A 56,404-nucleotide genomic window follows, 5' to 3' on the forward strand; every position below is an offset into this window, starting at 1 on the left:
TTGCCCCGCCAGCACGCGCCCGACGACCTCCGCCTGCCGCCCGCGAAAGTCCGCGAAGCCGAACAGGCGGCGCAATTCTGCGCGCGCGGTATCGAGGGTGGGAGCCATGCGGGTCGCCTTGGCAGATCGCGTCCGCCATCGCCAGCGCGCGCGATGGGCATTCCCACACCCGCCCGGCTGCGCTAGGACGGGCGGCGAAACACAACACCGCACAAGGTCAAATGGTCATGAAGAAGCTCGCCCTCGTTCTCGCAACCCCCGCCGCGCTGGCACTCGCCGCCTGCGGTTCCTCCACCGACGCCTCGGAAGACGCGGTGGCCGACACCGTCGAGGTGCCCGCCGACGAGGCGATGGTGAACACGCCTGAACCGGTGGCGGACAACGCCGCCACCGCCACCGCCCCGACCGCCGAGCAGGTCGAGGACGAGATGGAAGCGGTCACACAGACCGCCGAGCAGGCCGCCGACGACGCGCAGGCCGCGGCCGACGACGTGCAGGCTGCCCTCGATGCCGCGCAGGCTGCCGAGGCCGCGCAGAATTGATCCGCATCCCGCCCGCCCCGCTCGCCGCGTTGCTGATGCTCGCGGCCTGCGGGGCGGCGGGCGAATCCGCGCCGCCGGCTCCAGCCGCGGCGAGCGAGCAGGCGGCGATCGGCAGGGCCGCCGAAATGCTGGACGAGCGGCCCGACGAGGCTGCGCCCGCAGGCGAAACCGCAGCCGTCCCCGCAACCGCTACCGGTAACGAGTGAAACTGGATTGACGCTGCCGCCTGTGATAGGCCCCGTGGCGATGACCGACTTGGCAACCCCACCCGCAGCAAGCACCGATTTCGCGTCCCTGCCCGAGGTCGACACCGCCGTCTTCACCGCGCCGCTGAAACGTCCCGCGCACGTCGGCGAGGATTGGCTCGAACCCGCGCAGACGCAGTACACCGCTGAGGACGACCGCATCTGGGACGACCTGTTCGACCGCCAGATGAGCGTGCTGCCGGGCCGGGTGTGCACGCCCTTTCTCGAAGGGCTCGATCGTCTCAGCCTCGGCAACGGCGGCGTGCCCAGCTTCGAGCGGTTGAGCCGCGAACTGGGCGCGCTGACCGGGTGGAGCGTGGTGCCCGTGCCCATGCTGATTCCCGATCACGTGTTCTTCTGGCACCTCGCCAACCGCCGTTTCCCGGCGGGCAACTTCATCCGCACGCGCGAAACCTTCGACTACATTCAGGAGCCCGACGTCTTTCACGACGTGTTCGGCCATGTGCCGATGCTGACCGACCCGGTCTTCGCCGACTACATGCAGGAATACGGCCGCGCCGGCTGGAAAGCCATGCGCTACAACCGGCTGAAGGCTCTGGGCGCGCTCTACTGGTACACGGTCGAGTTCGGCCTGATGATGGAGAACGGGGAGCCGCGCATCTACGGCGCGGGCATCTCCTCCGGCCCGACCGAGGCGATCTTCGCGCTGGAAGCCGAAAGCCCCAACCGCATCATGCTGAACGTCGACCGGGTCATGCGCACCGATTACGTCATCGACGACCTGCAGCCGACCTACTTCGTCATCGAGAGCTTCGAGGATCTCTACCACCAGACGGTGGAGCGCGATTTCGACCGGCTCTACCGCAGTCTGGGCCCGAGCTTCACCTATGCCAATTCCGCGGTGATCGACGTCGACGACGTGCTGCACCGGGGAACGCAAGAGTATTTCCTGCGCGGCGGTCGCGGGTCGAGCGCGAAGCCCGTCTGACGCGCCACGTGCCGACCACGAAAAAGGCCGGCACCCGTCGGGGTACCGGCCTTCTTTCGTAATTCGCTCGAAAGCGAAGATTACATGGCAGTGTCGGCGTTCGCGGCACCTTCGTCCATGGCTTCGCCCTGCTCTTCCATGGCATCGGCCTGGTCTTCGGCGGCGTCGGTCATGGCGTCTTCCTGCGCGTCCGAGATCTGGCCGGCGTCTTCCATGGCTTCGGCCTGGTCGCTCACGGCTTCGGCGTTCTGCTCGCCGGCGTCTTCCATGGCGTTCTCGTTGGCACCGTCGCAGGCGGCGACGCCGAAGGCGAGGGCGAGAGCGGTGCTGACAGCGATGATCTTCTTCATGGGTATGTCCTTTCAGACGGGCCGGTTTTGAAACGTGGCAAAAATGTGGCCCGGACCGCCCACATAGGCCGGCGCATACCGGCTTTCAATCGGTTTTCATCGGTATGAGGCAAAATTGGGGCAGCCCCGCCCCGCTCTTGCCATGAAAAAGGGGCCGGAACGCATGGCGTTCCGACCCCCTTTTTCCTGCCCGGCCAAGCGCTCTGACGAGCGCGCGCCGGACGAGGAGATTACATGGTCGATTCGTCGACGGTCGAGCCGATCGGATCGTCGTTGGTGCCCATGTCGGTGTCGCCTTCGGCGGCATCCTCGACGCGGTCGGCCTGCTCTTCCATCACGTCGGCCTGGGCGTCGGTGATCTGGCCATTGGCTTCCATGGTGTCAGCCTGGTCTTCCATGGCTTCGGCCTGCTCCTCGGCGGCTTCTTCGGCCGGGCTGTCACAGGCGGCGAGGCCCAGGCCCAGGGTGGCGGCGGCGGCGAAAGCGATGATCTTCTTCATTGGTATTCCCCTTCTTGTGACCTCGCGCCGCGCAATTGCGAAACGATGGCCGGCGAGCCAGCGGTGAGATCCGCCTATGGCCCAAATCGGGCGACTGCGACGCAATGCTGCCGCATTTCCGTCGCAATTCCAAGTGCCAAACCGACCGGAGCGCCGCCGGTTCCCCTCTTTCTATCGTTAACGCAGCGTCAGCCAGGCCAAGGCCGCCGCACCGATGACGATGCGATACCATGCGAAGGGCTTGAACCCGTGCCGGCTGACATAGGCGACGAAGGCCTTGATTACCGCCAACGCCACAACGAAGGACACGACGAAGCCTAAGGCGATCTCGCTCCAGCCAACGCCGTTAGCGCCGATGCCGTCGCCGTGCTTCCAAAGTTGCAGCACGGTGGCGCCGGTGAGTGTCGGCAAAGCGAGGAAAAAGCTGAACTCCGCCGCGGTCTTGCGGTCCACGCCGAGGCACAACGCGCCCATGATCGTCGCGCCCGAACGGCTTACGCCGGGCACCATCGCCAGGCACTGCACCGCGCCGACCAGCGCCGATTGCTTCAGGCTGAGCGCGGCCACGCCCACGTGCTCGCGCCCCGGGTTGGCGAAATGCTCGACCGCCAGGATGGCGAAACCGCCGACGATCAGCGCCCAGGCGACCACCGTGGCGTTTTCGAGCAGCATCTCGATCTCGTCGCCGAAGGCCAGCCCCAGAACCACGGCCGGGGTGAAGGCAACGAGCAGGTTGCGCACGAAGGCGACGGCCTTCGGATCCCAAGTGAAAAGGCCGATGAAAGCGTCCCAGAAGGTACGCCAGTACAGCACGACGACGGCCAGGATCGCGCCGGGCTGGATGGCGATGTTGAACACCGCCCATCGCTCCGCATCGTAGCCGAGCGCCTCGGTCGCGAGGATGAGGTGCCCGGTGGAGGACACCGGCAGGAACTCGGTCAGGCCCTCGACGATGCCGAGGAGGATGGCGGTCAGCGTGGTATCGTCCATGGCGCCTGCGCTTCCCCGTCCGGCACGCGCAAGTCAAGCGCGACCATCCCGCAGATGCGAAAAGGCCCGCCGCGGCGGCTGCCGGGCGGGCCCTTTATTGGATGGCGCCAAGGCGCTTACCAGATCCGGATACGCTCTTCCGGCGGCAAATAGAGCTCGTCGTCCGGGGTGACGCCGAAGGCATCGTACCAGGCGTCGAGATGGCGCACGGCGTTGTTCAGGCGGAACTCGCTGGGCGGATGCGGATCGCCCACGATCTGCGCCCGCAGCGCTTCCTCGCGGATCTTGCCACGCCACACCTGCGCGAAGCCGAGGAAGAAGCGCTGGTCGCCGGTGAGGCCGTCGATCACGGGGGCTTCCTGCCCGTTCAGGTAGAGCTGGTAGGCGCGATAAGCCATTTGCAAACCGACCACGTCGCCCAGCGTTTCGCCCAGGCCCAGCCGGCCGATGGTGCAGGTGCTGCCATCGTCGAGCGGGCAGTAGGCGTCGATCATGTCGGACATGCGCGTCGCCATCTCCTCGAAGCCGGCGCGATCCTCGGCGGTCCACCAATTGGCGAGCGTGCCGGTCGCATCGTACTGCGATCCCTGGTCGTCGAAGCCGTGACCCATTTCGTGGCCGATGACGGCACCGATGCCGCCATAGTTCACTGCCGGATCGGCCGAGGCGTTGAAGAAGGGCGCCTGCAGGATGGCCGCCGGAAACACGATCTGGTTGAAGACCGGGTTGTAGTAGGCGTTAACCGTCTGCGGCAGCATGCCCCACTCGCGGCGATCGACCGGTCCGCCGAGCTTGGCGAGGTTGTCGGCGATGCGCCAGGCCGAGGTGCGGATACGGTTGCCCAGCGGATCGTCGGCGCGGATTTCGAGGCCGTCGTAGGCTTCGAACTCGTCAGGGTAGCCGATCATCGGCATGAAGCTGTCGAGCTTGGCTTCGGCCTGCGCCCGGGTTTCCGGGGCCATCCACTCGTTCTCGGCGATGAAGCTGCGCATGGCGCGCCGCAGGTTGGCGACCAGTTCGTCCATCTGCGCCTTGGAGGCGGCCGGGAAATAGCGGTCGGCATAGAGGCTGCCGAGCTGTTCACCGAGCGAGCCCTCGGCTGCCGAGATGGCCCGCTTCCAGCGCGCCTGCTGCTCGGTCTGGCCGCTGATGACCCCGCCGTAGAAGGCGAAGTTGGCATCGTCGATGGCGGTCGGCAGGACCGAGGCGTTACCCGACAGGAAGCGCACAGCCATGTAGGCCTTGATCGTATCGAGCGGCGTTTCGGCGAGCAGGTCCATCATGGCCGGCAGGCCGCCGCCCATCATGCCCAGCTGCGCTTCGGTGAGGCCGAGCGTCTCGATCTCCTCCGCGGTCGGCGGCAGCTGCGAGACGAGGAAGCGCTGCTGTTCGTTGAAGCCGCCGGTTTCCAGCACGGTTTCGAGCGGGAAGTCGGGCGACAGGGCCAGCAGCTCGTCGCGCGTCAGCACGTTGTAGCGCAGTTCGGGGATGCGCAGAACCTGGCGAGCCCATTCGACCTCGGCCACGTCGTGCTCGAAGTCGTAGACCTGCTGCGCCATCGAGGCGGGGTCGGCATAGCCGGCCTGGCCGAGCATGAAGGCGAGGAAGTCCATATAGCGGGCGCGCACCTCGGTGTAGCGCGGAGTGTCCTCGAGATAGTACTCGCGGCTCGGCAGGCCCATGCCGGAAAAGCCGACCGAGGGGACGTAGGTGTTGGGATCGCGGTCGTCCACGGTCACGCTGGCGCTGACAAGGCCGGGGTAGCCGGGTTCCTCGAACAGGGCGACAAGGCTCGCGAGGTCGGGCGCGTTGCGGATGGTGTCGAGGTAAGGTTGCGCAGGGGCGAGGCCGGCGGCGTTGATCGCGTCCTCGTTCAGATAAGCGTTGTAGGCATCGACAATGCGGCGTTCCTGCGTGCCGGCAGCCGGGTTGGAGGCGGCGAGTTCGCGCACAAGCGCCGACACGTCAGCGATCGACTTCTCGCGCAGCAGGTCGAAGGCGCCGAAGCGCGAACGGTCGGCAGGAATTTCGGTCGCCGCGATCCACTTACCATTTACGTAGGCGTTGAAATCGTCACCGGGATCGACGCTCTGGTCAATCAGGTCGGTACCGACACCCCAGGTGCCGAAGTCCATTGTGGGCAGCGGGGCGGCATCGTCCTGCGCCAGGGCGGGAACGGAAACGGCCAAGCCAAGGGCCGAAACCGAGGTAATCAATAGCTTGCGGATCATTCCGGCAGTCCTCTGTTTTTCGATCGGAAATGTTTGAACGGCAACGCTTTAGCACAAACTGGATGAACGGTTTCTGTCGTTACCAATTCGACGAACGGCAATCGCCGCTCGACAAGGGGTCGGCGCCCGTCAGGCTGGATTGGCCGTATCGGCGAATTGCAACGCCGCCAACCGCGCATAAAGGCCACCTTCGGCGGACAGGCTGGCGTGATCGCCGATCTCGACGATGCGCCCGCCTTCCATCACCACGATCCGGTCCGCCGCGCGCACGGTGGCGAGGCGGTGGGCAATGACGAGCGTGGTGCGCTCTGCCATCAGCCGCTCGAGTGCATCCTGCACCAGCCGCTCGCTCTCGGCATCGAGCGCGCTCGTCGCCTCGTCGAGCAAGAGGATGGGCGCATCGCGCAGGAGAGCGCGGGCGATGGCCATGCGCTGGCGCTGCCCGCCCGACAGCCGCGCCCCGCCCTCGCCGAGGAAGGTATCGAGCCCGTCGGGCAGGTCGCGCAGGAATTGCTCGGCATTGGCCGCGCGGGCCGCCTCCCAGATGGCCTCGTCGCTGGCATCCCATGCGCCGTAGCGCAGGTTGTCGCGGGCATTGGCGGCAAACAGCACGCCTTCCTGCGGCACCAATGCCATGCGGCGGCGCACCTCGGCGGGGTCGGCCTGTGTCAGCGGCACGCCGTCCATCCGCACCGTGCCCGCCTGCGGATCGTAGAACCGCTCGGCGAGCTGGAACACCGTGCTCTTGCCCGCGCCCGAGGGGCCGACGATGGCCACGGTCTCGCCCGGCTCCACGGTGAGGGTGAAATCCGCGATGGCGTTCTCGCCCGGGCGCGTGGGATAGCTGAAGGTGACGCCGGAAAAGGCGAGGCTGCCGCGCGGCGGATGCGGCAGGGCCTGCGGGCGGGCGGGCGCGGTGATGACCGGCTCCTCCGCCATCAGCTCGCCCAGCCGGCTCGCCGCACCCGCGCCGCGCAAGAGGTCTCCCATGACTTCGGTCAGAGCGCCGGCGCTGCCTGCGACGATGACGCCGGCAAAGATGAAGGCACCGATGGTGCCACCGGTGATTTCTCCCGTCGTCACCAGCACCGCGCCGCGCCACAGGAGCAGCACCAGCCCGCCGAAGATCAGCGTGATGAGCAGCGCCGTCATCACCGCGCGCAGCATGATGCGCACCTTGGCGGTGGCGAAGGTGCGCTCCACCGCGGCGGCGAAGCGTCCGCTCTCGCGGCCCTCCTGGTTGAAACCCTGGACGATCTTCATCGCCGAGAGCACCTCGGTGGTGATGCCGCCCACGTCCGCCACGCGATCCTGGCTGTCGCGGCTCACGCCCTTCAACCGGCGACCGAACACCACCAGTGGGATCATTACCAGCGGCAGGCCCAGCACCAGCCAGACGGCGAGCTGGGGGGCGAGCCAGAACAGGTAGCCGACGCCCAGGATCACCATGATGGTGTTGCGCAGTGCGACCGACAGCGTCGTGCCCACCACCTGCTCGATGATCGCGGTATCGGCGACCATGCGGCTGGAGATTTCCTTGGGGCTGTTCTCCTCGAAGAACGAGGGCGAGAGCCGCAGGAGGTTGTCGTAGACCCGCGTGCGCACGTCGGCGACCACCCGCTCGCCCAGCCAGCTGATGAAATAGAACCTGACCGCCGTGCCGAGGCCGAGGACGCCGACGAGGATCAGCAGGTAGCGGAACCAGCGCCCCACGTCCTCCTCGCCGCCGAAACCGCGATCGATGATCAGCTTGAGCGCGGAGGGCAGGGCCAGCGAGGTGACGGTGGCCGTCACCAGGAGCGCGATCATCGCGGCCGTGTAGTGCCATGGATATTTCAGCGCCTCGCGAAAGATCATCCGCAGCGGGCCGAGCGAGCGCGCGGGCTTCGCCTCGGTTTCGGATTCCGGCTTTTCGGAGGGCAGCGCCATGTCGCGCCCGCCCTAGCAGGTGAGGGGCGCGTTGCAATCGGCAACGCAATACGCCACATCGTGCTGCAACAGCGAAGGGACGCGAACTTGCTCTATTCCGCCTACGAATTCCAGAAGACCTGGCTGGCCGGCGCCGCCAACATGGCCGCCGTTGGCGCCCGCCTGCTCGACAACCCGGCCCTGCCGATGGGTTACGCCGGGGTCGGCCCCGCCACGGCGAGCGCGCTCAAGGTCTTCGCCCATCTCTACGAGGAGCGCGGCAAGCCCGAGTTCGACCTGCAGCCCGTCGAGGTGGACGGCAAGCAGTATCCCGTCAGCGAGGCGGTGGTGTTCGAGAAGCCCTTCGGCAACCTCCGGCGCTTCGTGCGCGACGGACTGCCCGCCAATGCGCCCAAGCTGCTGATCGTCGCGCCGATGAGCGGGCACTACGCCACGCTGCTGCGCGGCACGGTGCAGCGCATGGTGGAAAGCAGCCAGGTCTGGATTACCGACTGGGCGGACGCGCGCATGGTGCCCGTCAGCGAAGGCAGCTTCGATCTCGACGACTACATCGACTATCTGATCGAGTTCCTCCGGCAAATCGGTCCGGAGACGCACATGCTCGCCGTGTGCCAGCCGAGCGTGCCCGCATTCGCCGCCACCGCGGTGATGGCCGCCGCGAAGGACGAGTGCCGGCCCAAAAGCCTCACCATGATGGGCGGCCCGGTCGATACCCGCGCCAGCCCGACGGGCGTCAACGATCTGGCGATGGACAAGCCATTGAGCTGGTTCCGCAACAACGTGATCGCGACGGTGCCCTTCACCTATCCGGGCGCGGGACGGCGGGTCTATCCGGGCTTCCTGCAGCTCGCCGGGTTCATGAGCATGAACCTCGCCGACCACATGATGAGCCACTACGAGATGTTCAAGCATCTCACCCTGGGCGACACCGAGAGCGCGACGCGCACCAAGCAGTTCTACGACGAGTACCTCTCGGTCTGCGACATGACGGCGGAGTTCTATCTCCAGACCATCGAGCACGTGTTCCAGAACCACTCGCTGCCCAAGGGCGAGTTTGTCCACCGCGGCAAGGCGATCGACCCGGGCGCGATCCGCGATACCGCGCTGCTGGCGATCGAGGGCGAGCTCGACGACATTTCCGGTATCGGCCAGACCCGCGCGGCGCTGCAGCTGGCGCCCAGGCTGCCCGAAGCGAAGAAGAAGTATCACCTCGCCAAGGACGTGGGGCATTACGGCATTTTCAACGGCAGCAAGTGGCGCACGAAAATCGCGCCGGTGGTCGAGCAGTTCATGCGGGATAATGGGTGAGGTCCTCCCCGGTACGGGGAGGGGGACCACCCACAGGGTGGTGGAGGGGCACCGCAAGCTAGGCCGAAGGTGCCCCTCCACCATGCTTTGCATGGTCCCCCTCCCCCGCCGGGGGAGGATTGCGTCGCCCGAACACCCGTCGGATTAGCTTCCTCAGCGTCAGCACCAGCCACACGGTCAGCGCCAGCAGCAGTGCCGCCACGCCAGCCGCCGCCCAGGGGTATTCGTAGATCAGCCACAGCAGGCCCACGCTCGCGGCGTCCTCAAGCGTGGACATGGCCACGTTGCTGACCGGCTCCGGCGAGGTATTGATCGCTGCTCTCGCGCCCGCCTTGGCCCCGTGCGCCGCCAGTGCGCCGCCGCCGCCGAGGAGAAAAGCCACTACCTGCATCGCCGGGTCGCCGGGATCGACGATGGCCAGCGCCAGCAATGCGCCGCCCACGGGCCGCACGAAGGTGTGTGCCGCGTCCCAGATCGAATCGAGCCAGGCCACCTTGTCGGCGAAGAACTCCGCCGCCGCGCCGAGGGCGGCAATGCCCATCACCCAGGGATTGGCGAGGACCTGCAGCCCCTCGAGGTGGTCGGGCAGCGGCACGTAGCCCGTGCGCATGGCGATCCCCGTCGCCAACACCACGAGATACATCCGCCAGCCCGCCAGGAGGCTTGCGCTCGCGGCGATGCCGAGCAGCTCGATCAGGGGCAGGCTCGCGGCGCTATCCATGGCGGATCTATCCTACGGCCCGCGCGGCTTGTCGAGCTATTCCGCCGGCACGGCGGCGCGGCCGCGACCGGGTCGCCAGCGGCGCAGGAGACCTTGCGCGGGCTTCTCCAGCCGGGTGTAGGCGAGGTGGCTCAGGCCCAGCAGCACGGCGCAATAGAGCGCGAAGCCGAGCGGCGAGACGCGCGCGGCCTCGTCCGCCCCCAGTTCATCGGCCAGCGCGATCTTGGCGAGCACGAACAGCGGAAAGTGGATGAGGTAGGTGGCATAGCTGACGTCCCCCAGCCATTCGAGCGGTCGACTGCCGAGCAGGCGCGCGAGCCGTCCGGCGGACAGCGCCAGCGCCAGCAGCAGCCCGGCAAAGCCCAGCGGCACCAAAAGCGCCTCGCCCCAGCCCGCCGCCAGCCACGCAGCGAGGGCAATCGCGCCAAAAAGGCCCGGCAGCCAGGCCCCACCGCCCAGGCGCCACAGGTTGGCGAGCGCCATGCCAATGGCGAATTGCAGCACGCAGCGCACGAGGCCCAGCCGGGAGATCTCCTCGCCCAGCGAACTCGCCCCGAGGGCGGCGAACACCGCCCACAAAGCTAGCGCCAGCAGGCCGACCAGCGCCCAGAGAACGGCGCGCGGCAGATTTTCCCAGCGCAGGGCGAGTACAAGGAAGGGGAAAAGCACGTAAGCGCCGATCTCCGCGCTGATCGACCAGGCCGGGTGGTTCCAGCTGAGCGCGTCGGTAAAGCCCCAGTTCTGCGCCAGCACGAGGTGCAGTGGTAGCTCGCCCAATGGATAGCCCGCGGTGTCGCGCCCCGTCGCCAGCAGCACCGCGACGAAGCCGACGAGCGCCAGCAGCACCGCGGCGTGCAGCGGCCAGATCCGCGCCACGCGCCGCCACCAGAAGTCCGGCGCGCCCGCCAGCCCGCTCGCGCGCAGCTTCGGGCCGTAGTTCAGCCACATGACGAAGCCCGACAGCATGAAGAACAGGTCCACCGCGAGGTAGCCGTAGCCGAATACGCCCAGCGCCTCGGCCGGCATCCATCCGGCAAGCGCGGCGCGGGCGTGGTAGAAGACGACCATCCACGCCGCCACGCCCCGCAGGCCCGTCAACGCGGGCAGATGCGGCGAGGAGGGATAGAGCGGAGGAGCGATCACGTCGCCGCCGCCTCCGGCTCTTTCAGCCAAGGCCGCGCCCGCTCCTCTCCCCGCTCGCGGCGGGCCACGGCGACGAGCGCGATCTCCAGCCCGACCATCATGAAGACGAAGGGCTGGTAGCCGACGCCGATGAAGGCCGCACCGACGAGATAGACGATATGGCCGTGCTGCAGGGCCGTCGCCAGCGCGCGCCAGCGGCGGCCCTCGTCATCCTCGCGGCCCGCGAGGCGGCGGCGCAGGCGCTCCATCTGCCACAGGCCGGAAAGGTGGATGGCAAACCAGATGAGGATGCCGACATAGCCCTGCTCGCCCAGCACCTCGAAATAGGCGGAGTGATAGGCACGCGCCGATTCCGTGACCTCGGTATAGGTCACCTCGCTGGTGCCGCCGACCTGCTCGGTCTCGCGCGTTTCATAAGTGAAGCTGTTGCCGCGATAGGCATCGAACCCGCCGCCCAGCGGATGGCTCTTGGCGTAGTCCCATGTCCATTCCCACACCGCCACGCGGGTTGAGGCCGACTGGTCGGACTGGTGATCGACGATGGTGCCCATGCGCTCGGTATAGCTCGCGGGCAGGAACGGGATCGCCACCACCATCGCCGCCGCCGCGAGCCCCGCGTAAAGCAGCTTGTGGCGCGAGGCGCGCAGCGAAAGCACCGCCAGCACGCCGATGCATACGAGGCCCGTGCGCGTCTGCGTGCCCACCGGCACCAGCAGCGCGGCAAAGCACAGCGCCACGGCGAAGACCATAGCCAGCCGCCGTTCGGTGACGATGGTGGACCAGCGCGCGCTCCACAGCACCAGCGGGATCATCGCCACCGCCACAGTCGAAAGCGTGCTGCCCTCGTAAAGCCCGGTGTTCTCCGCCACCAGCGAGGCGAGGTTGCCGTATCCCCCGCCGCCGGAAAAGATCGTCTTGATGCCGGCGGGGATGATGATCGTCGCAGCGCTCAGCACCATGACGAGGGCGGCGGCCTCTACCCTGAGGCGCGTGCGCAAGGTCAGCGGCAGGAAGGCGGCGAAGACGAGGCCTTTCCACACCCAGTCCCACTTTTCCCAGGCGCTGTCCTGGAAATCGGCCCACAGCGTCGTCATCCCGCACCACAGCAGGAACAGCAGAATGAGGCCCTGCCGCCCGGTGAAGCGGCTGCCCTTCTTGCTGTCGAGCGCGAAGTAGCCGACGAAGGCGAGCACGAAGACCACCAGCGAGATGGAAAGCTGCGTGAGCACGCCCCAGGCCACCTTCTGCGGCGCGACGATGTCGACGTAGATATAGAGCAGCACCCACAGGAACGGGCGCTTCAGGCCCATCGCCATGACCGCGGCGATGAAGGCGAGCAGGACGAGGTCACGCATCGGCGCTCTCCCCTCCTTCCTTCAACCACGGGCGCGCCGGAGCCGGCGCAACGCCCGCCGTCTCGTCGTCGAGATCGGCGCGCGGCAGCATCCGCCAGCAGGCGAGCAGGATCAGCCCGTGCGTCAGCAGGATGGAAAAGATGTCGATCACGTCGCGCGGCGCTCGCTTGCGGCAATGGGCGGGATCATCGCCATAGCGGCAGGGTCTTGACGCGCCGTTAAGTAAAAACTGGCAAGGAGGGGCTCGTCATGCGCATCCTCCACGTCCTCGACCACTCGCTGCCGCTGCACTCCGGCTACACCTTTCGCTCCCGCGCGATCCTGAAAGCGCAGCAGGCGCTGGGCATGGACGTGCGCGGGATCACCGGCGTGCGCCATGTCGAGCCCGGCCCCGCCGTGGAGACCGTCGACGGCCTGACCTTTCATCGCACCACGGCAAGGGTCGAGGGGCCGGCGGGCCTGAAGGAATGGCGCGAGATCGGCGCGCTCGCCGATGCCGTCGTCGCGCTGGCGCAGGACTGGCGGCCCGACGTGATCCACGCCCACTCCCCCGCGCTCGATGGCCTCGCCGCAGTGCGCGCGGGACGGCGGCTGGGCATTCCCGTGGTCTACGAGATCCGCGCCTTCTGGGAAGATGCCGCCGTCGGCAACCTCTCGGGCCGCGAGGGCTCGCTCAAGTACCGCCTCACCCGCCAGCTGGAAAACATGGCGGTCGCCGGGGCCGACCACGTGATGACCATCTGCCAGGGGCTGAAGGACGACCTCGTGGCGCGGGGCGTATCGCCTGCCAAGATCGGCGTGATGCCCAACGGCGTCGACCTGACCCTGTTCGGCGAACCCGCCGCCCGCGACGAGAGCCTGGCCGAGGAGTTGGGGCTGGGCGAAGGCCCGGTCGTCGGCTTCATCGGCAGCTTCTACGATTACGAGGGGCTGGACGACCTCATCGCCGCCATGCCGATCCTGCTGGCGCGCCACCCCGGCGCCCGGCTGCTGCTGGTGGGCGGCGGGCCGATGGAGGGTGCGCTGAAGGCGCAGGCCGCCGCCTCTCCGGCGCAGGATGCGATCCACTTCGCCGGCCGCGTGCCGCACTCCGAGGTCGAACGCTTCTACGCCCTGACCGACGTGATGGCCTATCCGCGCAAGAAAAGCCGCCTGACCGATCTCGTCACGCCATTGAAGCCGCTGGAAGCGATGGCGCAGATGCAGCTTGTCGCCGCGAGCGACGTGGGCGGACACCGCGAACTCATGACCCACGGCGTCACCGGCACGCTGTTCGCGCCCGACGATCCGGCGGCCTGCGCAAATGCGCTCGCCGACCTCGTCGACCGGCGCGACGAGTGGCCCGCCATGCGCGCGGCGGCCCACGCCCACGTGCGCGAGAATCACGACTGGCATCGCAATGCAGAGCGTTATCGGGTCGTTTACCAAGGGCTGTTAACAAGTTCGCCGAACAGCCGCATTCCGGCCGCCGCCTGAGCGAGATTCGGGCGAGCGACCGGCGGCGCCGAACAGGAATTGCCCGTGGCATCGATCCCGATGGATCACTCCGCAAAACGAGGCGGCAGGCCGCCCGTCAGCGCGCATCCCGCCTTCCCGGCGATCGTCGCGCTGTGGTTCGCCGCGCTCTTCGGGCTCGGCTCGCTGATCGTGCCGGTGCAGCTGGTCGAGCGCGTCGTCACCGCGACCGGCCTCGCCGCGCTGGTGCCCGAGGCCGCGCCGCCGCTCGGCTTCACTGCCCGCGCCGCCATCGCGCTGGTCGCCACCGTGCTCGGCGCGCTGCTCGGTCTCGTCGCCGCGCGCCGCGTGGTCGGTCCGCGCACGCCCGCCGTCGCCGACATGCGCCCGGCCAGGGGCAAGCGTTCCAAGGTCGCGCGCGAGACTTACGACGAGGACGACTGCGACGAGCCGATGTTCGACGACGAGGACGACTTTCCCGAGGATCGCCCGATTCTCGGCCGTCGCCGTGCGCTGGCGATGGACGCAGACGAGGATGCGACGAGCACCCTGCTCGAGCCCGCCCCGCTGCCCGGCAATGGCCTGCCCGCCTACGCTGCCGAGCCGGAATCGCACGACGATGCCTTTGACCTGGCAGAGGCCGAGGAACTGGCCGACATCGAGGAATTGGCCGAGATCGAGGAGGAACCGGCGGAGCCTGCAAGCGCGTCCGAGGAGCCGCGGCAGGAAGTCGTGCGTCCCGTCCTCGCCCAGAAACCCCTGCGCCAGCCCCAGCCCGACCCGCTGCCCTTCTCGCCGCCGTCGATGCTGCGCCGGGAAGTGCCCGCGGCGGCGGAAGAAACCGCGGAGGCGCAGCCCTTCGACCAGCCGGCCGAGCCAGCGACGCAGGATGCGGCGCGGCCTTTCGACGCGCCTTCGCCGTTCCATCCCTCCGATCCCGAACCGACCGTCCAAGAGCCGCAAGGCGATACCACCAGCGAGGATCCCGTGTCCGACATCCCCCCCTTCGAAGCCTTTGCCCGTCCGCTCGCGCAGTCCGAGGACGATCCGCCGATCGCGCTTGCCGAAGACTTCGACGCCGCGCCCGCCGATGCCGAACCGGCGGAGCACGAAGGCGAGGGTCTCGTGCAGCTCGTCCAGCGCCTCGGCAGCACGCTCGAAAGACATCGCGCCTTCGTCGCCGAACGCCAAGCCGCTGCCGCTGCCGCCGGCGCGGCGAGCCAAGCTCCCCAGCCCATGGCCGAGCAGTCCGCGCACGCCGCGCCGCCGGTGCCCGAGGATTTCGATCCTGCCGCCGCCGACGACGCCGCCGAGGCAATGGCCGCCTACTTCTCGCGTCCCGGCGCCGCGCTTGCCGCCGCTCCGTCGGCTCCGGCCGAAGATGCGCCGAACGCCACTGCCCCGATGCCGGGAATGGGCTATGCGCCCTTCTCCAGCGCCATCCGCGTGAACGCCGGCAAGGGACCGTTCGATGCGCCGGCAGACGATTTGGCCGAGGACGACGAGGACCTGGACGGGCTCGCCGCCTCGTTCAGTCTGCCGCTCGGCACGGCGACGACCCGCGCCACCCCCACGCCGCGCCCGTCGTTCGACATCGCCCCTCCCGCGCCCCAACCCGCGCCCCAGCCCGCACCCGCGCCGCGCCCAGCCGCCGAGGTTCCGGCCAGTGTGGACCGCACCTACGGCTCGCTTTCGGGGATCGAGAACCCGTTCAAGCGCGGCGAGGAATTCGTGCGGATCGAGGAGCCGGAACCCGAGATGGCGCAGCCCGCGGTGCAGTTCCCCAACGAGGAAGCGCGGCGTCCCGCCGTGCAGCCTGCTCCAACTGGCGGGGCGCGCCCGTTCGACCCGCCGTCCGCGCAGCGCAGCGCCGAGCCGCAGCACCGCGCCTCGAACGACGACAACGAGCGCGCCCTGCGCGAGGCACTGCTCAACCTGCAGCGCATGAGCAAGTAGGCACAGGCCCGCAGCGCGCGGGTTGTGCGCTGCACAAAAACTTGCCAAGGCATCTTCCTGTCGCCATGAGGGGGTTTCGCGACATTTTCGTGCAGCCTCGCGCTGGGGATTCGCGTTTCGTTACCGTTGCAACCGGTTGCGAAGCGCGGAGCGCTCTCCCCTCTCGTCGGCCGCCGCGACAGGAAGAGACAGGTGACGAACACGACCTTGCCCGCCGGAAACCCGGACCTGCCCGCACCGCGCGGGCTGTATGATCCGGTCAACGAACACGATGCCTGCGGCGTCGGGTTCGTCACCCATATCAAGGGCGCGAAGTCGCACGCGATCGTCACCCAGGCGCTGCAGATCCTCGCCAATCTCGACCATCGCGGCGCGGTAGGCGCGGACCCGCTGCTGGGCGACGGCGCGGGCATCCTGCTGCAGATTCCCGACCGGCTCTATCGCCGGTGGGCTCAGGGCGCGGGCCTGACCCTGCCGCCCGCGGGCGACTATGCCGTCGCCATGTGCTTCATGCCGCAGGAGGACGAGGCACGCGCCTTCATCACCGAGCAGTTCGAGAAGTTCATCGCCAAGGAAGGCCAGCGCCTGATCGGCTGGCGCGACGTGCCGACCGACCCGCAAGGTCTCGGCAAGGCCGTGCTCGCCTCGATGCCGGTCATCCGCCAGTGCTTCATCGCCCGCGGGGACAACTGCGCCGACCAGGACGCCTTCGAGCGCAAGCTGATCGTCATCCGCAAGCAGACGCAGAACCCGCTGGCGGAACTGGCGCAAAAGCACGGCCTGCCCGGGCTCGAAAAGCTTTACATGCCCAGCTTCTCCAGCCGCACCGTGGTCTACAAGGGGCTGTTGCTGGCGACGCAGGTGGGCAGTTTCTACCGCGACCTGACCGACCCCGACTGCGAGAGCGCGCTGGGCCTCGTCCACCAGCGCTTCTCGACCAACACCTTTCCCAGCTGGCGGCTGGCCCAGCCCTTCCGCCTCATCGCCCACAACGGCGAGATCAACACCGTGCGCGGCAACGTGAACTGGATGAACGCGCGCCGGCGGACGATGGAATCTGACCTGCTCGGCTCGGACCTCGACAAGCTGTGGCCCATCGTGCCGCACGGGCAGAGCGACACCGCCTGCCTCGACAACGCGCTCGAACTGCTGCTGCTCGGCGGGTACAGCCTCGCCCATGCGATGATGATGCTCATCCCGGAAGCCTGGGCGAAGAACGAGCTGATGGACCCGGCCCGGCGCGCATTCTACGAATACCACGCCGCGCTGATGGAGCCGTGGGACGGCCCCGCCGCGGTCGCATTCACCGACGGCCGCCAGATCGCCGCCACCCTCGATCGCAACGGCCTCCGCCCGGCGCGCTACTGCGTGACGAAGGATGACCTGTGCATCCTCGCGAGCGAAAGCGGCGTGCTGCCGGTGGCCGAGGAGGACATCGTCAGGAAGTGGCGGCTGCAGCCGGGCCGCATGTTGCTCATCGACCTCGAGGAAGGCCGCATCGTCGAGGACGAGGAGCTGAAGGCCCAGCTCACCGCCGCGCACCCTTACGCCGACTGGCTGGAGCGCGCGCAATACAAACTGGCCGACATCGAGACCATCGAGACCGACGAGGAGGCCGTGCAGGCGGCAGAGGTGTCCTTGCTCGATCGCCAGCAGGCGTTCGGCTACACGCAGGAGGACATCGCCAAGTTCCTCGAGCCCATGGCCGTCAGCGGCGACGATCCCATCGGCTCGATGGGCACCGATACCCCCATCGCCGTGCTCAGCAAGCGCCCGCGACTGCTCTACGACTACTTCAAGCAGAACTTCGCGCAGGTCACCAATCCGCCGATCGACCCGATCCGCGAGGAGCTGGTGATGAGCCTGCTGACCATGGTCGGCCCGCGCCCCAATCTGCTCGGCCGCGAGGCGGGTACGCACAAGCGGCTGGAGATCGCCCAGCCGATCCTGACCAACAAGGGCATGGAGAAGATCCGCTCGGTCGAAAAGGTGCTCGACGGCGCCTTTGCCACGGCCACCATCGATATCACCTGGGATGCCGCCAGCGGCGCCGAGGGGCTGGAGATGGCGATCAAGGAGATGTGCTGGGCCGCGACCGAGGCGGTGCTGCAGGACAAGAACATCCTCGTCCTTTCCGACCGCGCGCAGGGGCCGGACCGCGTGGCCATGCCCGCCGCGCTGGCGACATCCGCCGTCCACCACCAGCTGGTGCGGCAGGGCCTGAGGATGCAGACCGGCATCGTCGTCGAGACCGGCGAGGCGCGCGAGGTGCATCACTTCTGCGTGCTCGCGGGCTACGGCGCGGAAGCGATCAACCCCTACCTCGCCTTCGAGACGCTGGAGGACATCCGGCGCAAGAAGGTGCCCGAACTCGCTTGCGAGGAGGTCGAGGCAAACTACCAGAAGGCCATCGGCAAGGGCATCATGAAGGTGATGTCGAAGATGGGCATCAGCACCTACCAGTCCTACTGCGGGGCGCAGATCTTCGACGCGGTGGGTCTCTCCTCGGCCTTCGTCGAAAAGTACTTCACCCGCACCGCCACCACCATCGAGGGCGTGGGCCTGGCTGAGATCGCCGAGGAAACCGTGCGCCGCCACGCCGCGGCCTACGGCGACAATCCGATCTATGCCGAGATGCTCGATGTCGGCGGCATGTACCAGTACCGCCTGCGCGGCGAGGAGCACGCCTGGACGCCGGCCAACGTCGCCCAGCTCCAGCACGCGGTGCGCGGGAACCTGCCGGAGAAGTACCGCGAGTTTGCGAAGAGCGTGAACGAGCAGAGCGAGCGCCTGCTGACCATCCGCGGCCTGATGCAGCTGAAACCCGCCGCAACGCCCGTGCCGCTGGACGAGGTCGAGAGCGCGGAAAGCATCGTCAAGCGCTTCAGCACAGGGGCGATGAGCTTCGGCTCGATCAGTCACGAGGCGCACTCGACGCTGGCCATCGCGATGAACCGCATCGGCGGCCGCTCCAACACCGGCGAGGGCGGCGAGGAACCCGAACGCTTCCGCCCCCTGCCCAACGGCGATTCCATGCGGAGCCGTATCAAGCAGGTCGCCTCGGGGCGTTTCGGCGTGACCACGGAATATCTGGCGAACTCCGACGATATCCAGATCAAGATGGCGCAGGGCGCCAAGCCCGGCGAGGGCGGCCAGCTGCCCGGCCACAAGGTGGACAAGCGCATCGGCAAGGTCCGCCACGCGACGCCGGGCGTGGGCCTCATCAGCCCGCCCCCGCACCACGACATCTACTCGATCGAGGACCTGGCGCAGCTGATCCACGACCTGAAGAACGTGAACCCGGCGGCGCGCATCTCGGTGAAGCTCGTCTCCGAGGTGGGCGTAGGCACGGTCGCCGCGGGCGTTTCCAAGTGCAAGGCCGACCACGTCACCATCTCGGGCTACGAGGGCGGCACGGGCGCTTCGCCGCTCACCAGCCTGACGCACGCGGGCTCGCCTTGGGAGATCGGGCTTGCCGAAACGCAGCAGACGCTGCTGCTCAACGACCTGCGCAGCCGCATCGCGGTGCAGGTCGACGGCGGCCTTCGCACCGGGCGCGACGTCGCAATCGGCGCGCTGCTGGGCGCGGACGAGTTCGGCTTCGCCACCGCGCCGCTGATCGCGGCGGGCTGCATCATGATGAGGAAGTGCCACCTCAACACCTGCCCCGTCGGCGTGGCGACGCAGAACCCTGAGCTGCGCGCGCGCTTCACCGGCCAGCCCGAGCACGTCATCAACTACTTCTTCTACGTCGCCGAGGAACTGCGCGAGATCATGGCGGAGATGGGCTTCCGCACCGTGCAGGAGATGGTCGGTCGGGTGGACCGGATCGACATGAACCACGCCATCCGCCACTGGAAGGCCGACGGCGTCGATCTCTCGCGCCTGCTGCACAAGGTCGACCTCGCCGCCGACGTGCCACTGTGGAACGCGCTGGAGCAGGACCACGGCCTCGACCATGTCATGGACCGCGAGCTGATCGCCGCCTGCCAGCCCGCCATCGCGCGCGGCGAGGCGGTGCAGATCGACCGGGACATCCGCAACCTCAACCGCACCGCCGGGGCCATGCTGTCGGGCGAGATCGCCAAGCGTCACGGCCACCGGGGCCTGCCGGTCGATACCGTGCGGATCAATTTTACCGGCACCGCCGGGCAGAGCTTCGCCGCCTGGCTGGCCCACGGCGTCACGCTCGACCTCGTCGGCGATGCCAACGACTATGTCGGCAAGGGCCTGTCGGGCGGGCGCGTGATCGTGCGCCAGCCGGACGGTCTCGGCCGCGATCCGGGTGAGAATATCATCGTCGGCAACACGTGCCTCTACGGCGCCATCGCGGGCGAGGCCTACTTCGCCGGCGTCGCGGGGGAACGCTTCGCGGTCCGCAACTCGGGCGCGGTCGCGGTGGTCGAGGGCACGGGCGATCACGGCTGCGAATACATGACCGGCGGCGTCGTCTGCGTGCTCGGCGCGACGGGGCGCAACTTCGCCGCCGGGATGAGCGGCGGGATCGCCTACGTCCACGATCCGGACGGCAGCTTCCGCCAGCGCTGCAACCTGGCGCAGGTCGACCTGCTGCCCATTGACGCCAAGGCGGATGACCCGGAAGGCACCGGCCTGCCGCAGCAACGTCCGTCAACGGTGGACGATCTCGGCATGGGCGACCCGCTCTACCACGATGCCGCAAGGCTCCGGGTGCTGCTGGAGCGGCACAAGTTGCACACCGGCTCGGCGCGGGCCACGGCCCTGCTCGAGGATTTCGACGCAGCGCTGGGCCAGTTCGTCAAGGTGATGCCGAAGGATTACGCCCGCGCGCTCAGACAGCTCGAGGCGGAACGCGAAGAGGCCGCGATGGAGGCGGCGGAATAGTCATGGGCAAGGAAACAGGCTTCCTCGAATACGACCGCAAGGATCGCACCTACGCCGCGCCCGAGGAGCGGGTGAAGCACTACCGCGAATTCATCGTCCCCCATTCGGAGGACGGGCTGAAGACTCAAGCGGCGCGGTGCATGAACTGCGGCATCCCCTACTGTCACAACGGCTGTCCGGTGAACAACATCATCCCGGACTGGAACCACCTCGTCTACGAAGGGGACTGGAAGAACGCGCTGGAGGTGCTGCACTCCACCAACAACTTCCCCGAATTCACCGGCCGCGTGTGTCCCGCCCCGTGTGAGGCGGCCTGCACATTGAACATTACCGACGTGCCGGTGACCATCAAGTCCATCGAGTGCGCCATCGTCGACCGCGGCTGGCAGGAGGGCTGGATCAAGCCGCGCCCACCGGCGAAGACCACCGGCAAGACCGTCGCGGTCGTCGGCTCCGGCCCCGCGGGCCTCGCCTGCGCCCAGCAGCTGGCGCGCGCCGGGCACTCGGTGACGGTGTTCGAGAAGAGCGACCGCGTGGGCGGACTGCTGCGTTATGGCATCCCCGACTTCAAGATGGAGAAGAGCCTCATCAACCGCCGCGCGGTGCAGATGGAGGCGGAGGGCGTGATCTTCAAAACCTCCAACGAGATCGGCGTCGACACCTCGATGAAGAGCCTGAAGGAGAACTTCGACGCGATCGTGCTGGCGGGCGGGGCCGAACATCCGCGCCAGCTGGAGATCCCCGGAGCGGAGCTTCCGGGCGTGCGCCTGGCGATGGAGTTTCTCACCCAGCAGAACAAGCGCAACGCCGGCGACGAGGAATCGCGCGCCGCCCCGCGCGGCAGCCTGACGGCGACGGGCAAGCACGTCATCGTCATCGGCGGCGGCGATACCGGCAGCGACTGCGTGGGCACCTCCAACCGCCAGGGCGCGGCGAGCGTGACCCAGATCGAGATCATGCCGCAGCCGCCCGAAAAGGAGAACAAGCTGCTGACCTGGCCCGACTGGCCGATGAAGCTGCGCACCAGCTCCAGCCACGAGGAAGGCGTCGACCGCGACTGGGCCGTGCTGACCAAGCGCGTGGTGGGCGAGGACGGCAAGGTCACCGGCCTCGAATGCGTGCGCGCAGACTGGACGGACGGCAAGCTGGCCGAGGTTCCGGGCAGCGAGTTCACGCTGAAGGCCGACCTGATCCTCCTCGCCATGGGCTTCCTTGGTCCGGTGCGGCGCGGGATGCTGGACCAGGCCGGCGTGGGCCTCACCGACCGTGGCAACGTGGACGCGAACGTGCGCGACTATCGCACCAGCGATGAGCAGACCTGGGCCTGCGGCGACATGCGGCGCGGGCAGAGCCTCGTAGTCTGGGCCATCCGCGAAGGCCGCCAGTGCGCGGCCAGCGTGGACGAGGCGCTGATGGGGTCGACCGAGCTGCCGCGCTAGAGGTCGAAGCCCGGACGCGGGCCGAGGTCGTCAAAGGCAATCTGCTGGACAGGTCCGGCAGGTTCGGCCTGCCAGGTGCTCGCGGCGAGGCCGGTGGCAACCGCTGCAGCCAGCAGCAGGGCGAGGGCCAGTACATTGGCGGTCCGGCGCAGCATCATGCGGGCGAGAGGTTCGGCCATGGCGCCTCCTTGCGCCTCTTGGCCTTCGCCGACCTTAAGCAGCGCGGTTATCGAACGGTAACCCGTCTCGTCACAGCCGCCAGTCCACGGTTCCGCGACCCTGAGCTTCCAGAAAGGCATTCGCGCGGCTGAATGGCCGCGATCCGAAGAAACCGCGATAGGCGGAGAGCGGGCTGGGGTGCGGGCTCTCGATCAGCAGATGGCGACCGCTCCGCAGCGCGGGAATGCGCGCCGCTTTCGCCTGTGCATGGCTGCCCCATAAGACGAAGACCGTGGCGGCCTCGCCCCGCGCCACCGCATCGACCACGGCATCGGTCACCGCTTCCCACCCGCGCCCGGCATGGCTGCCCGCCTTGCCCTGTTCGACGCTGAGCGCGGTATTGAGCAGCAGCACCCCCTGCCGTGCCCAAGGCGTCAGGTCGCCGCTCGCCGGGCGCGGCACGCCGACATCGCTCTCCAGTTCGCTGAAGATGTTGCGCAGCGAAGGCGGGTGCTTCACGCCATCGGGCACGGAAAAGGCGAGGCCCATCGCCTGCCCCGGCCCGTGGTAGGGATCCTGCCCCAGCACCACGACTTTGACCGAGTCAGGCGGCGTCAGGTCGAGCGCGCGAAACCGTGCTTCCCGCGCCGGATAGACCGCCTTGCTCGCCGCATCCTCGGCGCGCAGGAATGCGTCCAACGCCTGGGCCTCGGGGGCGGCCAGAACCGTGGCCAGCGCCGGCTTCCAGTTGTCGGGCACGAGGTCGATCATCCCGCCCAACTAGGCCGCCGCTTCCCCCGCGCAAAGCCGCCCTTCCCAGCAATCCCCGATGCGCCTATGGGCCAAGGCCTATGGCAGTCCATTTCCACGAAGAAGACCTCCCCGAAGGCGTGCTCGCCGACGGCCCCATCGCCGTCGATACCGAGACCATGGGCCTCGTCACCCCGCGCGACCGGCTGTGCGTCGTCCAGCTGTCCGACGGGCAGGGCGACGAGCACCTCGTGCGGTTTGCGAAGGGCAGCGCATTCGATGCGCCCAACCTCAAGGCGGTGCTGGCCGATCCGGACCGGGTGAAGATCTACCACTTCGCGCGCTTCGATCTCGCGGCGATCCAGTACTATCTCGGCGTGATGGCCGCGCCGGTGTTCTGCACCAAGATCGCCAGCAAGCTGACGCGAACCTACACCGACCGCCACGGCCTCAAGATGCTACTCTCCGACCACCTGCAGGTCGACATCTCCAAGCAGCAGCAGTCGAGCGACTGGGGCGCGCCGGAACTCAGCGAGGCGCAGCGCGAATATGCCGCCAGCGACGTGCGCTACCTGCATCGCCTGCGCGAAGTGATGATCGCCCGGCTCCAGCGCGAGGGACGAATGGAGCTGGCGCAGGCCTGCTTCGATTTCCTCCCCACCCGCGCCCTGCTCGACATCGCCGGGTGGGGCGACAAGGATATTTTCAGCCACGAGTAAGGCGCCAAAGCCTACTCGCATGCGTTAGAGTGCCACGATGACCGTCGCCGCCGACCGGATGCGCTCCAGGCGCCAGGCCTTTGCCGCCCCGGGCTCGTCGCTCGACCGGATCGTGCGCCTGCTCGCCGTGGGCTTGCCGGCGCTGGTCGGCGTGGTGGCGGCGATGATGCTGATCACGCCGCTCTCCCCGCGCGGCGAGGTCTCGTTCCTGCTCGATCGCAACAAGGTCGCCATCGCCGAGGACCGGCTGCGCCTCGACGATGCCATGTACCGGGGCCAGGACAATCGCGGCCGCCCGTTTTCGCTCATGGCCGGCAGCACGGTCCAGCGTTCCGATGCCGTGCCGCTGGTCGAGATGCAGCGCCTGACCGCGCGCATCGCCCTTGAGAACGGTCCCGCCGTGCTGGAGGCGCAGCGTGGATCCTATGCCATCGACAGGAGGCGGGTCACGCTGGAGAGGCTGATGGCGCGCATCGCCCTGCCCGACGGTCCCGCCGAAATCGTCGCTCCCGAAGGTACCTATGCGACCGACGAAAGCCGCGTCGCCATTCCCGGCATGATGCGACTCACCGCCGCCGACGGTTACGCCCTCGCCATGCGCGGCGTGACCGTGGATCTGCCACAGCGCGCGCTCACCGGCGACGGAGGAATCGAAGGCGTGATCCCGGCCGGCCGTTTCCGCGCCGATTCGGTTCGCGTCGACCTCGATACGCGCACCATCACCCTGCGCGGCAATGCCCGCATGACCATGGTCCCCGGCCACCTCGCCGTGCCGCGCGGGATCGAGTTTTGACGAAGGACCCTGCGATGATCACCCGCCCTTCCCACCGCACCCCCATCAGGGCCCTCGCCACACGCGGTCTGTGCGCCGGCCTGCTCGCCGGGTCGGTAGCGGCGCTGGGTTTCGGCTCGCTGGCGGAGGCGCAGTCGATCTCCGGCCTCGACCCCAACACGCCGGTCACCTGGTCGGCCGACATGGGCCAGCTGCAGGATCGGCAGAACCGCGTGGTGCTGCAGGGTGACGTGGTGATCGAGCAGGGCAACCTGCGTCTCACCGCCGAGCGCACAACCATAGCGTATACCGATGCGGGCGAACTGCAGATCCAGCGCATCGACGCGACCGGCGGCGTGACCGTGACGCGCGGCACCGAGCGCGCCCGCGGCGATGCGGCGGTCTACGACTTCAACCGCCGCGTCATCGTCATGTCGGGCGGCGTGAACGTCAACCGCGGCAGCGACCGGCTCGACGCCGGGCGGCTGACCATCGACCTTGGCTCCGGCGTCACCAGCGTCGACGGCGCGGGCTCGCGCCCGGCGGACGGCAGCCAGCGCGGGCGGGTTTCGGGCACCTTTGCCGTGCCCGGCAACAACTAGCCGCAGCTGTTTCTCACCGGTTGCGAAGGGGTAGGCGCTTGGCTGGAATGCTCGTCACCGGGGGTGCCGGCTTCATCGGTGGCAATTTTGTTCATTACTGGGTGAAGCATCACCCCGAGGACCGGATCGTTGTGCTCGACGCTCTGACCTATGCCGGCAACGCGAGCACGGTGGCCGGCGTGGCGCAGGCCGAACTGATCGTAGGCGACATCCGCAATACAGCGCTCGTCGAGCGCCTGCTGCGCGAGCGCGACATCGCCACCATCGTCCACTTCGCCGCCGAGAGCCACGTCGATCGCTCGATAAGCGGACCCGACCCCTTTATCGAGACCAACATTCTCGGCACCAACAGCCTGCTGAAGGCCGCGCGGAGCGTGTGGCTGGATGAGGGCAGCGGCCGCCCGCACCGCTTCCACCACATCTCGACCGACGAGGTCTACGGCTCGCTCGGCCCTGAGGAACCGGCCTTTGCCGAGGACAACCAGTACCAGCCGAATTCGCCCTATTCGGCGAGCAAGGCCGCGTCCGATCACCTTGTGCGCGCCTACCACCACACTTACGGGCTCGACGTCGTCACCAGCAACTGCTCGAACAACTACGGCCCCTACCAGTACCCCGAGAAGCTGATCCCGCTGTTCCTGCTGAATGCGCTTCACGGCCGGCCGTTGCCGATCTACGGCGACGGGATGAACGTGCGCGACTGGCTGCACGTCGAGGATCACTGCCGCGGGATCGAGGCCTGCCTCGCGCGCGGGGTGACAGGGGAGACCTACAACATCGGCGGCGGGGCGGAACTGCCAAACATGGCGGTGATCGACACCATTTGCGCCGAGGTCGACCGCGCCTTTGCCGAGGACGCGGGGCTTGCGACGCGCTTCCCCGACGCGCCCGCCGCGAAGGGCGAGGCCACGGCCACGCTCAAGGCCTTCGTCGAGGACCGCAAGGGCCACGACCGCCGCTACGCCATCGATGAGACGAAGGCCCGCGAAGAGCTCGGCTATGCGCCAATGCACATTTTCGAAGACGGATTGCGCCAGACCCTGAGCTGGTATCTCGCCAACGAGGACTGGTGGCACACACTTCTACGACGCTAGCGGCAATCTTGTAGAGAGCCAGCGGCGGCCCGCGACCATTGCCTTGCGCGCGACAGAGCGCTAGCGGCCCTGCCGACAAGGAGTTCCAGTGCAAATGTCCGACGCATCGAAGAAAACCGCCCTCATTACCGGCGTTACCGGTCAGGACGGTGCCTACCTTTCGCACCTGCTGCTGGAGAAGGGCTACGAGGTCCACGGCATCAAGCGGCGTTCGTCCAGCTTCAACACCGGCCGGATCGAGGACATCTACCAGGATCCGCACGTCGACAACCAGAATTTCGTCCTGCACTACGGCGACCTGACCGACAGCACGAACCTCATCCGCATCGTGCAGGAAACGCGGCCCGACGAGATCTACAACCTCGCCGCGCAGAGCCACGTGGCGGTCAGCTTCGAGACGCCCGAGTATACCGCCAATGCCGACGCCATCGGCACGCTGCGCCTGCTGGAGGCGATCCGCATTGCGGGGCTGGAAAAGACCACGCGCTTCTACCAGGCCTCCACCAGCGAGCTCTATGGCCTGGTGCAGGAAGTGCCGCAGCGCGAGACGACGCCGTTCTATCCGCGCAGCCCCTATGCCGCAGCCAAGCTCTATGCCTACTGGATCACCGTCAACTATCGCGAGGCCTACGGGATGCACGCGTCGAACGGCATCCTGTTCAACCATGAGAGCCCGCTGCGCGGCGAGACATTCGTGACCCGCAAGATCACCCGCGCCGCCGCCGCTATCGCGCTCGGCCGGCAGGAGAAGCTGTTCCTCGGCAACCTTGATGCCAAGCGCGACTGGGGTCATGCCCGCGAATACGTGCGCGGCATGTGGATGATGGTGCAGCAGGACGAGCCCGACGATTACGTGCTCGCCACCGGCGTCACCACCGAGGTGCGCGAGTTCGTGCGCTGGGCCTTCGAGGATGCCGGCATCCCGCTCGAGTTCCGCGGTGAGGGGATCGACGAGAAGGGCTACAGCACCGAGGACGGGCGCTGCCTCGTCGAGGTCGATCCGCGCTACTTCCGACCGACCGAGGTGGAACTGCTGCTGGGCGATCCGACCAAGGCGCAGGAGCAACTTGGCTGGAAGCACGAGACCTCCCCGCGTGACCTCGCCCGCGAAATGGTGCAGGCCGACATGGAGGTGATGAAGGCCGAACCGATCGCGGGCTTCGACTGATGACCTACGATCTTGCCGGCAAGCGCGTCTACGTCGCCGGCCACAAGGGCATGGTCGGTTCTGCGATCGTGCGCCGCCTGGCGCGCGAGGACTGCGAGGTGCTGGTCGCGGACCGCCGGGTGGACCTGCGCGAACAGGCCGAGGTGCGCGACTGGTTCGCCGCCAACCGGCCCGATGCGATGGTGGTGGCCGCGGCCAAGGTCGGCGGCATCCATGCCAACGACACTTACCCGGCCGAGTTCCTCTACGACAACCTGATGATCGAGGCGAACCTCATCGAGGCCGCCCGGCAGGCCGAGGTGGAAAAGGTGCTGTTCCTAGGCTCCTCGTGCATCTACCCGCGGATGGCACCGCAACCGATCCCCGAGGACGCGCTGCTGACAGGCCCGCTGGAGCCGACGAACGAGTGGTATGCGATCGCCAAGATCGCCGGCATCAAGCTCGCCCAGGCCTATCGCCGCCAGTACGGCTGCGACTACATCAGCGCCATGCCGACCAACCTCTACGGCCCCGGAGACAACTTCGACCTCGCCAACAGCCACGTCCTGCCCGCGCTGATCCGCAAGGCGCACGAGGCGAAGGAAGCCGGCGAGGACAGCATCACCATCTGGGGCACCGGCACGCCGCGACGCGAGTTCCTGCACGTCGACGACCTCGCCGACGGGGCGGTGTTCCTGCTGAAGGAATACTCGGGCGAGGAGCACGTGAACCTCGGCTCGGGCGAAGACCTGCCGATCATCGACCTGGCGCGCATGGTGTGCGAGGTCGTGGGCTTTCATGGCGATATCGTTACCGATACCTCCAAGCCCGATGGCACGCCGCGCAAGCTGATGAGCGGCGACAAGCTGGCGGCCATGGGCTGGAAGGCGACAATCGGCCTGCGCGAAGGGATCGCCGATGCCTACCGCGCCTTCCTGGCAGGCGAAGGCAAGGCTTGAGGCTAGTCCGCCCGATAGGCAGAGCCTCGAGCCCGCGCACTGTACGATCGAATGGACGACCTACCTGCGCGTCGAGGCGTAGCGGGCGATGGTCACCAATTCCTGGGCCAGGAGCAGCTCCGCGTTCTGGCTGTTGGCGAGCAGGGTGCGGTGCAGGCCGGCCAGTCGCGGAACGAGCCTTTCCAGCTTGCCCCCGCTCCAGCGCCCGAGCTGCTCTCCGATCTCCCGATGCTCCTTGAAGAACACCCCGTTGGCGCTGAGGAACCCCTTCATGTCCTCGCCCGGACGGATCCGGCTGGAGAGCGCGGCAAGCTGCGCGGCGCGCCGTTCCATCGCCAGGGCCACGCCCACGGGATTGAGCGAGACCTCGCGCATCCGGGCGATCTCCGACGGCAGTTTCTTCAATTCGCCGCCCAGTGCCGCATTGACCAGCGGCATGAACCCGTCTTCCTCGGTGCGCGCGCCGACGGCATCGTAATCCGCCTGCGCGACCGTTCTGGGGCTCTGCGGGCCGGCATCGAGATAGAGCGCCAGCTTGTCGATTTCGGACTGCGCCAGCCGCACGTCGAGGTTCACCGCGCGCGCGATCTGCTCGGCAAGGTCGCCACCCAGCCGCAGCCCGGCGGCATCCGCCATCGTTCGCACGTCGGCGGTCACGGACTTGAGATCGGGCGGATAGAACACCGCCACCAGCGCGTCGCTGCGCTTCAGCAGCAGCTTGGCGGTGCGCGACTTGTCGGTTGCGCTGGTGGCGATCACGAAGACCGGCCAGCCGCCCTGCATCTCCCCCCGGTCGGCGAGATCGCACCAGCTCGCCAGCGCATCGTGCGCCTCCTCGCCGGCGACCCGCGCGACAATGTGGCGCGCATCGCCGAACAGCGAGGTCGAGCGCGCCTCGTCCACCAGCCGCGCGGGGTCGGACTTGAGCTCGCTGCCAGACAGGTCGACCCGTTCGCCCGCTTGCGGCAGGTCGGCGATCAGGCGGGCGACGGCGGTGGAGGCCCCCGCCTCGTCCTGCCCGCAGAAGAAGAACAGCCGGCACCCCGCCCCGCTGCGGCGCAGGACCTGCGCGTAGTCGCGCTGGGTGGCCTTCACCGGTCCTGTTCGCGCAGGGTGCGCGTCAGCCGGACGACGATCTGGTCGGCCACTTCCTGCGCCAGGTTCTCGAGCGCGGTCTGCTCGGCGGCGATGGTGGCGTATTCGCTGCCGACTACGTCGATGCCCGCGTCGGAGCCTGCGGTCGCATCGACCAGCACGGTGCCGCTGGCGATCTCGACCAGCTGGTAGCGCGCGCGCAGGGTGCGCCGCTCGCGCCCGATGGTCTCGTCGGTCAGCAGGCCGAGGCCTTCCAGCCGGTCGTCGAGCACCACGTCCAGCCGGTAGCGTGCGCTGCCGCTGCCCTGGCCCTGCCGCAGCCGGTCGGTGAGGGCGTTGCGCACCAGCCAGCCCTGCTGGCCCTCGATGGCGGGCACCTCCACATCGGCGAGAGCGCTGGCGACCGGGCCGGTGGATCCGCCCGCGTACATCGGCTGCAAACCGCAGCCGGCGAGCAGCGCCAGCGCGCCGAGAAGGGCGGTCGCGCGCTTCATGTTACGATGTTCACCAGCCTGTCGGGCACCACGATCACCTTGCGAATGGGCTTGCCGTCGATCGAACGCTGAACGTTAGCGCTGGCGAGCGCAAGCGCTTCGAGATCGTCCTTCGAGGCGCCTTTGGGCGCGGTCAGCGTATCGCGCAGCTTGCCCATGTGCTGGACGGCGATGGTGACCTCGTCCTCCACCAGCAGCGCGGGATCGACCTCGGGCCAGGCGGCATCGGCGACGAGGCCGCTCTCGCCCATGGCGTGCCAGGCTTCCTCGGCGAGATGCGGCATCATCGGGCTCGCCATCAGCAGCAGCGAGCGGATGGCGTGATTGCGGCTGGCCGACGGCGCGGCCTTTTCGGCGGCGCTGGTGAGTTCGTAGAGGCGGGCGACCGCCTTGTTGAAGGCCAGCGCCTCGATGTCCTCGGCGACGGCGGCGATGGTCTGGTGGGTCTTGCGGGCGAGCGCCTTGTCCTCGCCGGTCGCCGCAGCGTCGTACCGACCGAACAGCCGCCACAGGCGCTGGACGAAGCGGCCGCAGCCCTCGATCCCGGCCTCGGACCAGGGCAGGTCGCGTTCGGGCGGGCTGTCGGACAGCATGAACCAGCGCACCGCGTCGGCGCCGTAGTCGCGGATGATGTCCTCGGGATCGACGACGTTCTTCTTCGACTTCGACATCTTGACGACCTTGCCGATCGTCACCGGCCCGCCGTCCGCCTTGAGGCTTGCGCCGTTGCCGGTCCGCTCGACCTCGGCGGGCGTGAAATAGAGCTCGCGTGGGCCGTCCTGCCGGGAATAGACCTCGTGCGTCACCATCCCCTGCGTGAACAGCGAGGCGAAGGGTTCCTGCACCTCGAGATGCCCGGTCCGCGCCAGCGCGCGGGTCCAGAACCTCGCGTAGAGCAGGTGCAGGATCGCGTGCTCGATGCCGCCGATGTACTGGTCGACGGGCATCCACTGCGCGACCTCGGCCGCGTCGAAGGGCTTGTCCGCCGGCTGGCTGGCGAAGCGCAGGAAATACCAGCTGGAATTGACGAAGGTATCGAGCGTGTCGGTCTCTCGCTCAGCCGCGCCGCCGCACTTCGGACAGGTCGTGTTCTTCCACGTCGGATGACGCAGCAGCGGGTTGCCGGGGACGGAGAAATCGACATCCTCGGGCAGCACGACAGGCAGCTGGTCCTTGGGCACCGACACCACGCCGCATCCATCGCAATGGATGAATGGGATAGGCGTGCCCCAATACCGCTGGCGGCTGACGCCCCAGTCGCGCAGGCGCCAGACAGTCGTGCCCTTGCCCCAGCCTTCGGCCTCGGCGCGCGCAATGACCTCGGTCTTGGCGGCCTCGACGTCCATGCCGCTGAGGAAATCGGAGTTCACCAGCACGCCGTCTCCGCTCTCGGCCTCGCCGGCGAAGGGCTTGCCCGCCTCCTCCGCGCTGGCGGCGACCACGCGCGGGATCGGCAGGCCGTACTTTGTGGCGAATTCGAAGTCGCGCTGGTCGTGGCCCGGCACGGCCATGATCGCGCCGGTGCCGTAGTCCATCAGCACGAAGTTCGCGATGTAGACCGGCAGCTCCGCCCCGGTGAAGGGGTGCGCGACCTTGAGCCCGGTGTCGAGGCCGAGTTTTTCCGCCGTCTCCAGCTCCGCCGCGGTGGTGCCGCCCTTCTTGCACAGGGCGATGAAATCCGCAGCCTCGGCGCTGGTATCGGCAACGGCGCGGGCGATCGGATGGTCGGCCGCCACGGCGACGAAGCTCGCGCCGAAGATCGTGTCGGGACGCGTCGTGTAGACCTCGATCGTCTCGTCGAAATTCGTGCCGACGAAGCGGAATTCCAGCCCTTGGCTTTTGCCGATCCAGTTGGTCTGCATGGTGCGGACCTTGTCCGGCCAGCCGTCGAGCGTATCCAGCCCGTCCAGCAGGTCTTCGGCGAAGTCGGTGATCTTCAGGAACCACTGGTTGAGCTTGCGCTTCTCGACCTCGGCGCCGCTGCGCCAGCCCTTGCCATCGATCACCTGCTCGTTGGCGAGCACGGTCATATCGACCGGGTCCCAATTGACCTCGCTCTCCTTGCGATAGACGAGGCCCGCTTCGTACAGGTCGACGAACAGCGCCTGCTCGTGGCCGTAGTAGGAGGGGTCGCAGGTCGCGAACTCTCTGGACCAATCGAGCGCGAAGCCGAGCTGCTTCAGCTGCCCCTTCATCGTGGCGATGTTGTCGTAGGTCCAGCCCGCCGGGTGGACGCCCTTTTCCATCGCCGCGTTTTCCGCGGGCATCCCGAAGGCGTCCCAGCCCATCGGGTGCAGCACCTCGTCGCCGCGCATCCGGCGATAGCGGGCGAGCACGTCGCCCATGGTGTAGTTGCGCACGTGGCCGATGTGGATGCGCCCGCTGGGATAGGGGAACATCTCGAGCACGTAGCTCTTGGGCTTGGCGGAGTTGCTGTCCGCCTCGAAGCAGCGCGCCTCGTCCCACGCGGCCTGCCAGCGCCGGTCGGCGACCGACGGATCGAATCTTTCTGCTGTCATGCGTGCCCCCTAGGGCAGATCAGATGACGGTGGAACGCCGCAGTTCGCGCGCCTTGGTGAGGATGATGTCCTCCAGCCGCTGCACGGTGGCGGCGGCGACCGGGGCTTCCACCCACTGGCCGTTCTGCAACACCTGGCGCGAGGCGGCCACGCTCAGCGCGTCGGCTCGCAGGTCCTGGTCGAGGATCGAGACCGAGACCTTCACCCGCTCGTTCGGGCTGTCGGGATTGACGTACCAGTCGGTGATCAGCACCCCGCCGTTGCTGTCGGCCTGGGTCAGCGGCATGAACGACAGCGTCTCCAGGCTGGCTCGCCAGAGGTAGGAGTTGACGCCAATCGAGGTCGTGCGCGCAGCCGCCATGTCGGTGCGCAGCCGTTCGTCGTTTCCGCCCCCGCAGGCGGAAAGGCCCAGCGCCGCGAGCGAGAGCGCGGCGGCGGTGGCGAGGAAACGGGTGTTGGGAAGAGCCATCGTGGGTCCTGTCAGACTGAACTTTGCGCCTCTATACGCATCGCTCGCCCTGCGGCAAGGCGTGTTGCGAGGGTGCCGACCGTATTGGCTGCCCAAGCCGTGAACCGCCGCTTAATGCGTGCATCCCGCCGCAGCACGGTTGTGTGACACGGGCAACACCTTGCAGAAAACCCGGCGGACGGCGTCACATTTCTTGGCAAAGCGGGGCACCCTTGCCTAGCTTGCGAGTCGTACCGGTGATGCACGGGCGAGTCGCGCCCGTTAACTGTGCGTGCATCGGCGCTGGAGAGAATTGCATTCATGGGTAATGCTCGTCACGGTCTGGCAGGGAAGGCGGCGCTTGCAGCGTCGGCCTTGCTGGTCGCCGTCGCGCTGCCTAGCTCGGTCTTTGCGGTGGGAATGCTGGCGGGCGACAATCCGCTGGCGGGCCGCATCGCCTTCACTCCTGCTGCCGCCGACCCCGACCTGGCCGAGCTGATCGCCCAGCGTTCGGGCGGTCAGCCGCAGATGATGCGCTTCACCCCGGCCAATGCCACGGGCGCGCGTGCCGATCGCTCGCTTACCGTCGCCGTGCGCGTCGACCGGCAGACAGCGATGGCGCTCGCCGCGCGCAGTTCCGCCCCGCTGCCCGAAGGTGCGCTGGGATCGGGCAGCCTGCGCGTCACGCCCACCCGCTACAACCTCGGCATTGCGCGCGGTTACGGCAGTTTCGCGCAGACCCCGGTCGCCGCGCCCGAGCAGTCGCGCCTCGCCGCCGCGCCGATCCGGTCGGCTGCGCTGTCGCGCTCGCTGTCGGATGCGAACCTGCCCGACATCGCCAGCTTCAATCCGCGCTCCGGCACCCGCGAGGAGCCGAGCCGCTTCGCCGCCCGCGTGCAGCTGGACCAGGAACGCCCCGCCTCGCGCCAGCCCGAGGCGCGCGAATCGGTGGCCGACCAGATGCTCGATCTCGGCGGCAGCTACCGCCTGACGCGCAACCTCGATATCACCGCCGGCGTCCGCTACGAACAGGACCGCGACATCGTGCCGCTGCCCGAGGTCGACCAGCAGGACAGCCAGGCCGTTTACATCGGCACCCAGTTCCGCTTCTGATTCGCGCTCCAGCGCGTGCGATAGGCCCCGCTTCGGCGGGGTTTTTCTTTGCGCGGGGAGCATGCCTCTCCTAGGATTGCGCGAATAACAAACGTCAACAGGAGAGATGCCCATGGCCCGCGTAGCAGTCGTCACCGGAGGAACCCGCGGAATCGGCCGCGCCATTTGCGAGATGCTGAAGGATGACGGCTTCACCGTCGTCGCCAGCTATGCCGGTAACGACGATGCCGCGCGCCGGTTCACCGACGACACCGGGATCAAGGCCTACAAGTTCGACGTGGGCGACCACGAGGCGACGCTCGCCGCGTGCGGGCAGATCGCCGAGGAGGTCGGTTCCATCGACGTCGTGGTAAATAATGCAGGCATCACCCGCGACGGCACGCTGATGAAGATGAGCTACGACGACTGGTCCGACGTGATGCGCACCAACCTCGGCGGTTGCTTCAACATGGCCAAGGCCACGTTCGAGGGGATGAAGGACCGCAAGTGGGGCCGCATCATCAACATCGGCTCAATCAACGGGCAGGCGGGGCAGTACGGCCAGGTCAACTACGCCGCGGCCAAGAGCGGCATCCACGGCTTCACCAAGGCGCTGGCGCAGGAAGGCGCGCGCTACGGCATCACCGTCAACGCCATCGCGCCGGGCTACATCGATACCGACATGGTCGCCGCGGTGCCGGAGAACGTGCTGGAAAAGATCGTCGCCAAGATCCCCGTCGGCCGCCTGGGCCAGGCGCGCGAGATCGCCCGCGGCGTCAGCTTCCTCGCCAGCGACGAGGGCGCCTTCATCACCGGCTCGACGCTCAGCATCAACGGCGGGCAGCATATGTACTGACGGTGCGAGCGGCGCAGGCGAGCCTGCGCCGCGGTGCCCGCTAATGGGCACGCACCGGCTCGGCCGACGGGTTGGCGGCCAGTCCGCCAAGCCCGTTCGACGTCACGGCGGCGGCTTCGCCGTCGCCCAGTCCGCCCAGCCCCCAACCGAACCCTACTCCACGTAAACCCCCGCCACCCGCCAGGCCCCGTCCTCGCGCAGCAGCGATACCGTCTCCACCACGCCTGCGCGCGTGTCGAAGTCGGTGCGGTACTTGACCACCACGTAGCCCTGCGGGGTCGGCGGCATTTCGGCGGAAATCAGATGGCGCGAACGAACGGCGCCCAGCGGCACGCGCACCTGCTCCATCGCGCCGCGCCAGACTTCGAGCGTGTTTGCCTCGCGGAAGTTGGCGGCGGTCAACGCATAGGCGCCGGCGGCATCGCCTGCATCGCCGAGTTCGAGCCACTCCCGCGCGGCGGCCTGCGCTTCGCTTTCCTCCATCTGGAAACTGGGCGGGCTCTCGCCGGCGGACATGGGATTGAGGCTGAGGGCGAGGGCGGCGAGGACGAGGGTCATGGCAAAGGCTCCTGCAACGATGGCGACGCGGGGGATCCGCGCCCTGCCCTTGCCATCGCCGGGAGCCGCGCCATCCACATCCCCCAAGGTTTTGTGTCCAAGAAAATGGGGGGCCCCGCTCTCCCGCTCGAACAGCAGGCGGGCGGCTTCCTTGCTGCTGGTCACGTCGAGCTTGCGGCGAGCGTTACGCAGGCGCTCGTTGACGGTGTGGACAGAGAGATCGAGCTCGGCGGCCATCGACTTCGCGTCGTGGCCGTGCAGGATCAGCCGCAGCGTCTCGCGCTCCTTTTCGCTCAGCGCGTCGTAGCCGTCCGCCATGCCCCGCAGCCTAGGTTCGGCCGGCGGGGACGGCCACCCCGAAAAAATCGTATGGCGGCGCGCCCGCCGTCTCTAGGATGGGCGCCGCATGGAGAGCCACTACCACCCGCCGGTCAAGCGCTCGGTCGAGATCGCCGGGCACAAGACCTCGATCAGTCTCGAACCGCTGTTCTGGGACCTGCTGCAACGCGCGGCGGCGGACCGGAACCTGCCGATCAATGCGCTGGTGGCGCGCATCGATGCCGAGCGGCTGGAGGCGACGCGTCCGCCAGGCCTTGCCACCGCCGTGCGCCTGTGGCTCGCCGCCGACCTGCGCAACCGTCCGTAAACCCGCGATTCAGCAGCGCGGCACCAGCATCGGGAAAACAGGGAGCCAAGCCATGAACCTATTGCGCCTCGCCGCCACCTGCACCGCCGCGCTTGCCCTCGCCGGGTGCGCGGGCGCAATGCGCGATCGCATCTACCAGCCTGTCCCGTTGGCCGAGACACCGGTGATCTTTGACGGGGAAGCGCCCGCACCCGTCACTGCGACGACCGCCGACGGCCTCGCCCTGCAGGGGCATTACTGGGCGCCGGCGCCGGGCAACGACACGCTCGTCGTCTATTTCCACGGCAACGGCTACAACCAGCTCGTCGGCGCAGCGCGGGCCGAGCCCCTGCGCAGCGGCGGGCATGGCGTTCTCGTCGCTTCCTATCGCGGTTATGGCGGCAATCCGGGTTCTCCCAGTGAGGCCGGGCTGATGGCGGACGCCGAGGCTTGGCTGGCCGAGGCGCGGCAGCTGGCACCGGGCAAGCGCATATACCTCTTCGGCCACTCGCTGGGCGGCGCGATGGCGCTGGAGATGGCCGCGCGCCACGATGTGGCGGGCGTGGCGACACTCGGCACCTTTGCCCGCCTTGCCGACCAGGCCCCGGCCATCGCGCGCGGGGCGCTGCCCGACCGCTACGACAACGTCGCTGCCATCACCCGTGTCGAGGAGCCGGTGCTGCTGATCCACGGCAGCGCGGATGCGACCGTCGCCTATGCCGCCGCCGAGGAACTGGAGCGCGCATCGGGCGGCCGTGCGCTGCTGGTCCGCCTGCCGGGAGCGGGGCATCAGGTCGATCTCGCCCGGCTGGCCGATCGGATCTGGGCGTTCTGGGAAAGCGGCGCGACTTCGCAGTAGATATGAAAAGGGCGGCACCGAAGCGCCGCCCTCTCTCGTTCGGCATTAACGGATCAGTAGGAGCCGGTCGTTCCGGTCGTCGCCGCAGATGTGCTGGGCGTCACCGGCGTGGTGGGCGTCACTGGCTCGGCATCGATCGTGTCCCAGGTGTCGCGGCCCGCGCTGCCGGCATAGGACAGCTTACGATCCTCCCGGGGCGCGAGATTCTTCTCGTAATAACGATAGCCGAGGTAGCCGAGGCCGCCGAGCGCTGCGAGTTTGATAAGCATCTGAAATTCCTTTCTGCACGCTCAACGGGCGGCCTGCCCTTTGGTTCACCGAAAGGTCGCAGCATGGCCCCCGTTCGTCGCAGGTTGACCGCGCCTCTGCGCCGCGCCAGTGATTGTGCATGAGCAATCGCAAGCCGATCCGAAAAGCCGTGTTCCCCGTCGCCGGGCTCGGCACGCGCTTCCTCCCCGCCACCAAGGCCATCCCCAAGGAATTGCTGCCGATCGTCGATCGCCCGCTGATCCAGTACGCGGTGGACGAGGCACGGGAAGCGGGGATCGAGCAGATGATCTTCGTCACCGGGCGCGGCAAGACCGCCATCGTCGAGCATTTCGACATGGCCTACGAGCTTGAGACGACGATGTCGGCGCGCGGCAAGGACATGGACGTGCTCGAACCCACACGCTTCACGCCGGGCGAGATCATCACGGTGCGCCAGCAGGTGCCGATGGGCCTTGGTCACGCGATCTGGTGCGCCCGTGCGATCGTTGGCGACGAGCCCTTCGCCATCCTGCTGCCCGACGAGATGATGATCGGCAAGCCCGGCTGCATGGCGCAGATGGTCGAGGCCTACAACCAAGTCGGCGGCAACCTCATCTCCGTTCTCGAGGTGCCGCGGGAAGAGGTATCAAGCTATGGCGTGATCGACCCAGGTGCGACCTCTGGCGCTTTGACTGAGGTGCGCGGGCTGGTGGAGAAGCCGCCGGTGGAGCAAGCGCCGTCAAACAAGATCATCTCCGGCCGTTACATTCTCCAGCCCGAGGTCATGCGCACGCTGGAAGGGCAGGAAAAGGGCGCGGGCGGCGAGATCCAGCTGACCGATGCGATGGCGCGGATGATCGGTACTCAACCGTTCCACGCCGTCACCTTTGCCGGCGACCGCTACGACTGCGGCAGCAAGGTCGGCTTCGTCGAGGCCACGCTGGCGCTGGCGCTGGCGCGCGAGGACATGGGCGCCGAGGTCCGCGCGATGGCGGAGCGCTTGCTGCACGCCTGATCGTCAGCCGACGACAGAAACAAAAAAGGCGGGCTTTGGGGCCCGCCTTTTTCGTGTCCCGTCCAAGGAAAACTTATTCGTCGGGGCCGCCGCGCGCGGCATTCACGCCGTTGTCGGTATCGATGCTGGCGAGCATGTAGGGGCGCGGGTCGACCGGGGCGCCGGCGACGCGCACTTCGTAGTGCAGGTGCGGGCCGGTCGAACGGCCGGTCGAGCCGACGTAGCCGATGAGGTCGCCCTGGCGAACCTGCGAACCGGCGCTGACGGTGTAGCTGGAAAGGTGGGCGTAGCGGGTTTCCATCTCGCCGCCATGGGCGATCTGCACGTAGTTGCCATAGGAGCTGTACCACTGCGCCATCTCGATCACGCCGTCGGCGGTGGCATAGACCGGGGTGCCGGTCGGCGCGGCGAGGTCGACGCCGTTGTGCTGGCGACGGCCGCCGAGCACCGGGTGGCTGCGCATGCCGTAGCTGCTGGTCAGCGTCACATCGTTCACCGGCATCCGCGAAGGAACCGAGACTGCGAGGCGCTGCGGCGCATCGACGATGGTCCCGGCCGGAGAGACACGGCCGCCGTTTTCGAGCGATTCCCAGCTGGCGAACAGTTCGCCGAACTCGGCATCGTTGCCGCCCTGGGCGACGCGTTCCACGTCGATGGCGCCGGTGGCGGGCAGTTCGTTGGCAGCGGCCGGAGTAGCGATGGCCACGGCGGCGGCGGCCATCAGGCTGGTGATCTTGACGAGCATTGCGATCCCTTCGTCTTTGCGTCTTCCGGGCACCGTCGGCACCCGCGTCAGATCCGCACAGCTGACCCCCCAAGGCCGGTTGCACAGACAATTTTATGAGATGGTCGGAACCCCCCGCCGTCTCGTGAGTATTGGGTATCCGGGAAAAAGTTAATCAAGCAAGCGCGGTGTAGGCATCGCGCGACAAGCCGCATCGAACACGCGCTGAGTCGTTGAATGGCGGCCGAATGGTTCCCGAAAAGTGCGCCCGAACCAGTTTTTTCCAGTAAATTTCAGGCTCCATGCCGCGCGCTGCGCATAGTGCGGCGAAATGCCTTGCACCCGCCGAGACGTGGGCGATCTCGTCGTCAAGTATGCGCGCGAGGATTTTTCCGCCGCGCGAATCGCCCTGCGCCTCGACCCGCGCAATCATTGCCGGGGTGACGTCGAGCCCGCGCGCCTCCAGCACCATCGGCACCACGGCGAGCCGCGCGAAGACATCGTGCGCGGTCGCCTCGGCGCTCTGCCACAGGCCGTCGTGCACGGGCAGGTCGCCGTAACTCGCGCCCATCGTGGCGAGGTGCCGGTCGATCAGCGAGAAGTGCATGGCCTCGTCCGCCGCGACGGCGAGGAAGTCGGCGGTGAAGGCCTCGTCCATCTGCGCGCCGAAGCGCCCGACCATGTCGAGGGCGAGGTCGATGGCGACGAATTCGATGTGCGCCAGGCTGTGCCACAGCGCGATCCGGCCTCGCTCCGATCCGCCGCGCCCGCGCTTCGGCATCTGCGCCGGCGGCAGCACCTGCAGGCCGCCGGGCCAGCGCGGCCTGTCGGGCATGGCGACGCTCCAGCCGCTCTCCAGCTCGCCCCTTCTCCATGCGCGCACGAGCGCGCGCGTGGCCTTGACCTTGCCGCGCTTGTCGCCGGTCAGCAGCGCGGCGCGAATCGCCTGCGACAGGTCAGAGATCGCGCGCGGCCTCCAGCACCTCGGCGGCGTGGCCCTTGACCTTTACCTTGCGCCACACGCGCGCGATCGTGCCATCGGCGTCGACGAGATAGGTGGTGCGCTCCATGCCCATGTAGGTGCGCCCGTACATCGACTTTTCCACCCAGAGGCCCAGCGCATCGGCCAGCCCGCCGTCTGCCGGATCGGAAGCGAGCGGGGCGGCGAGATCGTGCTTGGCGATGAACTTGGCGTGCTTCGCGGGCGGGTCCTTGCTGACGCCCAGCAGCGCGACGCCCGCCTTGTCGAACTCGGCCTTCAGCGCGGTAAAGTCGATGTTCTCGGTGGTGCAGCCGGGCGTGTCGTCCTTGGGGTAGAAGAACACGACCAGCGGCTGGCCGCGAAAGTCGGACGGCTTCACGCTGCTGCCATCGGGCGTTGCCATCGCCACGTCGGGCATCGTGTCGCCGGTGTCGGGGCGGGTCGTCATGGCTCTATCTCCAGTCGTTCGTCGAAATGGCGCTCCCACGCCGCGGCGATGCCTTGCCGCGCCTCCACCAGCGAGCGCAAGAGCGCATCGTAGCTGTCGTGGCCGCAGGCGCGGGCGAGGACTTCGCGCGCGGTATCCTGCGGGGCGCTGGCATCGGGGGCCAGCAGGCGCTCGGCAACGAGGAAGCGGGTGAGCGCAAGGTGGCGCGTCGCATGGCCTTCGGGCAGCAACCCCGCCTCCTCGAGCGCGGCGATGGCCTTTTCCAGCGCCGGGTAGAGCCCCACGCCGTGGCGCAGTTGCAGGTAGTGGACGAGGAATTCCGAATCGACGAGCCCGCCGCGTTGCAGCTTCACATCGAGCGGGCCGGCGGGCGGCTTGGCGGCGAGCACGTCGCCGCGCATCTTGAGCACGTCGGCACGCAGGGTCTGGGGGTCGCGCGGGGTCCGCAGCACATCTGCGATGATGGATTCCAGTTCCGCGCGGGCCTGCGGCGAGCCGGTGAGCGGGCGGGCGCGGGCGAGCGCCATGTGCTCCCAGGTCCAGGCATCCTCGCGCTGGTATTTCTCGAAGGCGTCGAAGCTGACCGCGAGCGGCCCCTGCTTGCCCTGCGGCCTGAGGCGCGTGTCCACCTCGTAAAGCGCGCCCTCGGCGGTAGGCACGCTCAGCGCGGCGGTCACGCGGGTGGCGAGGCGGTTGTAATAGAGCGTGGAGGAAAGCGGGCGCGGCCCGTCCGATTCGATGCCGATGTCGCCGGTGAAGAGGTAGACGACGTCTAGGTCGGAGGCATGGGTCAACGCCCCGCCGCCGAGCCGCCCGAGGCCCAGCACCACCAGCTCGCTGCCATCGATGGTCCCGTGATTGCGCCGGAAGTCGCGTGTGGCGAGGCCCGCGCCGGTCGCCACCGCCGCCTCCGCCACGCGGCTCAGCCCCTCGGCGATTTCGAGCGGGTCGTGGCGGCATTCGATCAGCTGCACGCCCAGCGCGAAGCGTTCCTCCCCCACGACCTGCCTGAGGTGCGAGAGCGCCGCCTCGTAATCGCTGTCCTCGGCCACCGCCATGCGCGCCACCAGCTCTACCGTGTCGCCCGGCAGGTCGCCGCCGCTCGCATCGAACAGCCGGTCGAGAAGCTCGGGCCGCCGCGCCAGCGCATCGGCGAGCGGCTGGGCGAGGGTGAGGATGGCGAGCACGCGCTGGAGCAGGCCAGGCCGCTCCTCGAACAGGCGGAACAGGTTGATGGCGGTGGGCAGGCGTTCGAGGAAGGTTTCCCACCGCGCCAGCGCGCGGTCGGGATCGGGCGCATCGCCCAGCGCCTGCAACAGGTCGTGGCGCATGGCGGCAAAGGCCTTGCGCGCCTCGGCGCTGCGCAGCGCGCGGTAGCTCTCGCGCCAAGTGTCGGTGCGCTTGTCGAAGCGATCGCGGAAATCCTGCGGCACACTGACCTGCACCGGCTCGGCGGCATCCTCGCCCAGCAGATCGTCGTAACGTGCGGCGACCGCGGCGCAGATCTCGGTCAGTTCGCTTACCAGCGCCGCGCCGTCCGCCAGCCCGTGCAGGTGGGCGACATTGTCGATGGCCTCGCCGCTCGCGGGAAGCTGGTGCGTCTGCCGGTCGTCGACCATCTGCAAGCGGTGCTCGATCGTGCGCAAGGCATCGTAGCTTTCGCCGAGCACCCGCGCGTCCTCGCTCTCGATCACGCCTGCCTCGGCCAGCGCATCGAGCGCAGCGCGAGTGCCGCGCAGCCGCAGCGCGGGGTTGCGCCCGCCGTAGATCAGCTGGTGGGTCTGGGCGTAGAACTCGATCTCGCGGATGCCGCCGCGCCCCTTCTTCACGTCGAAGCCGGGGCCGGGCACCTGCGGCCCGCGATAGGACTGCCGGATGCGCGCGGTCAGGCGGCGGATTTCCTCGATGGCGGTGAAATCCAGGCTGCGCCGCCAGACGAAGGGGCGGATGTCGGCAAGGAAGGCCTCGCCGCGCGCCGCGTCTCCCGCGCAGGCCCGCGCGCGGATGTAGGCGGCCCGCTCCCATGCCAGCGCCGAGCTCTCGTAGTGCGAGATCGCTCCGCCCACCGGGATCGCCAGCGGGCTGACCTCGCTCGCGGGCCTGAGGCGCAGGTCGACGCGCAGGACATAGCCCTCGCCCGTGGCCTTGGAGAGCATCTCCACCACCTGCCGCGCATACCGCTGCGCAGCCTCGCCCGGCTCGTCGCGCTCGCGCCGCGCCAACAGGTCGGGGTGGTAGAGCAGGATGGGATCGATGTCGGAGGAGTAGTTCAGCTCGTGCGCGCCCTGCTTGCCGAGCGCGAGGCCGATGAATCCCGTCGCATCCGCCCCCTCCACGCGGTTTGCCACAACGGCGCGCATGGCGGTATCGAGCGCGCGATCGGCGAAGTCCGACAGCTCCTGCATGACCTGCGCCAACGGAAACGCGCCGGCGAGATCGCCCACCGCCGTCACCAGCGCCAGCGACAACCGCTCGCGCCTCAGCGACAGCGCGGCATCCTCGATCCCCGTTCCGCTCGCCTTTGCCGCTGCCAGCGCCTCGTTGCCCCGCCCCTCGGCCAGCAGGGCGCTCAGCTCGGGACGTCGCTCGAGCGCCAGGCGCAGGAACGGCGAATGTACCCGCGCGCGGTCCAGTCCGGAATGCCAATCTGCCGTCATGGCGGCTGTCCTGCCCTTGCTCCCTTCGCGGCGCAATGCCACATGCACCCGCTACATCAGAGAGAGGTTGCCCCGCATGATCCGCACATTCGCGCCCATCGCCCTGCTGGGGCTGGCCGCCTGCACCACCACGAGCGCGCCCACCGCTACGCTCGACATTCCCGAGATCGCGCCCGGCCGGATCGACGAGGCCGCGATGCGCGCCGTGGTCGAGCGGCTTGCTTCCGACCAGTTCGATGGCCGCGCGCCGGGCACGCCGGGCGAGGCGCTGACCGTCGCCTACATCACCGAACAATTCCGCGCCGCCGGGCTGCAACCGGGCAACAACGGCAGCTGGACCCAGCGCGTCCCCTTCGTCGACATCACCGGCGACAACTTCGCGCCCCTGACAATCGCGGGCGGCAGCGGATCGCCGATGCAGTTCGCCTATGGCGACGACTGGGTGGGCACGACCTACCGCGAGGCGCCGCGCATCGACCTGGCGAACAGCGAGCTGGTCTTCGTCGGCTACGGCATCAACGCGCCCGAAAAGGGCTGGAACGACTACGCAGGCGTGGACATGCGCGGGAAGACCGCGGTCATCCTCGTCAACGATCCCGACTACGCGACCGAGGGCCTCGACGGCCCGTTCAACGGCCGCGCCATGACCTATTACGGACGCTGGACCTACAAGTTCGAGGAGGCCGCACGGCAAGGGGCCGCCGCCGCCCTCATCATCCACGATACCTTCCCCGCCGCCTACAGCTGGAACGTGGTCGAGAGCAGCTGGACGGGCCCGCAGGTCTATGCCCAGCGCGCCGATCACGGGGCGAGCCAGACGATGATGAACGGCTGGGTGCAGCTGCCCGTCGCCGAGCGCATCGCGCGCGCCGCCGGGCAGGACCTTGCCGCCCTGCGCGCCGCCGCCGGACGCCAGGGGTTCCGCGCCGTGCCGCTGGGCCTCACCGCCTCCACCAGCTTCACCAACACCGTGCGCAGCTTCGATTCGCAGAACGTCATCGGGGTGCTGCCGGGGCGCGAGGCACCCGAAGAGTACGTCCTCTACACCGGCCACTGGGACCACCTCGGGCGCTGCCTGGCGGACGCGAGCGGCGACGACATCTGCAATGGGGCGGTCGATAACGCCACCGGCATCGCCGCGCTGGTCGGCCTGGCGCGGGCCAATGCCGCCGCCGGTCCGGCGCGCCGCAGCCAGGTGTTCCTGGCAGTGACGGGCGAGGAATCGGGGCTGCTCGGCTCCGACTACTATGCCGCCAACCCGGTCTTCCCGCTGGCGCAGACGGCAGGCGGGCTGAATGTCGATGCGCTGCTGCCCACGGGCCGCGCCAGCGACGTGACCATCACCGGTGGCAGCAAGAGCCAGCTAGACGCCTTTCTCGCCTCGGCGCTGCGACTGGAAGGCCGCACCGGCACCGCCGAGCCTACGCCAGAGCGCGGCTACTACTACCGCTCGGACCATTTCAGCATGGCCAAGCGCGGCGTGCCGATGCTCTACATCGATCCGGGCGAGAACCTGGAAGTCGGCGGCACCGCGGCGGGCGCGGCGGCGCAGGCCGATTACACCGAGAACCGCTACCACCAGCCGGGTGACGAGTACGCGCCCGACTGGAACTTTGCCGGCATCAGCCAGCAGGTGCAGCTCTACTACCGCCTCGGTCGATCGCTGGCGATGAGCCGCAGCTGGCCGCGTTGGAACGAGGGTGACGAGTTCCGCGCGGTGCGCGACGCGAGCTGCGCCGCGGCTTCCGCCAATGCGCCGAGTTGCTGACCCATGACCTTTCGCATGCCCGCCGAATGGGCCGAGCAGGAATGGATCTGGATCGGCTTTCCCGCCCACGCCGACCTGTGGGAGGAGAATTTCGTTCCCGCACAGGAGGCCATGGCCGCCTTTGCCAATGCCGTTGCCGAGACCGGGCAGCAGGTGCGCATGGTCGTGCGCGATGCGGCGGCGGAGATGCGGGCGAAGGACCTCGTTTCCGGCGCGGTGACGTTCGAGCGGCATCCCTACGGCGACATCTGGATCCGCGACACCGGACCACTGGTGCTGCTGGGCGATAACGGCCAGCGCCGCGCGCAGGGCTTCCGCTTCAACGGCTGGGGCGACAAGTACCTGCTCGAGGGGGACCAGGAGACCGGCGAATCGCTCGCGACCCGTGCGGGGCTCGACTACGCCAAGGCCGACTGGATTCTCGAGGGCGGCGCGCTGGAGACCGATGGTACGGGGCTGCTGGTCACCACCGAGCAGTGCCTGCTCAATCCCAACCGCAACCCTTCGCTCAGTCGCGGGGAAATCTGGGCCAACCTGCAACGCGACCTGGGCTTCGACCGGGTGCTGTGGCTGGGCGACGGTCTTCTCGGCGATCACACCGACGGCCACGTCGACAACCTTGCGCGCCTGGTGGGCGAGAACGCTATCGCCATTCCGGTGGCGAGCGGGGCCGACGATCCCAATCGCGCCGTTTATGACGACTCCCGCGCCCGTGCGAAGGACTTCGGGCTGACGGTGCACGACATCCCCTCCCCCGGCTGGATGGGTGAAGGAGACGAGGCCGAGCCGGCGAGCTACATGAACTGGGCGGTGTGCAACGACGTGGTCGTGGTGCCGACCTATGGCTCCCCGCACGATGCCGACGCGGTGGCCGCCATTGGCGATCTCTTCCCCGGCCGCGCCTCCGTAGGCATTCGCGCCGACGCCGTGCTGACGGGCGGCGGCAGCTTCCACTGCGCCAGCCAGCACGTGCCCAGGGCGGGTTGATCGCCGGTCTTAACGTTTCGTTAGGATTTTGCGCGGACAATCGCGGGCATGACCAAGGCTATCGCCCTCACCCGTGATCTCGCCGCGAATCCGCTGGAGTCGCTGCGCATGGGAATCGTGGCGGGCTGCGCGCTGGCGCTGATCGCCGCGGGCCAGGTCCTGCCTTTCTAGGCCAGCAGCTTCAACAGCGCCGCGAGCGCCGCTCCCGCCAGCGTCAGTCCCACGAAAGTCCGCCACAACGGATCGGCGATTCGCCCCGATGCGTGGTGGCCGAGCCAGTTGCCGAGCAGGACCGCGGGGAACAGCAGCAGGCCGAGCAGAACCACGCGCCAGCTCAGCACGCCCATGGCCACCGCCGAGACCAGCCCCGCGGCAGAGGCGATGGTGAAGACCAGCATCATCGAGGCCTTGGCCACGTCGCGCGGGATGTCGCGGCCGACGTAGTAGGGCACTACCGGCGGTCCGGGCATGGCAGCAAAGCCCGTGAGCAGACCGCTGGCAAGCCCCGTCGCGCCCGTCGCCAGAAGCCCCGGCATGGCCGCCGCCCGGCGCGGCAGCAGCACGGCGAAGAAGGCGGAGAGCGCCACCAGCGCGATCAGCAGCCGCGCCAGCGGATCGGGTGTCGCCAGCAGCGCCAGCATTCCCACAGGCACGGCCAGCACCACCAGCGCGCCTATGGTCCATGCCGAGCGCTCGGCCTTGCGCACGAGCGTGCGAATCTCCGCCAGCCCGATGAGCACCGAGAGCACGTTCGCAAGCAGCACCGCCTCGATCGGCACGAGCGTGAGCGCCAGGATCGGCACCAGCAGGATGGCCATGCCGAACCCCGTCAGCCCGCGCACGAAAGCGGAGCCCAGGGCGGCGAGCAAGGCGGCGGCCACTTCCCAACCGGTAAAGGCGAAGGCCGCCGGAAGCATCAGGTGGGGCTGTGATCCATCCCGCTGTGGTCCATGCCCGAATGATCCATCATGTGTTCGTCGCCAGTCGGCGTGGCAGAGGGATCGGGCAAAGGCTCGGTCACCGCGCGGGCACTTGGCGCTGGCATGGGGACCTGCGTGGCGCGGGCGGGCGGCGGCGGGGCATCTGCGGACGGCGCCTCGAGTGTTTCGGCAGGCTGCGGCGTGGCGCTCGCTATCGGAGCCTCCGGTGCAGCCGACGCCTTGGTCTCGGGCTCGGCGACGGGTTCCTCGGCCGAACAGGCGGCGAGCATGGCAGCGGCAGTGAGGGCAATCGGCATTCGCATCGTCACGGTCTCCTCCTCAGCGCAGGTCCGGCGGCGTCGCCTCGTCCTTCAGCATGGCGAGCGCCTCGTCGAGGCTCATCACTTTCTGGTGCTGTTCGCCCAGCGTGCGGACGGCGACGGTGCCCTCCTCCGCCTCGCGCTTGCCGACGACCAGCAGGTGCGGGACCTTCTGCAGCGAGTGCTCGCGCACCTTGTAGTTGATCTTCTCGTTCCTGAGGTCGCTCTCCACGCGGATGCCCGCGGCCTCCAGCTTCGCCGTGACCTCGCGCGCGTAGTCGTCGGCATCGGATACGATCGTCGCCACCACCGCCTGCACCGGCGCCAGCCAGCACGGCAGGCGGCCGGCGAAATGCTCGATCAGGATGCCGATGAAGCGTTCGTAGCTGCCGAAGATCGCGCGGTGGAGCATGACCGGGCGGTGCTTCTCGCCGTCCTCGCCCACGTAGCTCGCATCGAGGCGGTCGGGCAGCACCCGGTCGCCCTGGATCGTGCCGACCTGCCAGGTGCGGCCGATGGCGTCGGTGAGGTGCCATTCGAGCTTGGGGGCATAGAAGGCGCCCTCGCCGGGCAGTTCTTCCCAGCCGAAATCGTCGTTGTCCATGCCCGCCTCGGCCACGGCGTCGCGCAGTTCCTGCTCGGCCTTGTCCCAGTCCGCGTCGCTACCGAAGCGCTTCTCGGGCCGCAAAGCGAGCTTGACGTGGTAGCTGAAGCCGAAGTCCTTGTAGACGCTGTCCGCCAGCTGGCAGAACGCGCGGACCTCCTCGACCACCTGATCCTCGCGCGCGAAGATGTGTGCGTCGTCCTGCGTGAATTGGCGCACGCGCATCAGGCCGTGCAGCGCGCCGTGCGGCTCGTTGCGGTGGCAGCAGCCCATCTCGCCGAGCCGGATCGGCAGGTCGCGGTAGGAGGTGATGCCCTGCTTGAAGACGAGCACGTGCGCCGGGCAGTTCATCGGCTTGATCGCCATCCACGCGGCATCCGCGGCCACGGTGGGGTGCGAGCCGGCCTCGCTCTCGTCGACCTCGGGGACCATGTCGGGGACGGCGAACATGTTCTCGGCATACTTGCCCCAGTGGCCCGAGCGTTCCCACTGGCGCACGTCCATCAGCTGCGGCGTCTTGATCTCGCGGTAGCCGGAGCCATCCATGCGGCGGCGCATATAGGCCTCGAGCTCGCGCCAGATGCGATAGCCCTTGGGGTGCCAGAAGACGCTGCCGTGCGCCTCCTCCTGCAGGTGGAACAGGTCCATCTCGCGGCCCAGCTTGCGGTGGTCGCGCTTTGCGGCTTCCTCCAGCTTGTGGAGATGCGCATCGAGCTGCTTCTTGTTGAGCCAGCCGGTGCCGTAGATGCGGGTGAGCTGCGCATTGTTCTGGTCGCCGCGCCAGTAGGCCCCGGCCACGCGCATCAGCTTGAAGGCCTGTGGATCGAGCTTGCCGGTGCTGGCGAGGTGCGGCCCGCGGCACATGTCAAGCCAGCTGCCTTCCTCGCCCGGATTGCCGGAATGGTAGACCGTCAGCTCCTCGCCTTCCGGAAGCTCCTGCGCCCACTCGGCTTTGAAGGTCTCGCCTTCGGCCTCCCACTTGTCGATCAGCTGCGCGCGTGACCACACCTCGCGCACCAGCGGCTTGTCGGCGCGGATGATGCGGCGCATCTCCTCCTCGATCGCGGGGAGGTCGTCCATGCCGAAGGGCTCGCGATTGTCCGGCGCCTTGACGTCGTAGTAGAAGCCGTCGTCCGTCGCTGGGCCGAAGGTGATCTGCGTGCCCGGCCACAGCGACTGCACCGCTTCGGCCAGCACGTGGGCGAAATCGTGGCGCGCCAGTTCCAGCGCGTCGGCCTCGTCGCGCGCGGTGACGAGTGCCAGCTCGGCATCGCCCTCGAACGGGCGGTTGAGGTCGCGCAGTTCGCCGTTCACGCGCGCGGCGAGCGCGGCCTTGGCGAGGCCGGGGCCGATCGCGGCGGCGACGTCGGCGGGCGTGCTGCCGCGCTCCATCTCGCGCGTGGAGCCGTCGGGCAGGCTGATCTTGAGAAGTTCGGTCATGGTCTCTCTATCCGTTCGCTCCGGCGCCATGGCACAAGCCTGCACGCGCTTGAAGCGGCGTTTGGGAGTTTGCGGGTTCGGGAGGAAACGCCACCGCCCGAAACCGGGCGGCGCAGGGCGTGTCTAGAACGCGACCTGCCGCCCCCGGTTGCCCGGAGTGGTGGTAGTCGTCGTCATGGTCACACGCTGGGCCATGCGCGTCACATAGGGCGCAAAGGTTTCATTGTCACTAGCGCCGCTCGACCCCATGTCTGCCGGGCATGACCGAGTTCCACACCGTCGACGGCCTTCGCATCGCATACCGCCACACGCCCGGCAGCGGCCCGGCTGTCGTCTTCCTGCCCGGCTACATGTCCGACATGGCGGGCAGCAAGGCGAGCGCCGTATTTGCCTGGGCTGCGTCGGCGGGCCGCGAATGCCTGCTGCTCGACTACTCGGGCTGCGGGGAGAGCGGCGGCGATTTTGCGCAAGGGACGCTGTCGCGCTGGCGCGGCGAGGTGCTGGCGCTGATCGAGGCAAAGGTGCAGGCCGAGCGCGTGGTCCTCGTCGGCAGTTCGATGGGCGGCTGGCTCATGGTGCTCGCCGGGCTGGCGCTCGGAGAGAGGCTGCACGCACTGGTCGGCGTGGCCGCCGCGCCGGACTTTTCCGACTGGGGATTCGATGAGAGCCAGAAGGCGGTGCTGCGCCGGGGCGAGACGATCTACGAGGACAGCGCCTACGGCTACGATCCCATGCCCACACACGCGAAGTTCTGGGTCGATGCCGAGGCGAACCGCGTTCTGGGTGCAGCCATCGCCCTCACCTGCCCGGTGCGCCTGCTGCACGGGCAGGAGGATGCCGACGTGCCGCCCGAAGCCTCGCTCCGCCTCGCCGCCACGCTCGCCGCAGAGGACGTGCAGGTGACGCTGGTGAAGGGCGGCGACCACCGCCTCAGCCGCGAGAGCGACGTGGCGTTGCTGCTGCATACGCTGGAGACCCTATGACCGATCTTTCCGTCCTCGACCTCGTCCCCGTCCGCCAGGGCGGCACCGTGTCCGAAGCCATCGCCGAGGCCGGCAAGCTGGCGCAGGTTGCCGAGCAGGCGGGCTACAAGCGCTTCTGGGTCGCAGAGCACCACGCCAGCGTGGGCATAGCGGGCGGCCCGGCGGCGGTGATCCTTTCGCACATCGGCCACGTGACGAGCACGATCCGCGTGGGTTCGGGCGGGATCATGCTGCCCAACCACAATCCCTTTGTCATCGCCGAGCAGTTCGGTGCCCTCGACGCGCTGTTCCCGGGCCGGGTGGACCTCGGGCTGGGCCGCGCACCGGGAAGCGCGCCGATCATCGGACAGGCGCTGCGCAAGGACCTGCACCGCGCGGCAGAGTATTTCCCGCAGGACGTGGTCGAACTTCGCGCGCTGCTGACGGGCGACCTCAACCTGCCGATCGTCGCCACGCCGGGGCTCGGCGCAAAAGTGGAGCTGTGGATGCTCGGCTCCAGCCTGTTCGGCGCGCAGCTCGCCGCGCGGCTCGGGATGCCCTACGCCTTTGCCAGCCATTTCGCCCCGCGCCACCTCGATGCTGCGCTGGAAACCTATCGCGCCGAATTCCGCCCCTCCGCCTATCTCGAAAAGCCGCACGTCATGGCGGCGATGGGCGTTCTGGCGGCCGACAGCGACGAGGAAGCGCGCTACCTCGGATCGAGCCAGGACCAGGCCTTCGTCGCCCTGCGCACCGGCGATCCGGGCAAGCTGCTGCCGCCGGTCCGCGACTATCGCGAGAACCTTCCCGCCGACCAGCGCCTGATGCTGGAAAGCATGGACGAGGCCCGCGCCGTCGGCTCGCCCCAAACCGTGCGCGCCCGGATCGAGGCGTTCCGGCGCCGCACCGAGCCCGACGAGATTATCTGCGCCGGAGCGACATTCGACCCCGCGGCACGCCAGCGCTCGCTCGAACTGACCATGGATGCGCTTGCGCTCGTCAGTTAGTTACGACTGTAACTTTTGCGCGTGCAATGGCCCGAAAGCGGGCTTAAGGCGCGCGGGAACTTCCGTAGTGGCCTTTCGCTGCTAGGGTTCATGAGAGAGTCGGAGAGACGGCCTGCTTCCACTTCGCGGGCCGCGACGGAGGACAGTGCAGGCCATGGCGACCAAGCCCCGCGCTAAAAGCGCATTTGCCCAACTCAACCGCGAGGAACGCGGCATCGCCTCGGTGCTGCAGGATCGCATCAGTTCCTCCATCCTGCCCGGCGAGACCCCGCTCGAAGGCCATGCCCTCGAAGAAGCGACCGCCTTCGTCATCGAGGCCGCGCGCCAGCGCGAGGAGGCGCAGTCCTCCATCCTCGTCCGCTCCGCCGCCGAGGGGCGCCGCTTCACCCGCGTGGCGGTGATCAACAAGGACATGCCCTTCCTCGTCGATTCCATCGCCGCGACGCTCGCTGCGCGCGGGCTGTCGATCGACGTGCTCGTCCACCCGATCCTGCCCGTGCGCCGCAAGGCCGGCGCGCTCGCCGAACTGCCCGATGGCGAGACCGGCGAGAAGAAGGAAAGCTGGATCTACATCGAGACCGCGCGGGTCGATGCGAAGGAACGCCGCGCGCTCGAGAAGGACCTCGGTACCGCCATCGAGGACGTGCGCGCCGCCGTTGCCGACTGGCCGCGGATGCGCGAGCAGATGGAGGCCGATGCCGATCGCCTGTCCGACGCGGAAGGCGCGGCGCTGCTGCGCTGGCTGGCGGGCGGCATGATGACGCAGCTAGGCCACGTCACCATGGATCGCGAGGGCCGGCACAAGGGCGCGCTCGGCATCTGCCGCGCCTCCACCCCCGACCTCATCGCCGAGGATGCCTGCAAGCGCGCCTTCGCCTGGTTCGACGGCAATTCCGCGCGCGGCCAGAAGACAGCGGGTAGGGGCGCGCCGGGCAAGGTGCCGCTGATCATCAAGGCCAATCGCCTCAGCAAGGTCCACCGCCGCGTGCCGCTCGACCTGTTCATCGTGCCCTTGTTCGAGGACGGGCGCGTCGCCGCGCTGTCGATCCACGCCGGCATCTGGACCAGCGCCGCGCTTGTTTCTCCGCCGGAAACCGTCCCGGTCCTGCGCCAGCAGCTCAAGGCGATCATGGAGCGGATGGATTTCGAACCCGGCAGCCACGACTACAAGTCGCTGGTCCACGCGCTCACCACGCTGCCGCACGATCTCATCATCGGCTTCTCGGACGAGGACATCACCCGCGTCGCGACCGCCATGATGGGCCTGGCCGACCGTCCGCGCCCGCGCGCGACGCTGGTCAAGGCGCCCCTCGGCCGCCACCTGTTCGGCTTCGTCTGGCTGCCGCGCGACACCATGAGCACGCAGGTCCGCCTCGGTGTGCAGGACCTGCTGGAGGATCACACCGGCGCGACCACGCTCGACTGGAGCCTGACCATCGAGGGCGGCAACCTCGCGCTCCTGCGCTTCGTGATGGACTATCGCGGAATGAAGGGCGAACCCGATACGCCCGCCATCGACCGCGCGCTGGGCGAGATGCTGCGCGGCTGGAACGATGCCGTCGAGGAGGCGCTGGCCGCCACCGAGGACGAGAGCCGCGCCGTCACGCTCACCGCGCGCTATGCCGCCGCCTTCCCCGCCTACTACCGCAGCACCTACGGCCCGGCGGAAGCGGCCATCGACATCGGCCGCCTGCGCCAGCTCGCCACCAGCGTGGAGGAAAAGGGCGAGGGACGCGACGCGCGCCTTTACCACTCCGACAAGGACGAGGCGGGCCGCCTGCGGCTCAAGGTCTACCAGCACCAGGGGTCGCTGCCGCTGTCCGATGCCGTTCCTGCGCTCGAGAACTTCGGGTTCAAGGTGCTTTCCGAGGTGCCGACCAACCTCGAGGGCGAGGACACGGGGACGATCCACGATTTCGTGCTGGCGCTGCCCGCGGGGGTCGAAGCGCAGGCCATCCTCGATCGCGCGGGGCCCATCGAGCACGCCGTCACCGCCGTCCTCAACGAGCGCGCCGAGGACGACGTGTTCAACCGCCTCGTCATCGTCTCGGCGCTGGAATCGCAGGAAGCGGACTGGCTGCGCGCCTTCTATCGCTACCTGCGCCAGTCGGCGATCGCCTTTACCATCTATACCGTGGTCGATGCCCTCGCCGGCGCGCCCAAGGTGACCCGCGGGCTCATCGCGCTCTTCCGCACGCTGCACGACCCAGCCTTCGAGGGTGACCGCGAGAAGGAGACCGCGCGCGTCGAGGGCGAGATCCGCGCCGGGCTGGCCGAGGTGGTGGCGATCAACGACGACCGCCTGCTTCGCCGCTACTGGGATACCCTGCGCGCCGTGCTGCGCACCAACGCCTTTGCCCCCGCGGGCGAGGAGGCGCTGGCCTTCAAGCTCGACAGTTCGCTCGTCCCCGGCCTGCCGCGGCCCGTGCCCTGGCGCGAGGTGTGGGTCTATTCTCGCCGCGTTGAAGGCATCCACCTGCGCGCCGGGCCCGTGGCGCGCGGCGGGCTGCGCTGGTCCGACCGGCGCGACGACTTCCGCACCGAGATCCTCGGCCTGATGAAGGCGCAAAAGGTCAAGAACGCCGTCATCGTGCCCACCGGCGCGAAGGGCGGCTTCTATCCCAAGCGCCTGCCGAACCCCGCCGTGGACCGCGATGCCTGGGCCGCCGAGGGCAAGGAAAGCTACAAGCTGTTCATCCGCACGCTGCTCTCGATCACCGACAACCTGGTGGAGGACAAGGTCGTGCACCCCGATGGTGTGGTCATCCGCGACGGGGACGATCCGTATTTTGTGGTCGCCGCCGACAAGGGCACGGCGACATTCTCCGACACCGCCAATGCCATAGCGCTGGAGCGGGGTTTCTGGCTGGGCGACGCCTTCGCCAGCGGCGGCTCCAACGGCTACGACCACAAGGCGATGGGCATCACTGCGCGCGGCGCCTGGGTCTGCGTGCAGCGCCACTTCCTCGAGATGGGCGTCGACGTTCAGACCGATCCGGTGCGCGTGGTGGGCTGCGGCGACATGTCGGGCGACGTGTTCGGCAACGGGATGCTGCTGTCGAAGTCGATCCGCCTCGTCGCCGCCTTCGACCACCGGCACATCTTCATCGATCCCGATCCCGATGCCGCCGCGAGCTGGAAGGAGCGCCAGCGCCTGTTCGGCCTCGATCGCTCGAGCTGGGCCGATTACGATGCCAAGCTGCTGTCGAAGGGCGGCGCGATCATCCCGCGCACGGAAAAGCGCATCGAGCTGTCGGCACAGGCCATGGAGGCGCTCGGCATCGCGCAGGGCGACCTCAAGGACGGTGCGCTCGATCCGGAAAGCCTGATCCGGCTGATCCTCAAGAGCCCGGTCGACCTCGTCTGGTTCGGCGGCATCGGCACCTACGTCAAGGCCGCGTCCGAGAGTAACGCCGATGTCGGCGACCCGGCCAACGATGGCCTGCGCATCAACGGCGCCGACCTGCGCGCCAGGGTCGTGGGCGAAGGCGCGAACCTCGGCCTGACGCAGGCGGGCCGCGTCGAGTTCGCGCTCGGCGGAGGGCGGGTCAACACCGACTTCATCGACAATTCGGCCGGCGTCGATTGCTCTGACAACGAGGTCAACATCAAGATCGCGCTGACCGCCGCGCGCCGCGCCGGGAAGCTGTCGGAGGAACGGCGCAACGCCCTGCTCGCCGACATGACCGACGAGGTCGCGGCGCTGGTGCTGGAGGACAACCGGCTGCAGGCCCTCGCGCTGTCCATCGCCGAGACCGGCGGCCCGCGCGCCATCGGGGCGCAGGCGCGGCTGATCGAGATGCTCGAAGACATGGGCGGGCTCGACCGGGCCAACGAGGGCCTGCCCGACGGCGAGGGGCTGAAGCGCCGCGCCGCCGACAATCACGGCCTCACCCGGCCCGAGCTGGCGGTGCTGCTGTCAATGTCCAAGCTCGTCATCCAGGACGCGGTCGAGCGCGGCGAGCTCCCCGCCGACCCGGCCGCCGACGCGCTGGTGCTGGGCGACTTCCCGCCGCAGTTTCAGGGCAAGTTCAAGGCCCAGCTCCTGAACCACCGCCTGCGGCCCGAGATCGTCGGCACCGTGGTCGCCAACCGCCTCGTCAACCGCATGGGGATGCTGCACCCCTTCGAATTGGCCGAGGAGGAGGGCGAGGACCTCGCCTCCGTCGGAGCTGCCTTCGTGGCGGCGAGCACCCTGCTCGGCATGGACGAGATCTGGGCGCGGATCGATACCGAGCCCATGCCCGAAACCGCGCGGCTCATGCTGTTCGACCAGGCGGCGCTGGCCCTGCGCGGCCATGTCGCCGACCTGCTGCGGGCGGGCAACGGCGAGGTCTCACCCTCTGCCGTGCAGAGCGAGATCGGCGCGATGGTCACCAAGCTCAACGAGCAGGTCGAGACCCTGCTGGGCGACGAGGCGCGCGCGCACGTCGAGCAGATCGCCGGCCGGATGTGCGAGAAGGGCGCTAGCGAGGAGATGGCCGACATGGTCGCCCGCCTGTTCGCCGTGGACGGGGCCATCGGTCTCTCGCGCCTCGCCAGCGATACCGGCATCGCGCCGGTGGAACTGGCGCACGCCTTCATCGATCTCGGCACCCTGCTGGGCATCGACTGGGCGCAGTCGCGTTCCGCCATCATGAGCCCCGCCGATCCTTGGGAGCGGCTGCTGGTGGCCGGCCTCGCCCGCGATTTCCAGCAGATGCGCTTCGATTTCCTGCGCCGCCTCGCCCGCAAGCGCGGCAAGGACGCGGGCGATCCGCGCGCCATGATCGAGGCCTGGGCGGCGAAGAATGCCGGCATGATCGCGCAGTTCCGGCGCATGATCGCGCGCGCGCAGGCGGCGACGCCGGTCGCTCCGGCCATGCTCGCGCAGATCGCCAGCCAGGCGCGCAACCTGCTGCAGGGTTGACGGCATCGGCGTTTTGCGGGCACCGCTGGCGGCCATGACCAACCATGACGTCGTCATCGTGGGCACGGGGCACGGCGGCGCGCAGGCCGCCATCGCCCTGCGCCAGCAAGGCTTTGCCGGATCGATCGCGATGATCGGCCGCGATGCCAACCCGCCCTACGAGCGCCCGCCGCTGTCAAAGGATTATCTCGCGGGCGAAAAGCCGTTCGAGCGGATCCTGATCCGGCCCGCGGCCTTCTGGGCCGAACGCGACGTGCACCTGCGCCTCGGCGCCAGCGTCACCCGCGTCGATCCCGAGGCGAAGGTGGTCGAACTGGCGGGCGGCGAAACCTTGCATTACGGGCACCTCATCTGGGCAACCGGCGGCGATGCGCGGCGACTCTCGTGCCCCGGCGGGCACCTGGCGGGCGTCCACACGGTGCGCGACCGGCGCGATGTCGACACCCTGATGGCCGAGATCGAAGGCGGCGCGCGCCGTTTCGTGGTCGTGGGCGGCGGCTACATCGGGCTCGAGGCGGCCGCCGTGCTCACCAAGCTGGGCTGCGAGGTGGTGCTGGTGGAGGCGCAGGACCGCGTGCTGAACCGCGTGGCCGGACCGGAACTCTCGGCCTTCTACGAAGCCGAGCACCGGGCCCACGGCGTCGACCTGCGCACCGGCACCGGGGTAGAGCGGCTGGCGGGCGAGGAG

51 protein-coding genes (2 of these 51 cut by a window edge) are annotated in these 56,404 nt (G+C 68.5%); 26 read left to right on the forward strand and 25 right to left on the reverse strand.

The genetic code is table 11. The features are described from left to right. Positions 1–108, reverse strand: partial view of a DNA helicase RecQ gene (recQ, locus tag AAW00_RS08005; protein WP_047003849.1) — the 5' end (the start) only. Its footprint begins 1,671 nt before the window's first position; 108 of the gene's 1,779 nt are visible here — the first part of the coding sequence; it begins with the start codon at positions 106–108; its stop codon lies beyond the left edge, outside the window. A gap of 119 nt (positions 109–227) precedes the next feature. Here recQ and AAW00_RS08010 point away from each other — a divergent pair, with 119 nt between their 5' ends. The 3 genes from AAW00_RS08010 to phhA are packed head-to-tail and all read left to right on the forward strand — an operon-like array spanning position 228 to position 1,736. Next, positions 228–542, forward strand: a complete 315-nt coding sequence (locus AAW00_RS08010; protein WP_047003850.1) for a hypothetical protein — start codon at positions 228–230, stop codon at positions 540–542. Then, positions 539–748 (forward strand): hypothetical protein, encoded by a 210-nt coding sequence (locus AAW00_RS08015; RefSeq protein WP_047003851.1) that lies wholly within the window; start codon positions 539–541, stop codon positions 746–748. Before AAW00_RS08010 ends, AAW00_RS08015 begins: the two co-directional genes overlap by 4 nt. A 40-nt stretch (positions 749–788) precedes the next feature. Then, positions 789–1,736: a phenylalanine 4-monooxygenase gene (gene phhA, locus AAW00_RS08020; RefSeq protein ID WP_082124990.1), complete on the forward strand. Its 948-nt coding sequence runs from the start codon at positions 789–791 to the stop codon at positions 1,734–1,736. A gap of 80 nt (positions 1,737–1,816) precedes the next feature. Here phhA and AAW00_RS08025 read toward each other — a convergent pair whose 3' ends face one another. The 5 genes from AAW00_RS08025 to AAW00_RS08045 all read right to left on the reverse strand — a co-directional run bounded on the left by AAW00_RS08025 (position 1,817) and on the right by AAW00_RS08045 (position 7,736). Further along, positions 1,817–2,086, reverse strand: a complete 270-nt coding sequence (locus AAW00_RS08025) for a hypothetical protein (protein ID WP_047003852.1) — start codon at positions 2,084–2,086, stop codon at positions 1,817–1,819. A gap of 230 nt (positions 2,087–2,316) precedes the next feature. Further along, positions 2,317–2,586 carry a hypothetical protein gene (locus AAW00_RS08030; RefSeq protein ID WP_047003853.1) on the reverse strand — a complete coding sequence of 90 codons (270 nt, stop codon included), beginning with the start codon at positions 2,584–2,586 and terminating at the stop codon, positions 2,317–2,319. Positions 2,587–2,763: 177 nt separating this feature from the next. Further along, a complete protein-coding gene (locus AAW00_RS08035; protein WP_047003854.1) occupies positions 2,764–3,576 on the reverse strand; it encodes an undecaprenyl-diphosphate phosphatase in 813 nt (270 codons plus the stop codon). A 116-nt stretch (positions 3,577–3,692) separates the two neighbouring features. Then, positions 3,693–5,807, reverse strand: coding sequence for a M13 family metallopeptidase (locus AAW00_RS08040; RefSeq protein ID WP_047003855.1), 2,115 nt, complete (start codon positions 5,805–5,807; stop codon positions 3,693–3,695). A 129-nt stretch (positions 5,808–5,936) separates the two neighbouring features. Beyond that, positions 5,937–7,736 (reverse strand): ABC transporter transmembrane domain-containing protein, encoded by a 1,800-nt coding sequence (locus AAW00_RS08045; protein ID WP_047003856.1) that lies wholly within the window; start codon positions 7,734–7,736, stop codon positions 5,937–5,939. A gap of 87 nt (positions 7,737–7,823) precedes the next feature. On the opposite strand from AAW00_RS08045, the gene AAW00_RS08050 reads away from it, so the two are divergent. Continuing rightward, complete coding sequence (locus tag AAW00_RS08050; protein ID WP_047003857.1) at positions 7,824–9,044, forward strand: polyhydroxyalkanoate depolymerase; 1,221 nt, start codon at positions 7,824–7,826, stop codon at positions 9,042–9,044. Positions 9,045–9,102: 58 nt separating this feature from the next. On the opposite strand, the gene AAW00_RS08055 is transcribed toward AAW00_RS08050, so the two are convergent. From AAW00_RS08055 to AAW00_RS15240, 4 genes are read right to left on the reverse strand one after another with little or no spacing between them, the layout of a single operon-like run. Then, a complete protein-coding gene (locus AAW00_RS08055; protein ID WP_047004507.1) occupies positions 9,103–9,747 on the reverse strand; it encodes a DUF4126 domain-containing protein in 645 nt (214 codons plus the stop codon). Positions 9,748–9,801: 54 nt separating this feature from the next. Then, positions 9,802–10,938, reverse strand: a complete 1,137-nt coding sequence (locus AAW00_RS08060; protein WP_241461672.1) for an acyltransferase family protein — start codon at positions 10,936–10,938, stop codon at positions 9,802–9,804. Beyond that, positions 10,905–12,263 carry a putative O-glycosylation ligase, exosortase A system-associated gene (locus tag AAW00_RS08065; protein WP_047003858.1) on the reverse strand — a complete coding sequence of 453 codons (1,359 nt, stop codon included), beginning with the start codon at positions 12,261–12,263 and terminating at the stop codon, positions 10,905–10,907. The genes AAW00_RS08060 and AAW00_RS08065 overlap by 34 nt, the downstream gene beginning before the upstream one ends. After that, positions 12,256–12,414: a hypothetical protein gene (locus AAW00_RS15240; protein ID WP_169747306.1), complete on the reverse strand. Its 159-nt coding sequence runs from the start codon at positions 12,412–12,414 to the stop codon at positions 12,256–12,258. The genes AAW00_RS08065 and AAW00_RS15240 overlap by 8 nt, the downstream gene beginning before the upstream one ends. A gap of 98 nt (positions 12,415–12,512) precedes the next feature. On the opposite strand from AAW00_RS15240, the gene AAW00_RS08070 reads away from it, so the two are divergent. The 4 genes from AAW00_RS08070 to AAW00_RS08085 all read left to right on the forward strand — a co-directional run bounded on the left by AAW00_RS08070 (position 12,513) and on the right by AAW00_RS08085 (position 21,976). Beyond that, a complete protein-coding gene (locus AAW00_RS08070) occupies positions 12,513–13,739 on the forward strand; it encodes a TIGR04063 family PEP-CTERM/XrtA system glycosyltransferase (RefSeq protein WP_047003859.1) in 1,227 nt (408 codons plus the stop codon). Positions 13,740–13,784: 45 nt separating this feature from the next. Continuing rightward, on the forward strand, positions 13,785–15,674 hold the full coding sequence (locus AAW00_RS08075) for a hypothetical protein (protein ID WP_156170012.1): 1,890 nt from the start codon (positions 13,785–13,787) through the stop codon (positions 15,672–15,674). A gap of 192 nt (positions 15,675–15,866) precedes the next feature. Further along, the gene (gene gltB, locus AAW00_RS08080; RefSeq protein ID WP_241461673.1) at positions 15,867–20,537 is read left to right on the forward strand and encodes a glutamate synthase large subunit; all 4,671 of its coding nucleotides are present in this window, start codon (positions 15,867–15,869) and stop codon (positions 20,535–20,537) included. Between the two features lie 2 nt (positions 20,538–20,539). Then, a complete protein-coding gene (locus AAW00_RS08085) occupies positions 20,540–21,976 on the forward strand; it encodes a glutamate synthase subunit beta (RefSeq protein WP_047003861.1) in 1,437 nt (478 codons plus the stop codon). Here AAW00_RS08085 and AAW00_RS08090 read toward each other — a convergent pair. Further along, positions 21,973–22,155, reverse strand: coding sequence for a hypothetical protein (locus AAW00_RS08090; RefSeq protein ID WP_047003862.1), 183 nt, complete (start codon positions 22,153–22,155; stop codon positions 21,973–21,975). The genes AAW00_RS08085 and AAW00_RS08090 overlap by 4 nt on opposite strands. Positions 22,156–22,225: 70 nt before the next feature. Continuing rightward, positions 22,226–22,906, reverse strand: a complete 681-nt coding sequence (locus AAW00_RS08095; protein ID WP_047003863.1) for a uracil-DNA glycosylase — start codon at positions 22,904–22,906, stop codon at positions 22,226–22,228. A gap of 80 nt (positions 22,907–22,986) precedes the next feature. On the opposite strand from AAW00_RS08095, the gene AAW00_RS08100 reads away from it, so the two are divergent. The 6 genes from AAW00_RS08100 to fcl all read left to right on the forward strand — a co-directional run bounded on the left by AAW00_RS08100 (position 22,987) and on the right by fcl (position 28,178). Further along, positions 22,987–23,604: a ribonuclease D gene (locus AAW00_RS08100; protein WP_047003864.1), complete on the forward strand. Its 618-nt coding sequence runs from the start codon at positions 22,987–22,989 to the stop codon at positions 23,602–23,604. Between the two features lie 37 nt (positions 23,605–23,641). Beyond that, positions 23,642–24,397: a hypothetical protein gene (locus AAW00_RS08105; protein ID WP_047003865.1), complete on the forward strand. Its 756-nt coding sequence runs from the start codon at positions 23,642–23,644 to the stop codon at positions 24,395–24,397. Positions 24,398–24,411: 14 nt separating this feature from the next. After that, positions 24,412–24,978, forward strand: coding sequence for an LptA/OstA family protein (locus tag AAW00_RS08110; protein ID WP_052761847.1), 567 nt, complete (start codon positions 24,412–24,414; stop codon positions 24,976–24,978). A gap of 38 nt (positions 24,979–25,016) precedes the next feature. After that, positions 25,017–26,072, forward strand: coding sequence for a dTDP-glucose 4,6-dehydratase (gene rfbB, locus AAW00_RS08115; RefSeq protein WP_047003866.1), 1,056 nt, complete (start codon positions 25,017–25,019; stop codon positions 26,070–26,072). Between the two features lie 94 nt (positions 26,073–26,166). Beyond that, positions 26,167–27,240: a GDP-mannose 4,6-dehydratase gene (gene gmd, locus AAW00_RS08120; protein WP_047003867.1), complete on the forward strand. Its 1,074-nt coding sequence runs from the start codon at positions 26,167–26,169 to the stop codon at positions 27,238–27,240. Next, entirely contained in the window at positions 27,240–28,178 is a 939-nt protein-coding gene (gene fcl, locus AAW00_RS08125; RefSeq protein WP_047003868.1) for a GDP-L-fucose synthase, read from the forward strand. The genes gmd and fcl overlap by 1 nt, the downstream gene beginning before the upstream one ends. A gap of 60 nt (positions 28,179–28,238) precedes the next feature. On the opposite strand, the gene holA is transcribed toward fcl, so the two are convergent. The 4 genes from holA to AAW00_RS08145 are packed head-to-tail and all read right to left on the reverse strand — an operon-like array spanning position 28,239 to position 32,755. Beyond that, a complete protein-coding gene (holA, locus tag AAW00_RS08130) occupies positions 28,239–29,273 on the reverse strand; it encodes a DNA polymerase III subunit delta (protein ID WP_047003869.1) in 1,035 nt (344 codons plus the stop codon). Then, positions 29,270–29,767 carry an LPS assembly lipoprotein LptE gene (gene lptE, locus AAW00_RS08135; RefSeq protein ID WP_047003870.1) on the reverse strand — a complete coding sequence of 166 codons (498 nt, stop codon included), beginning with the start codon at positions 29,765–29,767 and terminating at the stop codon, positions 29,270–29,272. Before lptE ends, holA begins: the two co-directional genes overlap by 4 nt. Then, positions 29,764–32,286 (reverse strand): leucine--tRNA ligase, encoded by a 2,523-nt coding sequence (gene leuS / locus AAW00_RS08140; RefSeq protein ID WP_047003871.1) that lies wholly within the window; start codon positions 32,284–32,286, stop codon positions 29,764–29,766. The genes lptE and leuS overlap by 4 nt, the downstream gene beginning before the upstream one ends. A 19-nt stretch (positions 32,287–32,305) precedes the next feature. Then, positions 32,306–32,755: a DUF3576 domain-containing protein gene (locus AAW00_RS08145; RefSeq protein ID WP_047003872.1), complete on the reverse strand. Its 450-nt coding sequence runs from the start codon at positions 32,753–32,755 to the stop codon at positions 32,306–32,308. Positions 32,756–33,055: 300 nt separating this feature from the next. Here AAW00_RS08145 and AAW00_RS08150 point away from each other — a divergent pair, with 300 nt between their 5' ends. Together AAW00_RS08150 and phbB are read left to right on the forward strand one after the other, a co-directional pair. Next, the gene (locus AAW00_RS08150) at positions 33,056–33,847 is read left to right on the forward strand and encodes a hypothetical protein (protein WP_047003873.1); all 792 of its coding nucleotides are present in this window, start codon (positions 33,056–33,058) and stop codon (positions 33,845–33,847) included. A 112-nt stretch (positions 33,848–33,959) separates the two neighbouring features. Next, the gene (gene phbB / locus AAW00_RS08155) at positions 33,960–34,682 is read left to right on the forward strand and encodes an acetoacetyl-CoA reductase (RefSeq protein WP_047003874.1); all 723 of its coding nucleotides are present in this window, start codon (positions 33,960–33,962) and stop codon (positions 34,680–34,682) included. A gap of 153 nt (positions 34,683–34,835) precedes the next feature. Here the strand turns inward: phbB and AAW00_RS08160 are convergent, their stop codons facing one another. Continuing rightward, entirely contained in the window at positions 34,836–35,558 is a 723-nt protein-coding gene (locus tag AAW00_RS08160; RefSeq protein ID WP_047003875.1) for a helix-turn-helix domain-containing protein, read from the reverse strand. A gap of 88 nt (positions 35,559–35,646) precedes the next feature. On the opposite strand from AAW00_RS08160, the gene AAW00_RS08165 reads away from it, so the two are divergent. Next, positions 35,647–35,886 (forward strand): ribbon-helix-helix domain-containing protein, encoded by a 240-nt coding sequence (locus AAW00_RS08165; RefSeq protein WP_047003876.1) that lies wholly within the window; start codon positions 35,647–35,649, stop codon positions 35,884–35,886. A 52-nt stretch (positions 35,887–35,938) separates the two neighbouring features. Continuing rightward, complete coding sequence (locus tag AAW00_RS08170) at positions 35,939–36,724, forward strand: alpha/beta hydrolase (protein WP_047003877.1); 786 nt, start codon at positions 35,939–35,941, stop codon at positions 36,722–36,724. 53 nt (positions 36,725–36,777) lie between these two features. Here AAW00_RS08170 and AAW00_RS08175 read toward each other — a convergent pair whose 3' ends face one another. Continuing rightward, positions 36,778–36,993: a hypothetical protein gene (locus tag AAW00_RS08175; protein ID WP_047003878.1), complete on the reverse strand. Its 216-nt coding sequence runs from the start codon at positions 36,991–36,993 to the stop codon at positions 36,778–36,780. A 119-nt stretch (positions 36,994–37,112) separates the two neighbouring features. On the opposite strand from AAW00_RS08175, the gene galU reads away from it, so the two are divergent. After that, positions 37,113–37,988, forward strand: a complete 876-nt coding sequence (galU, locus tag AAW00_RS08180; protein WP_047003879.1) for a UTP--glucose-1-phosphate uridylyltransferase GalU — start codon at positions 37,113–37,115, stop codon at positions 37,986–37,988. A 73-nt stretch (positions 37,989–38,061) separates the two neighbouring features. Here galU and AAW00_RS08185 read toward each other — a convergent pair whose 3' ends face one another. The 4 genes from AAW00_RS08185 to AAW00_RS08200 all read right to left on the reverse strand — a co-directional run bounded on the left by AAW00_RS08185 (position 38,062) and on the right by AAW00_RS08200 (position 42,799). Then, positions 38,062–38,733 carry a M23 family metallopeptidase gene (locus AAW00_RS08185; protein ID WP_047003880.1) on the reverse strand — a complete coding sequence of 224 codons (672 nt, stop codon included), beginning with the start codon at positions 38,731–38,733 and terminating at the stop codon, positions 38,062–38,064. A gap of 154 nt (positions 38,734–38,887) precedes the next feature. Further along, complete coding sequence (locus AAW00_RS08190; RefSeq protein WP_047003881.1) at positions 38,888–39,676, reverse strand: ferritin-like domain-containing protein; 789 nt, start codon at positions 39,674–39,676, stop codon at positions 38,888–38,890. Beyond that, positions 39,669–40,142: a peroxiredoxin gene (locus tag AAW00_RS08195; protein ID WP_047003882.1), complete on the reverse strand. Its 474-nt coding sequence runs from the start codon at positions 40,140–40,142 to the stop codon at positions 39,669–39,671. The genes AAW00_RS08190 and AAW00_RS08195 overlap by 8 nt, the downstream gene beginning before the upstream one ends. Continuing rightward, entirely contained in the window at positions 40,139–42,799 is a 2,661-nt protein-coding gene (locus AAW00_RS08200) for a [protein-PII] uridylyltransferase family protein (protein WP_047003883.1), read from the reverse strand. Before AAW00_RS08200 ends, AAW00_RS08195 begins: the two co-directional genes overlap by 4 nt. Before the next feature lie 76 nt (positions 42,800–42,875). Between AAW00_RS08200 and AAW00_RS08205 the strand changes: the two genes are divergently transcribed. From AAW00_RS08205 to AAW00_RS15500, 3 genes are read left to right on the forward strand one after another with little or no spacing between them, the layout of a single operon-like run. Beyond that, complete coding sequence (locus AAW00_RS08205; protein WP_047003884.1) at positions 42,876–44,567, forward strand: M28 family metallopeptidase; 1,692 nt, start codon at positions 42,876–42,878, stop codon at positions 44,565–44,567. Positions 44,568–44,570: 3 nt separating this feature from the next. Continuing rightward, positions 44,571–45,554 (forward strand): agmatine deiminase family protein, encoded by a 984-nt coding sequence (locus tag AAW00_RS08210; RefSeq protein ID WP_047003885.1) that lies wholly within the window; start codon positions 44,571–44,573, stop codon positions 45,552–45,554. Positions 45,555–45,602: 48 nt separating this feature from the next. Next, positions 45,603–45,725 (forward strand): hypothetical protein, encoded by a 123-nt coding sequence (locus tag AAW00_RS15500; RefSeq protein ID WP_277619339.1) that lies wholly within the window; start codon positions 45,603–45,605, stop codon positions 45,723–45,725. On the opposite strand, the gene AAW00_RS08215 is transcribed toward AAW00_RS15500, so the two are convergent. From AAW00_RS08215 to thrS, 3 genes are read right to left on the reverse strand one after another with little or no spacing between them, the layout of a single operon-like run. Beyond that, the gene (locus AAW00_RS08215; protein WP_047003886.1) at positions 45,722–46,471 is read right to left on the reverse strand and encodes a sulfite exporter TauE/SafE family protein; all 750 of its coding nucleotides are present in this window, start codon (positions 46,469–46,471) and stop codon (positions 45,722–45,724) included. The two genes, AAW00_RS15500 and AAW00_RS08215, sit on opposite strands and share 4 nt — an antisense overlap. After that, the gene (locus tag AAW00_RS08220) at positions 46,471–46,797 is read right to left on the reverse strand and encodes a hypothetical protein (protein ID WP_156170014.1); all 327 of its coding nucleotides are present in this window, start codon (positions 46,795–46,797) and stop codon (positions 46,471–46,473) included. Before AAW00_RS08220 ends, AAW00_RS08215 begins: the two co-directional genes overlap by 1 nt. Before the next feature lie 16 nt (positions 46,798–46,813). Next, on the reverse strand, positions 46,814–48,838 hold the full coding sequence (gene thrS / locus AAW00_RS08225; RefSeq protein WP_047003888.1) for a threonine--tRNA ligase: 2,025 nt from the start codon (positions 48,836–48,838) through the stop codon (positions 46,814–46,816). 260 nt (positions 48,839–49,098) lie between these two features. On the opposite strand from thrS, the gene AAW00_RS08230 reads away from it, so the two are divergent. From AAW00_RS08230 to AAW00_RS08245, 4 genes are all read left to right on the forward strand, one after another. Next, complete coding sequence (locus AAW00_RS08230) at positions 49,099–49,821, forward strand: alpha/beta fold hydrolase (protein WP_047003889.1); 723 nt, start codon at positions 49,099–49,101, stop codon at positions 49,819–49,821. Then, a complete protein-coding gene (locus AAW00_RS08235) occupies positions 49,818–50,807 on the forward strand; it encodes an LLM class flavin-dependent oxidoreductase (RefSeq protein ID WP_047003890.1) in 990 nt (329 codons plus the stop codon). Before AAW00_RS08230 ends, AAW00_RS08235 begins: the two co-directional genes overlap by 4 nt. A 154-nt stretch (positions 50,808–50,961) precedes the next feature. Next, positions 50,962–55,716 carry an NAD-glutamate dehydrogenase gene (locus tag AAW00_RS08240; RefSeq protein ID WP_047003891.1) on the forward strand — a complete coding sequence of 1,585 codons (4,755 nt, stop codon included), beginning with the start codon at positions 50,962–50,964 and terminating at the stop codon, positions 55,714–55,716. A gap of 34 nt (positions 55,717–55,750) precedes the next feature. Then, positions 55,751–56,404: the 5' portion of an NAD(P)/FAD-dependent oxidoreductase gene (locus AAW00_RS08245; protein WP_047003892.1), read on the forward strand. Its footprint extends 585 nt past the window's final position; the window shows 654 of its 1,239 coding nt (coding positions 1–654); the start codon lies at positions 55,751–55,753; its stop codon lies beyond the right edge, outside the window.

Origin of the sequence: Aurantiacibacter luteus, from assembly GCF_001010945.1 — a bacterium.
Taxonomy (GTDB): Bacteria; Pseudomonadota; Alphaproteobacteria; order Sphingomonadales; family Sphingomonadaceae; genus Alteraurantiacibacter; species Alteraurantiacibacter luteus.

Excerpts from the sequence above, each read along its gene's own strand:
- AAW00_RS08200 (WP_047003883.1), bottom strand. The coding sequence starts at position 42,799 with ATGACGGCAGATTGGCATTCCGGACTGGACCGCGCGCGGGTACATTCG.
- AAW00_RS08210 (WP_047003885.1), top strand. The coding sequence starts at position 44,571 with ATGACCTTTCGCATGCCCGCCGAATGGGCCGAGCAGGAATGGATCTGG.
- AAW00_RS08025 (WP_047003852.1), bottom strand. The coding sequence starts at position 2,086 with ATGAAGAAGATCATCGCTGTCAGCACCGCTCTCGCCCTCGCCTTCGGC.
- AAW00_RS08040 (WP_047003855.1), bottom strand. The coding sequence starts at position 5,807 with ATGATCCGCAAGCTATTGATTACCTCGGTTTCGGCCCTTGGCTTGGCC.
- AAW00_RS08220 (WP_156170014.1), bottom strand. The coding sequence starts at position 46,797 with ATGCGAATGCCGATTGCCCTCACTGCCGCTGCCATGCTCGCCGCCTGT.
- gmd (WP_047003867.1), top strand. The coding sequence starts at position 26,167 with ATGTCCGACGCATCGAAGAAAACCGCCCTCATTACCGGCGTTACCGGT.
- AAW00_RS08165 (WP_047003876.1), top strand. The coding sequence starts at position 35,647 with ATGGAGAGCCACTACCACCCGCCGGTCAAGCGCTCGGTCGAGATCGCC.
- AAW00_RS08175 (WP_047003878.1), bottom strand. The coding sequence starts at position 36,993 with ATGCTTATCAAACTCGCAGCGCTCGGCGGCCTCGGCTACCTCGGCTAT.
- AAW00_RS08215 (WP_047003886.1), bottom strand. The coding sequence starts at position 46,471 with ATGCTTCCGGCGGCCTTCGCCTTTACCGGTTGGGAAGTGGCCGCCGCC.
- AAW00_RS08085 (WP_047003861.1), top strand. The coding sequence starts at position 20,540 with ATGGGCAAGGAAACAGGCTTCCTCGAATACGACCGCAAGGATCGCACC.
- AAW00_RS08185 (WP_047003880.1), bottom strand. The coding sequence starts at position 38,733 with ATGCTCGTCAAGATCACCAGCCTGATGGCCGCCGCCGCCGTGGCCATC.
- AAW00_RS08065 (WP_047003858.1), bottom strand. The coding sequence starts at position 12,263 with ATGCGTGACCTCGTCCTGCTCGCCTTCATCGCCGCGGTCATGGCGATG.
- AAW00_RS08150 (WP_047003873.1), top strand. The coding sequence starts at position 33,056 with ATGGGTAATGCTCGTCACGGTCTGGCAGGGAAGGCGGCGCTTGCAGCG.
- AAW00_RS08205 (WP_047003884.1), top strand. The coding sequence starts at position 42,876 with ATGATCCGCACATTCGCGCCCATCGCCCTGCTGGGGCTGGCCGCCTGC.
- phbB (WP_047003874.1), top strand. The coding sequence starts at position 33,960 with ATGGCCCGCGTAGCAGTCGTCACCGGAGGAACCCGCGGAATCGGCCGC.
- AAW00_RS08170 (WP_047003877.1), top strand. The coding sequence starts at position 35,939 with ATGAACCTATTGCGCCTCGCCGCCACCTGCACCGCCGCGCTTGCCCTC.
- AAW00_RS08070 (WP_047003859.1), top strand. The coding sequence starts at position 12,513 with ATGCGCATCCTCCACGTCCTCGACCACTCGCTGCCGCTGCACTCCGGC.
- lptE (WP_047003870.1), bottom strand. The coding sequence starts at position 29,767 with ATGAAGCGCGCGACCGCCCTTCTCGGCGCGCTGGCGCTGCTCGCCGGC.
- AAW00_RS08090 (WP_047003862.1), bottom strand. The coding sequence starts at position 22,155 with ATGGCCGAACCTCTCGCCCGCATGATGCTGCGCCGGACCGCCAATGTA.
- AAW00_RS08235 (WP_047003890.1), top strand. The coding sequence starts at position 49,818 with ATGACCGATCTTTCCGTCCTCGACCTCGTCCCCGTCCGCCAGGGCGGC.
- AAW00_RS08195 (WP_047003882.1), bottom strand. The coding sequence starts at position 40,142 with ATGACGACCCGCCCCGACACCGGCGACACGATGCCCGACGTGGCGATG.
- phhA (WP_082124990.1), top strand. The coding sequence starts at position 789 with ATGACCGACTTGGCAACCCCACCCGCAGCAAGCACCGATTTCGCGTCC.
- AAW00_RS08030 (WP_047003853.1), bottom strand. The coding sequence starts at position 2,586 with ATGAAGAAGATCATCGCTTTCGCCGCCGCCGCCACCCTGGGCCTGGGC.
- AAW00_RS08145 (WP_047003872.1), bottom strand. The coding sequence starts at position 32,755 with ATGGCTCTTCCCAACACCCGTTTCCTCGCCACCGCCGCCGCGCTCTCG.
- AAW00_RS08045 (WP_047003856.1), bottom strand. The coding sequence starts at position 7,736 with ATGGCGCTGCCCTCCGAAAAGCCGGAATCCGAAACCGAGGCGAAGCCC.
- AAW00_RS08160 (WP_047003875.1), bottom strand. The coding sequence starts at position 35,558 with ATGGCGGACGGCTACGACGCGCTGAGCGAAAAGGAGCGCGAGACGCTG.
- AAW00_RS08230 (WP_047003889.1), top strand. The coding sequence starts at position 49,099 with ATGACCGAGTTCCACACCGTCGACGGCCTTCGCATCGCATACCGCCAC.
- AAW00_RS08035 (WP_047003854.1), bottom strand. The coding sequence starts at position 3,576 with ATGGACGATACCACGCTGACCGCCATCCTCCTCGGCATCGTCGAGGGC.
- fcl (WP_047003868.1), top strand. The coding sequence starts at position 27,240 with ATGACCTACGATCTTGCCGGCAAGCGCGTCTACGTCGCCGGCCACAAG.
- AAW00_RS08010 (WP_047003850.1), top strand. The coding sequence starts at position 228 with ATGAAGAAGCTCGCCCTCGTTCTCGCAACCCCCGCCGCGCTGGCACTC.
- AAW00_RS08095 (WP_047003863.1), bottom strand. The coding sequence starts at position 22,906 with ATGATCGACCTCGTGCCCGACAACTGGAAGCCGGCGCTGGCCACGGTT.
- AAW00_RS08100 (WP_047003864.1), top strand. The coding sequence starts at position 22,987 with ATGGCAGTCCATTTCCACGAAGAAGACCTCCCCGAAGGCGTGCTCGCC.
- leuS (WP_047003871.1), bottom strand. The coding sequence starts at position 32,286 with ATGACAGCAGAAAGATTCGATCCGTCGGTCGCCGACCGGCGCTGGCAG.
- AAW00_RS08110 (WP_052761847.1), top strand. The coding sequence starts at position 24,412 with ATGATCACCCGCCCTTCCCACCGCACCCCCATCAGGGCCCTCGCCACA.
- AAW00_RS15500 (WP_277619339.1), top strand. The coding sequence starts at position 45,603 with ATGACCAAGGCTATCGCCCTCACCCGTGATCTCGCCGCGAATCCGCTG.
- AAW00_RS08240 (WP_047003891.1), top strand. The coding sequence starts at position 50,962 with ATGGCGACCAAGCCCCGCGCTAAAAGCGCATTTGCCCAACTCAACCGC.
- galU (WP_047003879.1), top strand. The coding sequence starts at position 37,113 with ATGAGCAATCGCAAGCCGATCCGAAAAGCCGTGTTCCCCGTCGCCGGG.
- AAW00_RS08105 (WP_047003865.1), top strand. The coding sequence starts at position 23,642 with ATGACCGTCGCCGCCGACCGGATGCGCTCCAGGCGCCAGGCCTTTGCC.
- thrS (WP_047003888.1), bottom strand. The coding sequence starts at position 48,838 with ATGACCGAACTTCTCAAGATCAGCCTGCCCGACGGCTCCACGCGCGAG.